Raw genomic sequence first — 57,671 nt, 5'->3', positions numbered from 1 at the left:
GCGGAGTCGGCGTTCGGTGACCCGACGGTGTTCCTCGAGCAGGCGGTGGTGAACCCTCGCCATATCGAGGTGCAGATCCTGGCCGATCAGCACGGCAATGTGATGCACCTGTTCGAGCGGGACTGCTCGGTGCAGCGTCGGCATCAGAAGGTGATCGAGCTGGCGCCCGCGCCGAATCTGGACCCCGCGCTGCGTGAACGGATCTGCGCCGACGCGGTCGCCTTCGCCAGGCAGATCGGTTACTCGTGTGCGGGCACCGTGGAGTTCCTGCTGGACGAGCGCGGCAACCACGTCTTCATCGAGATGAACCCGCGCATCCAGGTGGAACACACGGTGACCGAGGAGATCACCGACGTGGACCTGGTGCAGTCGCAGCTGCGCATCGCGGGCGGGGAGACGCTCGAGCAGTTGGGCTTGAGCCAGGACGCGGTGACGATCAGGGGCGCGGCCTTGCAGTGCCGGATCACCACCGAGGACCCGGCCAACGGGTTCCGTCCCGACACCGGCCGCATCACCGCCTACCGCACCCCCGGCGGCGCGGGCATCCGCCTGGACGGTGGTGCGAACCTGGGCGCCGAGATCGGCGCCTACTTCGACTCGATGCTGGTCAAGCTCACCTGCCGCGGCCGCGACTTCGGCGCGGCGGTGGCGCGGGCGAGCCGGGCGCTGGCGGAATTCCGCATCCGCGGCGTGGCCACCAACATCCCGTTCCTGCTCGCGGTGCTGGACGATCCCGACTTCAAGGCGGGCCTGGTCACCACCTCGTTCATCGAGGAGCGTCCGCAGCTGCTGACCCTGCGTCAATCCGCCGACCGAGGCACCAAGATCCTCGACTACCTGGCCGACGTCACGGTGAACAAGCCGCACGGCGAGCGGCCGACCACGGTGTACCCGCACGACAAGCTGCCCGCGATCGATCTGAGCGTGCCGCCGCCGGACGGCTCGCGCCAGCGGCTGCTGCGGCTGGGGCCGGAGGGCTTCGCGCAGGCGCTGCGTGCGCAGAAGGGGGTCGGCGTCACCGACACCACCTTCCGCGACGCGCACCAGTCGCTGCTGGCCACCCGCGTGCGCACCAACGGCCTGCTGGGAGTGGCGGGGCATGTGGCGCGGTTGACGCCGGAGCTGCTGTCGGTGGAGTGCTGGGGTGGCGCGACCTACGACGTGGGATTGCGATTCTTGTACGAGGATCCGTGGGAGCGGCTGGCGGCATTGCGGGAAGCGATCCCGAATATCTGCTTGCAGATGCTGCTGCGTGGCCGCAACACCGTCGGCTACACCCCGTATCCGGAAGCGGTGACTCGCGCGTTCGTCTCCGAGGCGACTGCCACCGGTATCGACATCTTCCGTATCTTCGACGCCCTCAACAACGTCGACCAGATGCGCCCGGCCATCGACGCGGTCCGTGAGACCGGCACCGCGGTCGCCGAAGTCGCGATCAGCTACACCGGCGATCTGGCGAATCCGGACGAGACGCTCTACACCCTGGACTACTACCTGAAGCTGGCCGAGCAGATCGTGGACGCGGGCGCGCACGTACTCGCGATCAAGGACATGGCCGGACTGTTGCGCGCTCCGGCCGCGACCAAGCTGGTCACCGCGTTGCGCAGCAATTTCGATCTGCCGGTGCACGTGCATACCCACGACACCCCCGGTGGGCAGTTGGCCACGTATCTGGCCGCCTGGCAGGCCGGCGCCGACGCCGTGGACGGCGCGAGTGCCGCGATGGCCGGTACCACGAGCCAGCCCGCGCTCTCGGCGATCGTCGCCGCGGCGGCGCACAGTGAGTACGACACCGGGTTGAACCTGCAGAACGTCTGCGACATGGAACCGTACTGGGAGGCGCTGCGGAAGGTCTACGCGCCGTTCGAGTCCGGGCTGCCCGCGCCGACGGGTCGCGTCTACACCCACGAGATCCCCGGCGGGCAGTTGTCGAACCTGCGTCAGCAGGCCATCGCGCTCGGGTTGGGTGACCGGTTCGAGGAGGTCGAGGCGAAATACGCCGCCGCCGACCGGCTGCTCGGGCGTCTGGTGAAGGTCACCCCGTCCTCGAAGGTCGTCGGCGATCTGGCGCTGGCGCTGGTCGGCACCGGCGTCGAGGTCGAGGACTTCGCCGCCGACCCCGGCCGCTACGACATCCCGGACTCGGTGATCGGGTTCCTGCGCGGCGAACTGGGCACCCCCGCCGGTGGCTGGCCCGAACCGTTCCGCAGCAAGGCACTCGCCGGGCGCGGCGCGGCCAAACCCGAGACACGGTTGACGCCCGCGGAGGAGAAGGCCCTGGCCGGTAGCTCCGAGGAGCGTCGGGCGACGTTGAACCGGCTGCTGTTCCCCGGCCCGACCGCCGAATTCCTCGCCCACCGCGAGAAGTACGGCGACACCTCCGGGTTGTCGGCCAACCAGTTCTTCTACGGCCTGCGTCGCGGCGAGGAACACCGGGTGCAACTGGAGAAGGGCGTCACCCTGCTCATCGGCCTGGAAGCCATCTCAGAACCCGACGAGCGCGGCATGCGCACGGTGATGTGCATCATCAACGGGCAGTTGCGGCCCATCTCGGTGCGCGACCGGTCGATCGCCAGCGAGATCCCCGCGGCGGAGAAGGCCGACAAGACCAATCCCGGCCACGTCGCGGCGCCGTTCGCCGGTGTCGTCACTCTCGCGGTGTCCGAAGGCGATTCGGTGGCGGCGGGTGACACCATCGGCACCATCGAGGCCATGAAGATGGAAGCCGCGATCACCGCGCCCCGCGCGGGCACCGTCGGCCGCGTCGCCATCGGCGCCGTGCAACAGGTCGAAGGCGGTGACCTGCTCATCGAACTGGCGGTCCGGGAGTCGTCCGCCGGATGACGCGGATCGTCGCGGGAACGGCGGGTGGGCGGCGCCTGCGGGTGCCGCCGTCGGGCACCCGCCCGACCTCCGACCGCGTGCGGGAGGCGCTGTTCAGCGCGCTGGACGCCCGGCTGGATTTCGCGGGCGCGCGCGTGCTCGACCTGTACGCGGGTTCCGGCGCGCTCGGGCTGGAGGCGCTGTCGCGCGGCGCCGAGCACGCGCTGCTCGTCGAGTCCGACCGCAAGGCCGCGGCCGTGGTCCGCGGCAACATCGCCGACCTCGGGCTGCCCGGCGCCGAACTGCGGGTCGCGACGGTGGCCGACGTGCTGCGACAGGGTGGTGCCGGCCGCTTCGATGTGGTCTTCTCCGACCCGCCCTACGCGGTGGACAACGCCGCGGTGCTGGCAGATCTGCGGGCGCTGACCGAGCACGGCTGGCTGCGTCCAGGGGCGTCGGTGGTGCTGGAGCGTTCGGCGCGTTCGCCCGAAATAGCCTGGCCCGCAGGCTTCCTCCCGGCCAAATCGCGACGGTACGGCGAAACACGCATCGATCTCGCGGAGTTCGAGCCGGACGGGTAGGCGCGTCCGGCCGCGCGTGCCCGCCGGCGGTCGCCCTGCTAGCGTCGCCTCATGGCAGGAGCACTGTGCCCCGGGTCGTTCGACCCCGTGACCTACGGACACCTCGACGTCTTCACCCGGGCCGCGGCCCAGTTCGACGAGGTCGTCGTCACCGTCTTGATCAACCCGAAGAAGCAGGGCATGTTCACCGTCGAGGAGCGCATCGAGCTGCTGCGCGAGTCGACCGCGCACCTGGCCAACGTGCGGGTGGAGTCGTGGCAGGGCCTGCTGGTCGACTTCGCCCGCGAGCAGGGTGTCACCGCGATCGTGAAGGGCCTGCGCGACGCGGGCGACTTCGGCTACGAACTGCAGATGGCGCAGATGAACAAGAAGCTCTCCGGGGTGGACACCTTCTTCATCGCCACCAACCCGTCGCTCAGCTTCCTGTCCAGCTCATTGGTCAAGGAGGTCGCGGCGTACGGCGGCGACGTCGCCGACATGCTGCCCCCTTCGGTGCACAAGCGCCTCCTCGACCGCTTGGCCGAGCGCGAGAACTGACGGAGAAACAAGCCCCGAACGTAGCCGGGTCCCGCCGCACCGGTGCGCCCTGAGCTGCGAAGAGGACCGGCTCAGAACACCAGGCCGCGCAAGGCCAGGAAGCGCATGCCGCCGACGGCGGCGGTGATGGCGAGGATCGCGGCGGCCTGGGCGGTGTCCCCGAGGCCGGGGGCCCACACGCCGAGCGCGGCAAGGGCGGCGGTCGTGACGCCGAGGCCGACCATCGCCAGCCCGCCGCCTTCCCACTGTGCCGTGAACCAGCCGACCCGTCCCGCCGCGTGGAAGGTGAGCTGACGGTGCAGTTCGTTGGCGATCATGGTGCTGACGACGGAGCCGACGACATTGGCGAGCAGCGGCCCGGCACCGTGCATGGCGAAGAACAGCAGGACATAGGCGATATTGCTGGACCCGCCGACCAGCGCGAACCGGATCAGCTGAGCGAAGGCGCGATCGCCGCGCAGATACTGGGTGAGCTGTCCGAACTTGGTCGCGACCGCGGTGGCCGGCAACGCCGGGTAGGGGCCGCCCCACGGCACGAAGAAGCTGGTGGCGCTCACTCCCGCCGGGCGCGGTAGTTCCAGAACAGTCATCGTCTTTCCGATCGAACACAAGGTCTTGGTCGACCTTCCAGAAAAAATGTAACACGAAGCGGAGAAGAGGTCTCCACTTGATTTTGTGGCGTGCGAGACACTGGCACGACACACCGGAAAGTGACTCGGCACGAGCCGTGACGAGGGGCACACTGGGCTGGGCGGAGAGTTTCGCCGTGAGTCCGCAGGAGGGTAGTGAGCATGTATCGCGTATTCGAAGCGCTCGACGAACTTGTCGCCATCGTCGAAGAGGCGCGTGGCATCCCCCCGACCCGAAGCTGCATCGTGCCGCGCGGCGACGTGCTCGAACTACTCGACGACGTCCGGGACGCGCTGCCCGGCGAACTGGACGACGCCCAGGACGTGCTCGACCATCGGGACAAGATCGTGTCCGATGCCAGGACCGCGGCCGAGACCGCCGTGACCGGAGCGAACGAGCAGGCCGAGCACACCATCACTTCGGCGCGCGAGGAAGCCGATCGCATCCTGGCCGACGCCAAGGCGCACGCCGACCGGATGGTCGCCGAGGCGAGTGCGCACGCCGATCACCTGGTCGCCTCCGCTCAGGAGGAGGCCGATCGGGTGGTGGCCGACGGCAACGCCGAATACGAGGCGGTGACCGGCCGGGCGCGCGTCGAGTCGGACCGGATGATCGAGGCGGGCAAGGCCGCCTACGACCGCTCCGTCGCCGAAGGGCTTGCCGAGCAGGAGCGGCTGGTCACACAGACCGACGTGGTCCGGGCCGCGCACGCCGAATCGGCCAGGGTGATCGACGCCGCGCACGCCGAAGCCGATCGCCTGCGCGAGGAATGCGATCACTACGTCGACTCCCGGCTGGCCGACTTCGAGGAGACGCTGACCAGCACGCTGCGCACGGTCGGGCGGGGACGTCACCAGCTGCGCAGTGGCACGGGCGTACCCGACTACGCCAGCGAATTCCGCAGGTAGCGGCGCCGAGCGCGAGGGGCTGCGTTTTGGGAGCGCACCGCCTGATCGCGTATTGTGGGGTGGTTGCCCATATCCCCTCGAGCGTGAGTGAGTTCGTGATGTCCGCCGGTTCCGGTTCCGCGTCGCGTCCCAAGTCGGCCAAGCGCCGGTTGCCGGACGCCGGTTTCGTGCTGGACGCCCGCAGCCTCGGCCGCAGGCCGGGGACCATGCGCGAGCTGCGCCGCACCGTCACCACCGAGAATCGGATCGGTCTGGATCTGATCGCCGTCCCCGTGGACGCGCAGGTGGAACTCGATTTGCAGTTGCAGGCGGTATCCGAAGGTGTGCTGGTCACCGGCACGGTCACCGCGCCGATCGAAGGGGAGTGCTCGCGCTGCCTGGAGCCGTTCGGCGACGAGGTCACCCTGCGGGTGACCGAGCTGTTCGCCTATCCGGACAGCGCCACCGAGCAGACCACCGAGGACGACGAGGTCCACCGCCTGATCGACGACACCATCGATCTGGAGCCCGTGGTGATCGACGCCGTCGGTCTCGAGCTGCCGCTGCAGCCGCTGTGCTCGCCGGATTGTGCGGGACTGTGCCCGGAATGCGGCGTACGGATGGCGATTGCGGGATCCGACCACGGGCATGAGATACTTGACCCTCGCTGGGCCGGACTGGCTAAATTCGCCTCCGGATCGCCCGGCACAGGCAGCCCCGACGAGGGTGCGGCCGACCGAGACCACTGAGCAAGACCGATCAGCCGAACCGGCAGAGCAATTAGACAGAGGAGAAGTAGTCGTGGCCGTTCCCAAGCGCCGGATGTCCCGTTCCAACACCAGGTCGCGGCGCAGCCAGTGGAAGGCCACCGCGCCGACCCTGATCACCTGCCCGAACCGCGCCTGCGGCGAGAAGACCCTGCCGCACATCGCCTGCCCGTCCTGCGGCACCTACAAGGGCCGCCAGGTCACCGCCGCGGTCTGATCGTTAGACCTGTCGTAGCGACGTGACCGACGAACCCGACTCGTCCGGTGAACACGCGAGCCTGCTCGCCGCCCTAGGCGTCGATCTGCAGCCGGATCTTCTGCGTCTCGCGCTGACCCATCGGTCGTACGCGTATGAGAACGGCGGTCTGCCGACGAACGAGCGTCTCGAGTTCCTCGGCGACTCCGTGCTCGGGCTGAGCATCACCGAACGGCTGTATCACGAGCATCCCTCGAAGTCCGAGGGTGAGCTGGCCAAGCTGCGCGCGAGCGTGGTGAACATGCGCGCGCTCGCAGAGGTAGCCCGTGGGCTCGGCGATGGCGGCCTCGGTGTGCACCTGTTACTGGGCAAAGGCGAAGAACTCACCGGCGGCCGGGACAAGGAGAGCATCCTCGCCGACGGCATGGAGTCACTGCTCGGCGCCGTGCACCTGGAGCACGGCATCGAGGTGGCTCGTGCCGTGGTGTTGCGGCTGTTCGCCGAGTTGCTCGAGCGCGGACCGCGAATGGGTGCCGGACTGGACTGGAAGACAAGCCTGCAGGAACTCACCGCCGAGCGTGGTCTCGGCGTGCCGAGCTACGAGATCACCTCGACCGGGCCCGACCACGACAAGGAATTCACCGCCACCACGGTGGTCGGTGGACGGGCCTACGGGCAGGGTGTCGGCCGGTCCAAGAAGGAAGCCGAGCAGAAGGCCGCGGGGGCCGCCTACGAGGCGCTGACCGCCGAAACCTGACGTGCCCGAACTACCCGAGGTCGAGGTCGTGCGACGCGGCCTCGCCGAGCATGTGGTCGGCCGGGTCGTGGAATCGGTGGCGATCACCCATCCTCGCTCGGTGCGCCGCCATCTCGAAGGCGCCGCCGATCTCGCCGCGCGGTTGACCGGCCTGCGGGTCGAGTCGGCCGAGCGGCGCGGCAAATTCCTCTGGCTCACCTTCGACGACCCGGAAGCCGCCTTGGTCGTGCATCTGGGCATGAGCGGTCAGATGCTGGTCCAGCCCGCCGACGCGCCGCTGGAGAAGCACGCCCACATCCGCGCCACCTTCGGCGACGGTACCCAGCTGCGTTTCGTCGACCAGCGCACCTTCGGTGGCTGGGCGCTCGCGCCGCTGGTCGAGGTGGACGGCACCCTGGTGCCGCAGCCGGTCGCGCACATCGCCCGCGACCCGCTGGATCCGCGGTTCGCCCCCGAGTCCGTGGTCGCCGTCGTCCGGGGTAAGCAGAGTGAGATCAAGCGCGTCCTGCTCGATCAGGGCGTCGTCTCCGGGATCGGCAACATCTACGCCGACGAGGCGCTGTGGCGGGCGAAGATCCACGGTGGCCGGCTCGCCTCGGGACTGTCCAAGCCCGCGGTGCGCGGATTGCTCGCCGATGTGGCGACGGTGATGGGCGAAGCGCTCGACGCGGGCGGTACCTCGTTCGACGCGCTCTATGTGAACGTCAACGGCCAGTCGGGCTACTTCGAACGCGCTCTGGCCGTATACGGTCGGGAGAACGAGCCGTGTCGCCGGTGTGGTGCGCCGATCATCCGGGAGCGGTTCATGAACCGCTCGTCCTACTCCTGCCCGCGCTGCCAGCCGAAGCCTCGCCGTCGCTAGCGCGGGCGGGCTACCGTTTCCTCAGGGCGGTTCGGAATGTCAGCCGGCCGTGAGGAAGGGAAGCATGCGCAAGCTCACCTATTACGTCGCGTCGACGATCGATGGATTCATCGCCACCGAGGATGGCTCGGTCGACTTCTTCCCGGTCGGCGGCGACCACGGTCCGTCGATCAACGCGCAGTACCCAGAGACGCTGCCCACCAAGGTCCGCGAGGCGCTCGGGGTGGAGGAGCACAATCGCTATTTCGACACCGTGCTGATGGGGCGCAAGACGCACGACTTCGGCGTGCGCACCGGCACCTCGACGCCGTACGCGCACCTGCGGCAGTTCGTGGTCTCGACCACGCTGCCCGAGAGCCCCGATCCGGCCGTCGAGCTGATCACGGAGAACCCGGTCGAGAAGGTCCGTGAACTCAAACGGGAGAGCGGGCTGGGCATCTGGCTGTGTGGTGGCGGTGAACTGGCGCAGGTGCTGCTGCCGGAGATCGACCAGATCTTCCTCAAGCTCTACCCGATCGTGCTCGGCCGCGGCCGCCCGCTGTTCGGCGCCGGGCCGCGCCTGCCCGAACCCGCCAAGTTCCGGGTGATCACCAGCACCGTGTTCGAGGACGGCGTGGCCTTCGTCAAATACAGCCGGGTGCGCTAGCGCGGTGTCCGACCAGGATCCGAGCGGGATGCCGGACCGGGCCGCGGCGCCCGGTCCGGAGGCGGCGCTGCGGGAGATCGGCTTCTGGCTGGAGCGCTCCCGCGCGGAGACCCACCGCGTGAAGGCCTACCGGCGCGCCGCCGACGTCGTCGCGGGATTGCCCGCCGACGAGCGCGCGGCGCGCCGAGCGGCCGGCAGCTGGACCGAACTGGCGGGCATCGGGCCCAAGACCGCCGCCGTCATCGAGCAGGCGTACGCCGGTGTGGTGCCGCGATACCTGGCCGAGTTGCGTGCGGCCGCCCAGCCCATCGGGGCGCCGGGCAAACCGTTGCGGGAACAGTTGCGCGGCGATCTGCACACGCATTCGAACTGGTCCGACGGTGGCAGCCCGATCGAGGAGATGATGCGCGTCGCGGCGGCGCTCGGGCACGAATACTGCGCCCTGACCGACCATTCGCCGCGCCTGACCGTGGCCAACGGCCTGTCCGCCGACCGACTGCGCAAGCAACTCGACGTGGTCGCCGAACTCAACGATCGGATGGCGCCGTTCCGCATCCTCACCGGCATCGAAGTGGACATCCTCGACGACGGCACGCTCGACCAGCAGGCGGATCTGCTCGCCCGCCTGGACATCGTCGTGGCCAGCGTGCATTCGCACCTGCGCGACGACAGCGCGACGATGACCAAGCGCATGGCGTACGCGGTCGCCGACCCCAACGTCGACGTGCTCGGCCACTGCACCGGCCGCCTGGTCGCGGGTGGACGCGGCACCAGGCCGGAGTCGACGTTCGACGCCGAGGTGGTGTTCGAGGCGTGCCGCACCTACGGCACCGCCGTGGAGATCAACAGCAGGCCCGAACGACTCGATCCGCCTTCGCGATTGCTGCGACTGGCCGCCGAGATGGGGTGCTACTTCTCGATCGACACCGACGCGCACGCCCCGGGACAGCTCGACTGGCAGGGCTACGGTTGCGAGCGCGCGCTCGCGAACGGTGTCGCGCCGGAACGGGTGATCAACACCTGGCCGCTGGCGGATCTCTCGGCCTGGACTCGCGCGCGAGCGTGACCGCCGGGTTAACTGTTGCCGAACACTTCGACTTCGCCTGGGGCGGTAGGCGATCGCCGCCGAGAATGAGGGCCACACGGATTGCTGGGGGGATCGACTGGTGGGCGACTTTCCGCTCGAAATCGTACTGGCGCTCATCGGTATCGCGGTGCCGATCGGCGCGTTCCTGTGGGAGTTCGTCTTCGCCGGCCGCAGGCGGCTCGGCTATCGAGTACAGATGGACACGCCGGTCACCGGCGAGATCGAGTCGGTGTTCCCCGGTGTGCTTCCGCAGCTGCGCCCCGAGGCCGACGGCGCCAGCCCCGACCTGAAGGACATCTCGGTCGTGCTGGTGCGCATCGAGAACAGCGGCGTCACGACCATCGACAGTCATGACTACAAGGCGCCGGAAGCCGCGCGGATCGGTCTGCACCTGCGCTTTCCGCAGCGCCGCGTGATCGGCATGGCGGTCAACGAACTCAGCGATCCCGCGTTGGCCGACAACCTCGACGCCGACTCCGGCATCGCGGTACGCGAGGACACCGGCGGGCACATCGGTGTGATCGACCTGCCGAAGGTGCCGCTCGGCCCCGGCGATCACTACAAGATCCTGGCGATCCTGCAGCGTTCCGAAGGTGTGGGCGAATACCCGCAACCGGTGCTGCGCGGCGGCATCAAAGCCGGCCGGATCACCGAGACCCGCAGCCGCACCGGAATTCCGCTGATGATGGTCGCGCTCACGATATTCCTGGTGCTGGTGATCGTCGTCCAACTGGTGGTGGCCGCGCTGGAGCCGTCGCCGACGCCACTGGAATGCGCCTCGGGCAAACTGACCGTGACCGGGTCGTCGGCATTCGGCCCGGTGATCAGGGAAGCCGCCGAGCAGTATCGGAAGCGTTGCAACAGTGCGGAATTCGCGTTCGGTTTCGAGGGCACCGAGCGTGGACTGGACCGGCTCGCCGAGGAGGGCGCGGGCAACTCCGGATTGCTCGCCATCACCGACGGTGCGAAGGGCAGCGGTTATCCGGCGTTGGTGCACCGTCCGCTCGCCTTGTCGTTGTTCACCATGATCGTGCATCCCGGCGTCGGCGTCCGGGATCTCACCGTCGCCCAGATCCGGGATCTGTACCGGGGCGGCATCGGCAACTGGCGCGAGGTGGGCGGACCCGACCTGCCGGTGGTGCTGGTCAACCGCACCCCGGGCTCCGGTTCGCGCAATACCTTCGAACGCAGGCTGCTCGACGGCACTCAGCCGGATCGCCCGCACGTGAGCTGCACGGCGCTGAAGGGCACCGTCACCACCGCGCCCGCGCACTGCGAGGTCCAGGTCACGGCCGACATGCGCAAGGCGGTGGCCGAGATCCCCGGAGCCATCGGCTATACGGAGTTCTCCGAGGCGGTCGACGCGGGCCTGCCGACCCTGGTGATCGACGGCGTCGGCGCAGGCCGCGACGCCGCGGTGCGCCGCGCCTACCCCTTCTGGGGAGTCGAGTACGCCTACAGCAACGGCGAGTTGCCCGGCGACTCGCTCGCCGCGAGCTTTCTGCACTTCCTGACCGATCAGACCGGCAAGGAGGTGCTGCGCGCGCACGGCAACGCGCCGTGCGCCGACTTGCCCGATCCAGGCCGCTGCCTACCGGATCAGTGAACCCCGGACGCCCTCGCGGGCACCCGTGGCACGGTGCGCACGCTTCACGAGGAGCGTCGAGATGTCGGTGGGCTCGACGAAGATGGGCGCATGACGGAACTATCACTGCGCGAGCTGAATCGGACGCTGCTGGTGCGCCAGAAGCTGGTGGAGCGGGTGGCGCTGCCCCCGCTCGAACTGGTCCGGCATCTGGTCGCGGTGCAGGGCCAGGAGCCGAACTGGCCCTATGTGGGGCTGTGGTCGCGACTCGCGGAGTTCCGGCACGACGATTTGGCCGCGCTGCTGCGTGACCGCAGGCTGGTGCGCTCCACCATGATCCGCCGGACCGTCCATCTGGCCGACGCCGCGGACTACCGCTGGCTGCGGCCGACGGTGCAACCGGTGGTCGATGCCGCGCTGAAAGCGCCGTATTTTCGCGACGAGATCGACGGCGTCGATCTGGGAGCACTCGCGGCCGCCGGACGTGAACTGCTGGCCGGACAGCGGCTGCGCCGCCGCGAACTGGGCGACCTGCTCGCCCGGCGTTTCCCGGACCGGCACACGCGCAGGCTCGCCGAAACCGTCGAGTTGCTGGTCCCCTTGACCCACGGCCCCGAGACCGGCGCGTGGGGGCGGTGGCGCAATCGGCAGGTCACGGTCGGTCTGGCCGAGGAATGGACGGGCCTGCCCATGGCCGAGGTGGCCCAGCCCGAGACACTGGTCCTGCGCTATCTCGCCGCGTTCGGTCCGGCCACGGTAGCGGATATGCAGGCGTGGGCGGGTATCACCCGGCTGGCCGAGGTCGTCGACGACCTACGTACCCGGCTGCGTGTGTTCACCGACGACCAGCACCGTGTGTTGTTCGATCTGCCGGACGCGCCGTTGGCCGAGCCGGATCTGCCCGTGCCCGTACGCTTTCTGCCCGCCTTCGACAACGCGCTGCTGGGCCACAAGGACCGCCGCAGGATCATCAGCGAGGAAGACCGGAAGCGCACCGCCAGGGAGGCTTCCGCGGGCGTGCCCATGTATCTGGTCGACGGTTTCGTGCACGGCCGCTGGTCGCTGGACGGCGCCACGCTGCGCATCATGCCCTGGCATCCGCTGTCCGCGACCGAGGAGGCGGCGGTGCGCGCGGAAGCGGAAGATTTGCTGTCGTTCATCGTCGCGGGCGGCGATGCCACCGCGGCCGACTGCGAGCCGCAGGTCGTCCTCGAAGGGTGAGACACGCGGCGACCGACTGTCGGAGAAGGCGGGGCCACCGGACTACCCATCGGTAGCTGAACAATCGCTGGACGACGGGATTTTTCCCCAACTGTGGTTTGAACCACACCGCCTGAGGTACCTCCCACTCGGCCCCCCTGATCATGCCGAAGGCGTGACCAGGCCAACCAAGCCCCATGGACGGCGGTGCAGCTAGGTCTTCACCTCCGCCGCGGGGGCCACTTAGTTCAGTTCGGCGCCCGGTACTCCGAGTGCTGGGTGAATGCGAGTGCTACTTGGTTGTCCCTGGAAGGAGGGTCATGAGCGCGCTTTCCGTGCCGATTTCCGCGCAGGCGTCGTCCGATCTGGAGATGCCGTCGTGCGACTACGTGTCGACAGATCGCTCCAGCGGTCCGTTCCGGATCGCGATGGTCGTGCCGCCGTACTTCGACGTCCCGCCCAAGGCATACGGCGGTGTCGAGGCCGTGGTGGCCGATCTGGTCGACGCACTGGTGGCCCGTGGCCACGACGTGACTCTGTTTGGCGCGGGGGAACCGGGGACGAAGGCCAAGTTCGTGCCGGTGTGGGATCGGGCGCTGCCCGAGCGTCTCGGGGAGCCGTTTCCCGAGGTCGTGCACGCGTTGCGGGTGCGCCGCGCCATCGAGAAGCTCGTGGCCACATCGGGTGTCGACCTGGTGCACGACCACACCTTCGCAGGCCCGCTCAACGCGTCCGTCTTCCAGGGCATGGGTCTGCCGACGGTACTGACCGTGCACGGGCCGGTGGAGGACGACATCTACCGCTATTACCAGGATCTGGGCGACGAGGTGGCGCTGGTCGCGATCAGCGACCGCCAGCGCGAGCTGGCGCCGGGCCTGAATTGGTCCGGGCGCGTGCACAATGCGCTGCACGCCGACGACTGGCCGTTCCGTGTCGAGAAGGACGACTACGCGCTGTTCCTCGGCCGGTTCAACGAGTGCAAGGCCCCGCACTTGGCGCTGGAGGCCGCGCACGCGGCGGGCATCCCGCTGGTGCTGGCCGGTAAGTGCAGCGAACGTCCGGAACAGGCGTACTTCGAGGAGAAGGTGCGGCCGATGTTGACGGACAACGATCACGTGTTCGGACTCGCCGACGCGGCGGCCAAGCGTAAGCTGCTTGCCAATGCGCGTTGCCTGTTGTTCCCAATCCGCTGGGAGGAACCGTTCGGCATGGTGATGATCGAATCCATGGTTTGTGGCACGCCGGTGGTCGCGCTGCGCGGCGGGGCGGTGTCCGAGGTGATCGTCGACGGCGTGACCGGCCGCATCTGCGAGGATCCCGCCGAATTGCCCGCGGCCATCGAAGAGGTCCGTGGCATCGACCCGTATGCCTGCCGAGCCCACGTACAGGCCAATTTCGGGTCCGACACGCTCGGCTTCGGGTACGAGCAGGTGTATCGCCGTCTGCTGCGTTCCAAGCAGCGGTTCGGCGCCGCGCCGCTCGACATCGCGGCGCCCGCGGCCGCGCCGCTCGACGCCACGGCGACCGGCTCCGCGCCCGTCCGGATCGCGGCGAGCGGATTGGCGTGAGCGGTGCCACCCCGTTGACCCCGGCCCCCCTGAACTCCGGTGAGCCCACCGGGTTCGGGGGGTGCGGTTCGGTGACCCTGGTCGAAGGCGGCACGTTCTGCCTGTCCAATCGGCTCGGTGACGTCGAACCGGGTAAGCCGCACGGCTTGTTCTTCCGGGACGCCCGCGTGCTGTCGCGCTGGGAGTTGCTGGTGAACGGCAAACCCGCCGAGTCCCTTTCGGTGCTCAGTCCGGAGGCGTTCGCCGCCAGGTTCGTGTTGCGCAGGCCCCCGCAGGCGGGCCTGGCCGACAGCACGCTGCTGGTGGTGCGCGAACGGATCGTGGCCGACGGCATGCACGAGTTGATCACGCTGGAGAACATGGGCCGCGAGCCCACCGCGGTGCTGCTGGAGCTGCACGTGGACGCCGACTTCGTCGACCTCTTCGCGGTGAAGGAAGGCCGGGCGGGGCACGCGCGGGCCGACGTGACGGTCGCCGACGGCGAACTGGTGCTGCACGACCACGCCGACCGCAGCCGGGGAATATCGATCTCCGCCACGGTGGAACCCGAGGTTCTTCCGGGTTCGCTGCTGTGGCGGGTGATCGTGCCGGTCGGCGAATGCTGGCAGACCGAGATCATCGCCCAGCCGACGGTGGGAAACCAGCGATTCCAAGCCGTGTCGCCCGGGGAGCACTACAACGTCAGCGCGCCGGGCCGCAAGATCGAGGCGTGGCGCGACACCGCCACCGACATCGCCGCGTCCGACCCGGCGCTCACCCGCGTGCTGCGCCGCACGGAGAGCGACTTGGGTGCGTTGCAGATGCACGACGAATCCGGGAACGCCCGCCCCTTCGTCGCCGCGGGTGCGCCGTGGTTCATGACCCTGTTCGGCCGCGACAGCCTGCTCACCGCGTGGATGGCGCTACCGCTGGAGGTCGATCTGGCGCTGGGCACCCTCGAGCAGCTGGCGGAACTGCAAGGGCAGGACGTGAACCCGCTCACCGAGGAGGAACCCGGACGCATCATGCACGAGATGCGCCGCGGCCCGGCGGGCGGGCAGGTGTTCGGTGGCAACATCTATTACGGATCCGCCGACGCCACGCCGCTGTTCGTGATGCTGCTGGCCGAATGCCATCGCTGGGGCGCCGACTCCGAGGTGATCCGGCAACTGCTGCCCGCCGCCGACGCCGCGTTGCGCTGGATCACCGACTACGGCGACCGGGACGGCGACGGCTTCGTGGAGTACCGCCGCGCCACCGACCGCGGCCTGATCAACCAGGGGTGGAAGGACAGTTTCGACGGAATCAACTACGCCACCGGCCATATCGCCGAGGCGCCCATCGCGCTGTGCGAGGTGCAGGGCTATGTGCACGCCGCGATGCTGGCCCGGGCCGAGCTGGCCGAGGCGTTCGACGACCCGCGCCTGGCCGGCCTGCTGCGCGAACGCGCCGCGGAGTTGCGGGTCAAGTTCGCCGAGCAGTTCTGGCTGCCCGACCGTGGCTGGTACGCCGTGGCGCTGGACGGGGGCAAGCGGCAGGTCGACGCGCTGACCAGCAATGTGGCGCACTGTCTCTGGTCGGGTATCGCCACCGACGAGCACGCGGCCGAGCTGGTGGCGCGCATGGCGGCTCCCGAGATGGACTCCGGCTTCGGGCTGCGCACCTTGGCCTCGAATATGGGCGCCTACAACCCGATGAGCTATCACTGCGGTTCGATCTGGCCGCACGACACGGCGATCGCGGTGGCGGGGCTGCTGCGCTACCGGCACGTGCCCGGTGCGGTGAAGCTGGCAACCCGGCTGGCCACGGGCCTGCTGGACGCGGCGGCGGCGTTCGAGGGGCGCCTGCCGGAGTTGTTCTGCGGTTTCCCCCGGTCCCGATTCGCCACGCCCGTGCCGTATCCGACGTCCTGCTCGCCGCAGGCGTGGGCGAGCGCCGCGCCGCTGTTGCTGGTGCGCTCGTTCCTCGGACTCGACCCGGACACGCCGAGCAGGACGCTCACCGTCCGGCCGCAGCTACCGGCGCGGTGGGGCAAGGTCTCGCTGCGCGCGCTGCGGCTCGGTGCGACCACCGTCGACCTGGAGGCCGAGGGCGCGCAGATCACCGCGGCACGCCTGCCCGACGACTGGCGGCTGGTGACCCGGTGAACCACACCGGTTGCCGAGAGGCCCGAGCGGGTATGCCTCCGGCGTAAGGACATTGCAAGCCTTCTCGCACTGACACGCAGCACGGGAGGTGCACGATGCAGACATCGCTGGATACGCAGGACCTCTGGCGGAGCCGATACCGGGACTGTTCCGCGGACCCGACAGATCTCGACCTCGATCGCGCGCTGTTCGTCCGCGGCGTGCACGCCGGTCACGGTCCGGAGTGCCGCCAGTACCTCGCCGCGGCGGCGTACTGTCTCGACCACGCGGACGAGCACTGACCAGCGGCCGCGCCGCTGCGAGGGGTGCCGGGCCGGTGCCGAACGTTCCGCCCGATGAGTTCGCGGATACGCCTAGAGGATCGCGAAGGCGACGACCAAGCCGAGCGCGAAATGCGCGGCCGCCACCACGAGTACCTCGGTGGTGTAGGTGTCGGCGTGTAGCGCGGTGCCGATGTCGATCCCGAGCGCCCGCTCGATCACGCGCACCGAGATGACCTGGGCGACAATCCCGACCAGGCCGAACACCAGCGCGGCGATCAGTCCCTCGGACAGCTTGCCGCCGCCGCCCACGGCGAAGATGGCGAGCACGACGATGAACGCCATGCTGATCATGCCCGCGGCCGTGACGATGACGGCGTTCGGCTTGCCCGCCACCACCAGTTTGCGCAGCTTGCCCGGCGTGGTCAGGTCGATGGCGTAGAAGCCGACGAGCATGAGCACCAAGCCGACGAGGGCGTAGAGGATGATCGCTCCCACACCCTCGCCCAGCGAACTCCAGTACCCCGATTCCAGGGCGACTGCGGTCATCTTGATCCTTCCGAGAGGGATTGGCGGGCGGCCGAGATTATTTCGTGCTTGCCGGTGACGAGGCTCAATCGGTGATGCGGTGCGGGACGAAGGCGGAGCCGTCGTCGGTGATCAGTCCCGCGGTCTCGCGGATGCCGAGGCCCGCCGCGGCATCGCCGACGATCCACGCGCCGAGCACCGGGCGCATGTCGTCGAATTCCGGCAGCGGGTCGAGTAACTGGTACACGTAACCTTCCTCGCCGTAGACGCCACCGGTCGCGGTCTCCAAACCCGCGCCGACGATCGTCATATTGGCGCCCTCGCGTCCCAGCTTCGGCTTACGGATGTACTCGGTGAGCTCATTGGGCTGGTCGAGATAGGCGGGCAGCAGATTCGGGTGGCCCGGGTACATCTCCCACAGCACCGCCAGGATCGCCTTGTTGCTCAGCAGCGTCTTCCACAGCGGCTCGATCCACATGGTCTCCGGCAGGCTGTCCACGACGCGCTTGCCGAAATCGTCGTCGAGCGCCCACTCCCACGGGTACAGCTTGAAGATCGCCTCGATCGGAGCCTCCGCCAGATCGACGAAACGTTCCAGCGCGGAATCGAAGCCGATCTCCTCGATCGGCAGCGCGATGGTGTCGAACCCGGCCTCGGCCGCGGTCTCCTGCATGTAGGCGGTGGTGACGTTGTCCTCACCGGTGGCGTCCGCGCCGGACCAGGTGAAATGCAACTGCGCGCTGGGCAGTACGTCGCGCAGCTCGCCCCACCGCTCGACCAGCTTCTCGTGCAACGAGTTCCACTGGTCGCCGCCGGGGTAGCGGTCGGTCAGCCAGTGCCACTGCACGATCGCCGCCTCCAGCAGCGAGGTCGGCGTATCCGCGTTGTACTCCAGCAGTTTCGCCGGGCGCCGCGCGTCGTAACGCAGGTCGAAGCGTCCGTACACATGCGGGTCGGAGCGCCGCCAGGATTCGGCGATCGGGCCCCAGCTCCATTCGGGCAGGCCGAAATCGGCGTACCGCTCGGTCAACACGATGTGCTCCACCGCGTTCAGGCACATCGAGTGCAGCAGTTCGACGTCGGCCTCCAAGGCGAGGATCTCCGGCATCTCGAACTCGTAGTGCACCGACTCGTCCCAGTACGGCCGCGGCTGACCGCTCGCGTCCCGGCCCGGCGAACCGTAGACCAGGCCCTGGCCCTCGATGATCCGCTGCCAGCCCGCCCGAGGCGTATCCCGCACGCGCCGCATCTACGACCCTCCGCCGGTGCTCTTGCTGCCCAGGCCGCCGCGCTGGATCGTGGTGCCGCTCTTGGTCTTGATCTCGGCGCCTTTCGGTTTGATGGTGGTGCCGCCGGTCGGCGGTCTGCCGACGGTGCCGGTGCCGCCGTAGTAGTAGCGGTACTGGGGTCCGCCGCCGAGGATGATCAGACCGGGACCGACACCGGTGTCGCCGATGAAACCGGGACGACCGTCGCCGCAGTGGGAGTCGTCCACCACGATCTCTTGGCCGTTCTCGACTTTCACGCAATGAGCGGTGACCCGGTCCGGCGCGGTCAGGGCGCGATAGGTCAGGTAGCCGCCGCCGACCAGCGCGGCGACGCCGACAATGGCGGCACCGCCGATCATGACGCGCTTGCGGGTGCGCTTCTTGGCCTCCTCGGCCGCCGCGGCCGCGCGCTGCGCTTCTTCGGCGCGCTTGCGGGCCTTGTCCCTCGCCCGTAGCTCGGCCACCGTGGGCGGGCGGGGCTGGGTCACGCCGGCTTCTTGCCGCTGGATACTGCCGGGACGCGGCGGGAGCTCGGCGGGTGGTTGCTGCTCGGCCGGACCGCTCGGGCTGCCGGGCGGCACCGAAGTGGGCGTCGACCAGTCGGTCTCGGACTGCTCGGGGCCACCCGATGTGGAAGCGGGATCCGTGCCACCGGAGACGGGCGTCGACCAGTCCTGTTCGTCGCCGGACCCGGGTGTGGCCGCGGCAGGCTCGTTCTCGTCAGGGCGTGGCGTCCCGGACGGCCGCTGGGGATCGTCCCGGCGCTCGTCGTCACCCGGATTCCGCGTGCTCACCGCTGTACCCCCCTCGTCGCCCGAACCACCACTACCGCTCCTCGAAGCCGGTCAAATCACCCCGCGCGGGCTCCCAGCTTTCCACAACCAACCTGACCTGACCAGGAGTATCGCCGGAACGCAGCTGTGCGAGCAACCGCTCGCAGGCCGGTCGCGGCCCCTCGGCGATCACGTGCACCCGGCCGTCCCTGGCATTCCTCGCCTGCCCGACCAGGCCCAGCTCCAGCGCCCGCGACCGAGTCCACCAGCGGAAACCCACGCCCTGGACCAGGCCGTGTACCCAGGCGCTCAACCGAACGGCCTCGTCCATCAGGCCTCGATGTCGAACGACAGGGTCACCTTCGATCCCGCCTTCAGCGTCCGTCCCACCGTGCAGACCTTGTCGATCGCACGCTGCACGGTGACCAGCAACCGCTCGCGGGCCTCGTCGTCGAGTTCGCTGAGATCGAGTTCGAACACTTCGTCCAGCTGCGGGTAGACCTCGTTCTCCCGGTCGGCGTCGCCGGAGACGCGGATGGTCGCGTCGAAGTTGTCGCCGAGTTTGCGCGACAGCGGGAAGTCCGCGCTCAAGCCGGAGCAGGCGGCCAGCGCGATCTTCAGCAGCTCGCCGGGGGTGAACACACCGGGAACGCCCTGCGAACCGATCAGGACCTCGGCGCCACGGGAGCTGCGCCCGGTGTAGGCCCTGGTTCCGGTGCGCTCGACCCACAGCGTGGTGGGCTCCGGCGCGCTCGGCGCCGCGGTGGCGGGTGTAGCGGTGTGTTCAGCCATGGGTTCGATCCTGCCATTGTCGTCGCAATCAACTCGCGCGCCTGGCAACGCCGCACCTCGTCGCGCCATTCCGCGCCGTCGGCGGCCCGTGGCCGGGATTACGTCCTCGAGGTCTCAGTGACCGCGGGCGATCCACTCGGCCAGGAACGGTTTCTCCGCGCCGATGGTGGTGGAATCGCCGTGCCCGGTGTGCACCGCGGTTTCCTCCGGCAGCGTCAGCAGGCGGTCGCGGATCGACTCGATGATCGTGCCGAAATCGGAGAACGAGCGACCGGTCGCGCCGGGCCCGCCCGCGAACAGCGTGTCGCCCGTGAACACGGCTTTCGCGTCCGGCAGGTGCAGGGCGACCGATCCGGGGGAGTGCCCGGGCGTGTGCAGGACGTGGATCTCAGTGCCCGCCACCGCGATCCGGTCGCCGTCCCCGAGCGGCTGGTAGCCGGCGTCCGGGTGGGTCATGCGCCACAGCGGCTCGTCGCCGGGATGCAGCAGGACCGGTGCGTTCAAGCGTTCGGCGAGTTCGGGCGCCACCGTCACGTGATCGTTGTGCCCGTGGGTGCACACGATCGCGCGGACGGCGCGGCCCGCGACCGCCGCGAGGATCGGGCCCGCGTCGTGGGCGGCATCGATGACGACCACCTCGTCGTCGTCACCGACCAGCCAGATGTTGTTGTCCACCGCCCAGGTGCCGCCGTCCAGGCAGAAGTCGCCGGAGGTGACGACGCGGTCGATGCGGGCGGTCACCAGACCACCACCGAGCGCAGCACATCGCCGGTGTGCATCTCGGCGAAGGCCCGCTCCACCTGGTCGAGCCCGATGCGTTCGGTGACGAAGCGGTCCAGCGGCAGCCGTCCCTGGCGGTGCAGGCCGATCAAGGTGGGGAAGTCGCGTTCCGGCAGACAGTCGCCGTACCAGGAGGATTTCAGCGCGCCGCCGCGGGAGAACAGGTCCAGCAGCGGCATCTCGATGGTCATCTCCGGAGTCGGCACGCCGACGAGCACCACCGTGCCGGCCAGGTCGCGGCCGTAGAACGCCTGCTTCCAGGTCTCCGGTCGCCCGACGGCCTCGATGACGACGTCCGCGCCCCACCCGTCGGTGTACTCCCGGATCTTCTCGACCACGTCCTCGGTGGTGGCGTCGATCGTGTGGGTGGCGCCGAAGTCCGTGGCCCAGCGCAGTTTCCGGGCGTCGCGGTCCACCGCGATGATGGTCTCGGCCCCCGCCAGCCGGGCTCCGGCGATCGCCGCGTCGCCGACGCCGCCGCAGCCGATCACCGCGACGGTGTCGCCGATCGAGACGTTGCCGGTGTTCATCGCCGCGCCGATGCCCGCCATCACGCCGCAGCCGAGCAGGCCCGCCACCGCGGGGTCGGCCGCCGGATCGACCTTGGTGCACTGGCCCTCGTGCACCAAGGTCTTGTCGGCGAACGCTCCGATGCCCAGTGCGGGGGTCAGCTCGGTCCCGTCGGCGAGTGTCATCTTCTTGCTCGCGTTGCGGCTGTCGAAGCAGTACCAGGGCCGGCCCCGTTTGCAAGCCCGGCACTCGCCGCAGACCGCGCGCCAGTTGAGGATCACGTAGTCACCCTCCGCCACGTGGGTGACCGCGGCGCCCACGGTTTCCACCACACCCGCCGCCTCGTGACCGAGCAGGAACGGGAAGTCGTCGGTGATACCGCCTTCGCGATAGTGCAGGTCGGTGTGGCAGACGCCGCAAGCCTGCACCCGCACCACCACGTCGTGTGGTCCGGGATCCGGAATCACCACCTCGACGATCTCGACCGGTGCGCCTTTGCTGCGGGCCACGACCCCGCGGACGGTTTCCGCCACCTGTTCCTCCTCCAGCGAAGTTGGTCGGGACGCGGAGCCGGCCGTTCGTCGGGCCCGCGAGCCGAACACCTGTCCATACAGTTGTTCTCGTCCATCCGAACATTACCGCCGCGGGGTGGGAAGTCCGCGGTTTCGGACGGTGAACGCCCCCGGGTTGACATTCCACTTTGGAGGGTTATGCTAGATTTATATTCCACTATGGAGGGTGGAACCGTCGATAGGACCAGGCATGGAACTCTCCACCGGCACCCGCGCCTCGAATGCCGAACGCGACGCCGTGGTGCGCCTGCTCGGCAGGCATATGGCAGACGGGCGGCTCGATCTGGCCGAATACGACCAGCGCGTCGCTCAGGTGTACGCCACCACCGATCGTGAGGACCTGCGCTCGGTGCTGTCCGATCTGCCCGAACTCGGCAAGGATGCCGTCGCACCGGCTTCCGCGCGCCCGCGTATCCCGATCTGGCAGCGCATCGAGGGCAGCACCTGGCTCGCCGTCAGCCTGCTGGTGCTCGTCATCTGGGGTGCGGTCTCGCTGAGCGTCGGGGCCTTGACCTACTTCTGGCCGATCTGGGTGATCGGCCCGTGGGGTGCCGTCCTCGCCTTCCGTATGGTGGCCGGCTTCGAGAACGGCCGGTTCACCCACCGCGCGAGCTGAGCCCCGCTTCTCGGCGCTGTCACCCGGAGCGCCGGGTGGCAGCGCCGATTTCGTGTCCTACCACCCGCGCCGCGAGGTGGACTCGTGCGAAGGGGACGGGGTTTCGCGCCGTGAGCGCTGATGGCGGCGGTCGGGTGGCGGTTGGTCGTAGGTCCGTTCCGGGGTTCGTTCGGACGGTACGGGCCGGTCCCGTCGGCTGGTCCTCGGCTCGAAGTCCGGAGGCGGCTGAAGGTTGCGCCCTGACCGCCGGCCGGGTCGTGAACGAGGGGAATCGGTCTCGTCGGGGTAGCGATCCGGCTGGCGGCCGACGTGCTGGTCGTCGTCGGCGAGTTCGCGTTGTCGACGTCTCGGGAGGTCGGGACGGCCGGGGGTGGGCCGGGTGGGTACTTGCGGCTCTTCCGCAACGGGCCACCGATCGCTGCGCTGCGCCGATTCGGGTTCGCCGCGTCCTCGGCGCGCCGAGGACGTTCGCGCGGCCGAGCCGTAGTCGTCGGACCGGAGGTTCTGTTGCCCCACGTCGTCGCGTGATCGTCGATCGGCACCGGCGCGGTGGGATGAGGGTCGGGAGGCGGCGGCGCTTGGTGGGGAGCGGCGCTCGGAAGCTCTCGGAGCGGCCGGAGGTCGTTCGCGACCGGACGAGAGCCGGGCATGGTCGTCGTCCACAGCTTCGGCCGGCCGTCGTGCGGACGCGTCATCGGGCTGCCTGCGGAGGGACTTGCCCGCGCGCGTCGGCTGCGGTGGACGGCCCGGCCGGAGGACGGGTAGTTCGCGGGTGGTCTGCGCGGCGTTGACGCCTTTCTCTCGGTAGGTCGCGGGAATGTCGTGGGCGCGCAGCCATGCGCCGGGGTCTTCGCGGGCGCCGGTGCCCAGCCAGGGAATGGTGTCCTCGAGCAGATCGAGGAGGTCGCCGGGCCCGTCGCCGAGGGCGCTGCGAATCGCGTGAAAGGCGTCGGGGTGGAACGTCCACTTCCATTCGGAGGGTGGATGCGCACCACCGTGCCACCGGCCGTGCACGACGAGGTCGCCGGAGCGGCCGATCCTGGCCCGCACCGTTCGCCTGCTCGATTCGATGACGAGTTCGCCCGTCTCGGTGCGGGTGATCTGCTCTGTCTCGTCCTGGTCGTCGAGTTCGCCGGGGTCGGCTTCGTCGTCGGGGTCGGCGCGGCGAATCCATTTCGTCATCGCGCCCAGGGTCGGCAGGGGCAGCCGTTCGCCCGAGGCGAGGCGGGTGATCCGCAATGTCCGCGCAATCCCGGCGACGAGATCGGCGCGCCCTGCGGATTCATCGGGTTCGAGCTGCTCGTCGTCTTCGAGGTCGGCCACGGGAGCAGGCCTCGCGGCCGCCTCCGTGCGACGCGCTCGCTCGCTCCCGCCGTACGCCGTGTCCGGCCGACGTCCGGTTCGACCGGGAAAATTCCCAGGACTGGGAGTTTCGTACTGCTCGGCGTCGTCCCACGGCGGATCGGCGTCCTGCTCCAGCCCTCGCAGCTTGATCTCGAACCACGCCGCGGCCAGGGCGGCCGCACCGAGAGCGGCCGCGAACGCCACCTCCACCCGCACATCGCCGAGCAGCGCGCTCTTGCTGCGCTCGCAGGCGTGCAGGAACACCAGGCTGCCGAGTACCAGCCCCGTGATCCGGGCAAGGCGCAGCCGCGTGCTCGTCCCTGGTGAGGGGGCAGACATCGTGGTGCGCTCCCGAACGTTCCGCTGGCGAATCAGAGGGATCGTATGTGGCCGGAGCGCGCGGCGTCAGTGCCAGTTCGAGACCGCCCGGATTCGGCCGATCGACGAGCCAGGAAGCGGACCGGCGATCGAGCGGACACGCAGGGGCGTCGCGCTGTCGCGGGCGAGGGCCCAGTGGTTCGCGGTGCGCGCGCCACCGGTCTCGACCGGGTGCAACGAACAGTGCGGCGCGCCGTCCGGGCAAACCCCGGGCACATCGAAATGCTCGCGAACCCGCGCCGAGTCGATAACCTACGGACATCGCCGAACCGCCACTCGGCCACGTGCGCCGTCGGGGCCGGGGAGCGCCCGGCACGCGACGGATACCATGACTGGTCGCCGGATACGCTGCCTCGACCGCGCGGAACGCCGACCGGGCAGAACACGGAAAGGTCGTCGAACTTGCACCTGAAGAGTCTGACGTTGAAGGGCTTCAAATCCTTCGCGTCCGCGACGACGCTGCGGTTGGAGCCGGGCATCACGTGCGTGGTCGGTCCGAATGGATCGGGCAAGTCGAACGTCGTCGACGCGCTCACCTGGGTGATGGGCGAGCAGGGTGCGAAGGCGCTGCGGGGCGGCAAGATGCAGGACGTCATCTTCGCGGGCACGGCGGGGCGCGCGCCGCTCGGCCGCGCCGAGGTCACGCTGACCATCGACAATTCCGACGGCGCACTGCCGATCGACTACGCCGAAGTCTCCATCACCCGGCGCATGTTCCGCGACGGGGCGGGCGAATACGAGATCAACGGCAACTCCTGCCGCCTGATGGACGTGCAGGAACTGCTCAGCGACTCCGGTATCGGCCGCGAGATGCACGTCATCGTCGGGCAGGGGCAGCTGTCGGCGATCCTGGAATCGCGCCCGGAGGACCGCCGCGCGTTCGTCGAAGAGGCCGCCGGTGTGCTCAAGCACCGCAAGCGCAAGGAGAAGGCGGTTCGCAAGCTGGAGGCCATGCAGGCCAATCTGGCCCGGCTCACCGACCTCACCACCGAACTGCGCAGGCAACTCAAACCGCTGGGCAGGCAGGCCGAGGTGGCTCGAAGGGCTCAAACCGTGCAGGCCGATCTGCGCGACGCGCGGCTGCGCCTGGCCGCCGACGACCTGGTCACCCGCCGCGCGGAGCTGGCGGGCCAGCAGAGCAAGGAGGCGTACGCGCGCGAGCAGCAGATCACCGTGCAGTCCGAGCTGGACGCCGCCAACGCGGCGCTGGCGCAGCAGGAATTCCAGCTGTCCCGGTTGACGCCGAGCGCCGAGGCCGCCGCGCAGATCTGGTTCCAGCTCTCCGCGCTGGCCGAGCGGGTCAACGCGACCATCCGCATCGCGGGCGACCGGGCGCGCCACCTGGACACCACCGCTCCGGTCGGCGCGGGCCGCGACCCCGAACAGCTCGAGGCCGAGGCCGATCGTGTCGAGGCCGAGGAGGCCGAGCTGCGCGAGGCGGTCGAGATGGCCACCGAGACGCTGGAGGCGGCCAGAGACCAGCTGGCCGAACGCGAACACGCCGCCAAGGCCGCCGAGCAGGCGCACTTGGCCGCGGTGCGGGCGATCGCCGACCGGCGCGAGGGCGTGGCCCGGTTGGCGGGCAAGGTGGACACCTTGCGGGCCAGGGCGCAGTCGGTGGACGCGGAGATCGCGCGCCTGTCGGTCGCCATCGCCGACGCCCGCCATCGCGGCGAGGCCGCCCAAGCCGAATTCGACACGGTGCAGACCGAACTCGACGAACTCGACGCGGGCGAGGCCGGTCTGGACGCCCAGCACGAGCACGCGGTACAAGCCTTGGGACTGGCCGATCAGCGCGTCACCGAACTGCGCGAACAGGACCGCGACGCGAGCAAGCGGGTCGCCTCGCTCGGCGCGCGCATCGAGGCGCTCGGGATGAACCTGGCGCGCCGCGACGGGGTGGCCTGGCTGGTGGAGCACCGCGAACAGGGCTTGCTCGGTCCGCTCTCGGCGTTGCTGCGCGTGCACGGTGGGTACGAGGCCGCCGTCGCCGCCGCGCTCGGCCCGCTCGCCGACGCCGTCGCCGCCGACACCGGCGAGTCCGCGCACACCGCCATCCAGGCGCTCAAGGACGCCGACGGTGGTCGCGCCGCGGTCGTCTTCGGCACCGAGAGCGCCGAGGGGCCGCACCCGGGCGCATTGCCCGGCGGCGCCCGCTGGCTGGTCGACGTGGTGGAGTGCCCCGACACCGTGCGCGGCGCGATCGCGGCGCTGACCGCGGGAATCGCCGTGGCCGAGGATCTGCCCGCCGCCCGCGCGCTGGTCGCCTCCCGGCCCGGCCTGCGCGTGGTCACCCGCGACGGCGACCTCGCCGGAAACGGCTGGCTGCTCGGCGGTTCCGATCGGGCGCCCAGTCAGCTGGAGATCCAGGCCGACATCGATGCCGCCCAGGCCGAGCTGGTGTCCGCGCAGCGGCGCGCCGAGGAACTCGAGGCCGCGCTGTCCGGCGCGCTCGAGGAACAGGCCGACCGCAAGGACGCCGTCGATCAGGCACTGCTCGCCCTGCACGAATCCGATCAGGCGCTGGTGGCGATCTACGAGCGGCTGGGCAGGCTCGGCCAGACCGCCCGCACCGCGCACGCGGAGAGCGAACGGCTGCTCGGCCAGCGCGACGACGCCGAGGCCAACCGGGAAGAGGCGCTGGCCGCGCTGGCCGACCTGGAGGATCGCCTTCGGCACGCGGAACTCGAACAGTCCGAGGTGGATGCCGACGGCGCGGGCGCCGCGGGTACCGAAGCCGCGGGCCGCGCGCGCGAGGAGGCGGCGTCCGCGCTGGCCGAGGCGCGCGCGATGGAGGTCGAGGCCCGGCTCGCCGTGCGCACCGCCGAGGAACGCGCGGAATCGGTACGCGGCAAGGCGGAGTCGCTACGCCGCGCCGCCCATGCCGAGCGGGAGAACCGCGCCCGCGCCGAACGCGCGGCGGCCGCGCGCAAGAAGGCGGCCGAGGTGGCCGCCGCTGTCGCCGAATCCGGTGCGAAGATCGCCGCCGAGCTCGAGCGGGTGGTCGCCGCGGCGGGTGCCCGCAGAGACGAGTTGGTGCGCAAGCGCTCGGAGTGCGCCGCGCAGGTCGAGCAGATCAAGGAGCGGGTGCGTGCGCTCACCGCGCAGCTGTCCCAGCTCACCGACGCCGTGCACCGGGACGAGGTGGCGAAGGCGCAAGCGGCGCTGCGCATCGAGCAACTGGAGGCGACGATCGCCGAGCAGTTCGGCATCGCGCTGAACGATCTGATCGCCGAGTACGGTCCGGACGTGCCGCTGCCGCCCTCGGCGCTGGAACTACAGGAGTATGAGCAGGCCAAGGAGCGGGGCGAGCAGGTCAGCGAGCCAGCGCCGATGCCATACGACCGGCAGACCCAGGAGCGGCGCGCCAAGCGCGCGGAGAAGGATCTGGCCACCCTCGGCAAGGTGAATCCGCTGGCGCTGGAGGAATTCGCGGCACTGGAGGAGCGCTACAACTTCCTGGCCACCCAGCTCGAGGACGTCAAGAGCGCGCGCAAGGATCTGCTCGACGTGGTCGCCGAGGTCGATGCCCGCATCCTCCAGGTCTTCACCGAGGCATACGCCGACGTGGAGCGCGAGTTCGTCGGGGTGTTCGCGAAACTGTTCCCCGGCGGCGAGGGCAGGCTGCTGCTCACCGACCCCTCGGACATGCTCACCACCGGCATCGAGGTGGAGGCCCGTCCGCCGGGCAAGAAGGTCAAGCGGCTCTCGCTACTGTCCGGCGGGGAGAAATCGCTCACCGCGGTCGCGTTGCTGGTGGCCATCTTCCGCGCCCGGCCCTCGCCGTTCTATGTGATGGACGAGGTCGAAGCCGCGCTCGACGACACCAACCTGCGCCGCCTGATCGGCTTGTTCGAGCAGCTGCGGGAGAAGAGCCAGCTGATCGTCATCACCCACCAGAAGCCGACGATGGAGATCGCCGACGCGCTCTACGGCGTCAGCATGCGCGGCGACGGCATCACCCAGGTGATCTCCCAGCGGCTGCGCGGGGAGAATCTGGCGCCGGTCGGCGCGGCGGGCTGAGCCGCCGCGCCGTCACGAGGGCACGGACCCTCACGCGCAAAGCACGCCGGTCCGCCGACAGGTCACGCCGTCACATGCGGATCGGCCGGGTTCTTGTCAGCTGACCGCGGCGGTGGCCTTTTCGCCGTCCAGCAGCGCTTTGATCTGCGCCGCACCGGTTTCGGCGAGCCAGGTGTCGAATGTCCGCAGACCGGGATGGATTTCGCGGGTCTCGTCGACGTCGGCGCGCCAGCCGCCGGTGTGGCGCATCGAACGCCAGGTATTGCCGATCTCCGCGCCGATCGCGTCCGCCTCGGCCTCGCCGACCTCCTGATACCGGACGGAGTGGCCGGTGGCCGCGCTGATCGCCGCGGCGGCCGCGGGCGGGGCGAGCACGTCACCCGCGAGTTCGAGGACGCGGCCGTGGAATCCATCCGGGTCGGCGAAGACGAGACCGGCGATATCGCCGATATCCGCCAGGGCGATCACCTTCATCGGCCCTTCGGCCGGGAAGAGATGCCGGTGTACACCGTCGAAGATGCCGTCGACCGGTGAGGTGCGCAGCAGGTAGTTCTCCATGAACCGCACCGGACGCAGCAGGGTGTAGCGGGCGCCGCTGGCGATGACGGCGTCTTCGATGCGCTTCTTGCCCGTCACGCCCCACGACGCGTTGTCGCCCATCGAGGCGATGCCGGTGAACACGATCTGCCGAACGCCCGCGTCGCGCGCCGCGTCCACGACCGCTTGTCCGCGCGCGGCTTCCAGGTCGACATCCCAGCCCTGCGGACTGTATGCGGCCGGCGGGACCAGGAACAGCCCGGTGACACCGGCCAGCGCCGCGGGCAAGCTCTCCGGGGCGTCGAAGTCGCCGACGACGAGTTCGGCGCCCGCCGCGGACAAGTCCTGTGCGGCCGGTGCCTGTGCGTCGCGGACCAGCGCGCGCACCGCCCTGCCGTCCGCCAGCAGCCTGCGGGCGGTCACGCCGCCCTGCTTGCCGGTGGCGCCGGTGACCAGGATGAGGTTGTGCTGAGGGGACATGCTCCGCCTTCTCTGCTCGGTAGAATCGGGTCGGTCAACCCGGATTCGAACGATACGGGTGGCTCGACCCGATTCACCAGGTCGCTTCCAGGAAGGCCGTAACGAAATGACCACCTCGCTCGCCCCGGACGGGCCGTCCCGAGCCGATGCCCGGCGCAACCGCGCCCTCGTGCTGGCGGCCGCGCAGCGGGCCTTCGCGGAGCAGGGCGCGTCGGTGTCGCTCGCCGAGGTCGCCCGCAGGGCGGGCGTCGGCGCGGGCACCGTCTACCGCCACTTCCCGACGAAAGCCGCTCTGCTGGAAGCCGTTATGCAGCAGCGCATCGACCGGTTGGCGAAAATGGCCGCCGACCGTCTCGGCGCAGCCGACCCCGGCGCCGCCTTCTTCGACCTGTGCACCGCCGTGATCGCGACAACCCCGGGTAACCAGGCGCTGTGCGATCTCGTCCAGTCCGACGACGGCTGGCCGCGTGCGCTGTTGCAGGGCGCGGGCGTGCGTTTCCATCGCGCCCTGGGCGCACTGCTGGCCGCGGCCCAGCGCGACGGGGCGGTCCGGGCCGACATCGAACTCGACGACGTGCTGGCGATCTTCACCGGATGCGTTGCGATTCAACAACTCCGCAAGGCGCGGGGCGAAGTGGACCGCACCGCGGCGCTCGTGCTCGACGCGCTGCGCGCCCGGCCGGGCGGTCCGGCAGTGACGAAACAGGATGCCGGGATCGAAAACCGTAACGAATCAGGTGAACGTAACGAAACCGGGGACGGTCGCTGCCCGGTGTGCCACGCGGCGGTGCCGCGGTCCGGGACGGGCCGCCGGGCGAGGTATTGCTCGGCGGCATGCCGCCAGAAGGCGCATCGCCGGCGGGTCGCGGAGGCCCGGTAGCGAGAATGGCGCATCTGTGCCATTCGGCGCTCTGCTGCGCCACCCATCCGATCGGACGCCGGTTCGCCGTCGGGGGCGGTGGTTCCTCGCGGCGACCCGCCGCGGGCAGAGGAGGGAAGTTCCCCCTCGCTCAGAGCAGGTCGCTGACGTCGTCGGGCACGTCGACGGCGTACTTACGCAGAATGTCCATCGAGATCACTTCCAGGGCGTTCTCGTGGGTGGCCGCCAGCACCACGGGCGCGGCCACGCCGTCCTCGTGCGCGTGCAGCCACCGCACGGCCACCACGCACCACCGATCGCCGGGCTGGAGGCCAGGAAAATTGTTTTCCGGACGCGGAGTACTCAGATCATTTCCGATGGAAGCTTGATGCTCCAGGAATTCTGCCGTGACGACGGTGCACACGGTGTGGCTGCCCAGATCCTCCGGCCCGGTACTGCAGCAGCCGTCCCGGTAGAAGCCGGTGAGAGGATCGGTGCCGCACTCTTCCAGCGGCCCCCCAAGCACGTTTCGATCGGTCACGTCGCCGATCCTATTGTCCCTTCGCGAGAAGTTCCGCAGGACAAGAAATCTCGGGGGCTGTGTCGGTGCCGGGCAGGGCTTGTGCACGGCCCGGTACCTGCGGTGTTCCCCGAGGTCACGCCGTCGGCCCGGTGCTGCGACTCGCGCGCCGGGTGCGGCTCGGGGCCCGGCCCGTGACGGTCGGTCTGCAAGGATGGTCCGCGTGAGTCCCGAAGTTTGGATCCTGATCGCCGCGGTCGCCGCACTGCTGCTCGTCGTGCTCGTCGCCGGTTTCGTCCGGTACCGGCGTGGCCGCGTGTCGCTGACACCGCCCACGCAGGACAAGGAGGTGACCGACCGGTCCGGCGGTTACACCGCGTCCGGCGGATTCACCTTCAGCAGGGGCGGCACGGCGACCGAGCCGCAACCGGTCGAGCGCACCGACACCGAAGGACAGCCGCACGTCGGCGACGACGCCGCGATCCCGCGCGACGCGCCCAAACGCGGCATCACCAATGTTCCGTTGCCGGAGGCGGACGTCGCCGAGGCCCCGCCCGCTGCCGGTGCCGCCGCTCCCGCCGAGCCGGAGGCGGCGGAGCCCGCCACCGGCGAGGCGGCACCGCCGGACAGCCCGGTGACCGGCCCCGCGCCGGTCACGGCCGACGAGACCGAGGTCGCGGACGCGACCGTCGAGCCGGTCGCCGACACCGCGGCCCAGGATGCCGCCGCCACGGGAGTCGTCGCTCCCGACACGCCCGCCGGCGTCGAGGCGCCGGTCGCGCTGGAGGAGATCGAGCCCACCGCCGGACGCCTGGTCCGGCTGCGCGGACGGCTGTCGCGCTCGCAGAACGCCGTCGGCAAGAGCCTGCTCGGCCTGCTCGGCGGCGGTGACCTGGACGACGACTCGTGGGAAGAGGTCGAGGACACCCTCGTGCTGGCCGACCTCGGCACCGCCAGCACCACGGCCGTCGTTTCCCGGCTGCGTGCGGAGATGGCGGCGCGCAGCGTGCGCACCACCGACGAGGCGCGTGCGGTGCTGCGCGATGTGCTCGTCGAGCAGTTGCGACCGGAGCTGGACCGCGCGGTGCGCGCGCTGCCGCACCCGGACCATCCGTCGATTCTGCTCGTGGTCGGCGTGAACGGCACCGGCAAGACCACCACCACCGGCAAGCTCGCGCGTGTGCTCGTCGCCGACGGCCGCCGGGTGCTGCTCGGCGCGGCCGACACCTTCCGCGCCGCGGCCGCGGACCAGTTGCAGACCTGGGGTGAGCGGGTCGGCGCCGACACCATCCGCGGCCGCGAGGGCGCCGATCCGGCCGCGGTCGCGTTCGACGCGGTGGCCGCGGGTGTCGAGCGCGGCGTCGATGTGGTGCTGATCGACACCGCGGGGCGGCTGCACACCAAGACGGGGCTGATGGACGAACTGGGCAAGGTCAAGCGGGTCGTGGAGAAGAAGGCCGCCGTGGACGAGGTCCTCCTCGTGCTGGACGCGACGGTCGGGCAGAACGGACTGACCCAGGCCCGGGTGTTCGCCGAAGTGGTGGATATCACCGGCGTCGTGCTGACCAAGCTGGACGGCACGGCCAAGGGTGGCATCGTCTTCCAGGTCCAGCACGAACTGGGCGTGCCGGTGAAGCTGGTCGGACTCGGCGAGGGCGCCGACGATCTGGCTCCGTTCGAGCCGGCCGCGTTCGTGGACGCGCTGCTGGGCTGATCCTCCCGCTTCGAAAGGGGCTGCGGCTCGTGGCGTTCCGGTCGACGGTTCGCCGCGAGCCGCTTCCCGCCGGGATGCGAGGCCGATCACACCCCGGATGTTTGCCGAGTCCTCCTCCGCTGTAACGAATGTCCGATTCCCCGGCGCGGTCCTCACAACGCCGCGAAACGCCCGGTGTAGGTGACGAAACGTAGTGGCAACACGGCTGCGCCATCCGTTCACGTAGGTGAAACACATCAGCTCTACGGATGAAACACCGAGTAAGGACCCTTCTGTTCAGGTCCATTTGCCGGAATCGGCGGGGCCCGAGATGAGGAGGACATTAAGGTGGCTTTTCCACTTACCGGTGCACCGGATACCGGTGACACCGCCTGGATGCTGGCGAGCTCGGCGCTGGTGTTGCTGATGACGCCGGGCCTTGCTTTCTTCTACGGTGGCATGGTCCGGTCGAAGTACGTGCTCAACATGATCATGATGAGCATCAGCGCCATGGGCCTGGTCGGCGTGCTGTGGTCGCTGTACGGATACTCGACGGCTTTCGGCGACAACAAATTCGGCGTGATCGGTGACCCGACGCAGTTCTTCGGCCTGAAGGGCTTGATCGGGGGCAACTCGGTCGCCGAGGTCAAGGACGCGGCGGGCGCGGTCACCACCGAAGCGGTGAACATCCCGCTCGCGGGCACGATTCCGGCCACCGTCTTCGTTGCCTTCCAATTGATGTTCGCCATCATCACGGTTGCCCTCATCTCGGGCGCGGTCGCCGACCGCTTGAAGTTCGGCGCGTGGCTGCTGTTCGCGGGCATCTGGTCCACGGTGGTCTACTTCCCGGTCGCGCACTGGGTGTTCGACTTCGACGTCAAGGACGCCGACGGCAACGTCGTGCACGAGGGCGGCTGGATCGCGAACAAACTGCTCGCGGTCGACTTCGCGGGTGGCACGGCGGTGCACATCAACGCCGGTGCCGCCGGTCTGGCCCTGGTGCTGGTGCTCGGCAAGCGCAAGGGCTGGCCGACGACCCCGTTCCGTCCGCACAACCTGCCGTTCGTCATGCTGGGCGCCGGTCTGCTGTGGTTCGGCTGGTTCGGCTTCAACGCCGGTTCCGCGGTCACCTCCGGCGGCCTCGCCGGTTCGACCTTCGTCACCACCACCGTCGCGACCTGCGCCGCCATGCTGGCCTGGCTGCTGGTGGAGAAGATCCGCGACGGCAAGCCCACCTCGCTCGGCGCGGCCTCGGGCATCGTGGCGGGCCTGGTCGCCATCACCCCGTCGTGTTCCTCGGTGAACGTGCTCGGCGCGCTGGCCATCGGCGCGGTCGCGGGCGCGTTGTGCGCCCTCGCGGTCGGCCTGAAGTTCAAGTTCGGTTTCGACGACTCGCTCGACGTGGTCGGCGTGCACCTGGTCGGCGGCATCGTCGGCACCCTGATGGTCGGTTTCGTCGCGGCGCCCGAGGCGGGTGCGGGCAAGACCGGCCTGCTCTACGGCGGTGGCGTCGATCAGTTGTGGCGGCAAGCGGTGGGCGCCGGTGTGGTACTTGCGTTCTCCTTCATCGCGACGCTGATCATTGCCTATATCGTGAAGTTCACCATTGGGCTGCGCGTGAGCGAGGAAGCAGAGTCGGTGGGCTTGGACGAGTCCGAGCACGCGGAAACCGCCTACGACTTCGCCGCTCTGGGTAGCACGGCACGTTCGGCCGTCAAGGAGGCATGACGACATGAAACTGATCACCGCAATCGTCAAACCGTTCACGCTCGAGGACGTCAAGTCCGGGCTCGAGCAGGCGGGTGTGCTGGGCATGACCGTCAGCGAGGTCCAAGGGTACGGCAGGCAGAAGGGCCACACCGAGGTGTACCGCGGCGCGGAGTACTCCGTCGACTTCGTGCCGAAGGTCCGCGTGGAGGTCGTCGTGGACGACGCGTCCGTCGACAAGGTCGTGGAAGTGATCGTCGAGGCCTCCCGCACCGGCAAGATCGGCGACGGCAAGGTCTGGGTCACCCCGGTGGAGTCCATCATCCGGGTCCGGACCGGCGAACGCGGCACCGACGCGCTGTAGCGGGATATCGATCGAGCGGCGGCCCCGCTCCCGCCGGAGCTCCGGCCGGAGCGGGGCCGCGCGCGTGAACTGGGCGGTGGGTTGTGGATAGTCAATACGAGCACGACGGTGAGCCGAAGGTCACCGGAGGCAGCGGCAAGGTGTCCAACGGGGCGGCCGACCTGGTCCGCGCGCGAACCCAACTGCTCGACGGCGGCCAGCCGCGCAATCCCCGGCTGGACGCCGAGTCGCTGCGCCAGGCCTTGGTCGACCTCTACGAACTGTGGCTCACGAGCAAGGGCGCCGAACTGGGCATCGCCCCCGACAGCGGCTTGGCCGTGGTGGCCGTCGGCGGTCTGGGCCGCGGCGAGATGCTGCCGTACTCCGATCTGGATCTGGTGCTGCTGCACGACGACGTCGACCCGGCCCGGGTGGCCGAGGTCGCCGATCAGCTCTGGTATCCGCTGTGGGACGCGCACATCAAACTCGACCACAGTGTGCGGACCGTTCCGCAGGCGTTGCGGGTGGCCGCGGACGACCTCATCGCCGCGCTGGGCATGCTCGAGGCCAGGCACATCGTCGGCGACCAGGACCTGAGCAATCTGCTGATCGGCGGGGTGCGCCGGGAATGGCGCACCGGAATCCGCTCCCGCTTCGACGAGCTCATCGCCCAGGCGCAGACCCGATGGGAGCGCAACGGCGAGATCGCCCACCGCGCCGAGCCCGATCTGAAGAACGGGCGTGGCGGCTTGCGCGACATCCAGCTGCTCGACGCGCTGGCCATCGCCCAGCTGACCGATGCCATGCCCGACCTCGGTCCGGACGTGCCCGGCGGCGGATTGAAACAGGCGCATCGGCGCCTGCTCGACGTGCGCACCGAGCTGCACCGGGTGGCGGGCCGGGCCCGGGACCAGCTGCGGGCGCAGGACGCCGACGAGATCGGCGCGGCCCTGCGCGTCGGCGATCGGTTCGATCTGGCTCGCACCCTGAGCGATTCGGCCCGGACGGTCAGTTACTCCGTGGACGTCGGGCTGCGCACCGCGGCCAACGCGCTGCCGCGCCGGGGCTTGGCGCGCCTGCGCCGGATGCCGGTGCGCAGGCCGCTGGACGAGGGAGTGGTCGAGCACGCGGGCGAGGTCGTGCTGGCCCGGGATGCCCGCCCGCAGCGTGATCCCGGCCTCATCCTGCGCGTGGCGGCGGCGTCCGCGCAGACCGGCCTGCCGATGTCGGCCACCACCCTCAACCGGCTCTCCGAGGACGCCCCCGAGCTACGCGAGCCGTGGCCCAAGGACGCCCTCAACGACTTGCTGGTCCTGTTGGGCGCGGGCCGCGGCAGCATCGACGCGGTCGAGGCGCTGGACCGGACCGGACTGTGGGGCAGGCTGCTGCCGGAATGGGGCGCCGTGCGCGACCTGCCGCCGCGCGATGTCCAGCACATCTGGACCGTCGACCGCCACCTCATGGAGACGGTCGCCTACGCGGGCGGGCTGAGCACCCGGGTGGCCCGCCCGGACCTGCTCGCCCTCGGCGCGCTGCTGCACGACATCGGCAAGGGCCGCGCGGGCGATCACAGCCTCGTCGGCGCGGAACTCGCCACGCACATCGGCCGCCGCCTCGGTTTGTGGCCCTCGGACGTGCGGACGCTCAGCGCGATCGTCCGCCACCACCTGCTGCTGCCGGAAACCGCCACCCGGCGCGACCTGTCCGATCCGGAGACGGTGCGCTCCGTCGTCGACACCCTCGACGGCGATCCGCAGCTGCTGGAACTGCTGCACACCCTGGCCGAGGCGGATTCGCTGGCCACCGGCCCCGGTGTGTGGGGCGACTGGAAGGCCTCACTGATCGGCGAGCTGGTCCGCCGCTGCCGACTGGTCATGGCGGGCGACCAGCTGCCGACGCCGGAGCCGATCGCACCGGAACTGATCGAGAAGGCCCGAGCGGGCGGGGTGCATGTGGACCTGAAGCCCGGTGAGAGCAAACACACCTACACGGTGACCGTCATCGCGCCGGACAGCCCAGGGCTGCTCTCCGACGCCGCGGGCGTGCTCGCGCTGCACTCGCTGCGGGTGCTGTCGGCCGCGCTGGGGGTCGAAGGCGCGTCCGCGGTGGACACTTTCGTCGTCGCTCCCAAGTTCGGTGATCCGCCGGACCCGGGCCTGCTGCGCCAGGAACTGATCCGCGCCACGGCCGGCGATCTGGATGTGCCCGGGGCGCTGGCCAAACGCGAGCGGGAGGCGAGCACCATCGGCCGGAGCCGGTACGCGCAGGCTCGGCCCCGAGTGATCTGGTCGGACACCTCCGCACCCGGCCAGGTGATCCTGGAGCTGCGCGCCGAGGACCGGGTGGGCCTGCTCAGCCGCCTGGCCGCCGAACTGGCCGCCTGCGGAGCCGACGTCCGCTGGGCCAAGGTCGTCACGATGGGATCGGCGGTGGTCGACAGCTTCTGCCTGGATCTGGGATCCGAGGACGGCCCCGCCCGCCGGGAAGCGATCGAGAAAGCGCTCCTCGCGGTGGTTCCCAAAACTGCGCCCAAGCCGCCCGAAGCGACTGCTCCCGACCCGGAAAGTAGCCGCTAGCTGCGGATAATCCGGTGATCAATCTGTTGCAGGATATTTGCTGCATCCGAACTCCCGCTCGGCGGCCGGACCATACGATCTAGGGCGTCCGGCTATCGCGAGCACGAGGGGAGCAGGTCGATGGCAATTGAAGTCGTTTCGGCGTCCACGATGACGAGTGACGAGACCACGCACATGGCACGCTGCGTCGGCGGCGACCGCTGGGTGGTCTCCTGGCTTCCGGGCCGCACGTTGACCGGGCGACAGGCGGTGACCGCGATGACGATCGCGTCCAGGGTCGCCACCTCGCCCATCCCGAGCACGGCGGAGTGGGCTGTCCTCGACGACCTGGCCCTGGAACTGGGTCTGACCGCCAACGAGGCGGTCTTCATGGTGGCCGAGGAGAACCACGACTACCGCAAAACCGCCAAGCCGCGCCGCCGCGTGCTCGACTAGCAGGACCGCGCTCGGCCCGGAAGGACGCACCGCCTGCGCGAACACGCGGGTGATCCCATTACCCTGGGAGAGAATGTGACGTCCCCCGAGATCAGGAGCGCGATCGGTGTTCGAATCCCTGTCCGACCGGCTTACCGGTGCCCTCAAGGATCTGCGCGGTAAGGGGCGTCTGTCACCGGCCGACATCGACGCCACCTGCCGCGAGATCCGCCTCGCGCTGCTGGAGGCCGACGTCGCGCTGCCCGTCGTCCGCGGCTTCATCGGACGGATCAAGGAGCGCGCCAAGGGCGCGGAGGTCAGCGCGGCGCTGAACCCGGCCCAGCAGGTCGTGAAGATCGTCAACGAGGAACTCGTCGGCATCCTCGGCGGCGAGACCAGGCGGCTGAACCTGGCCAAGAACCCGCCGACGGTGGTCATGCTGGCCGGTCTGCAGGGTTCCGGTAAGACCACGCTCGCGGGCAAGCTGGCGAAGTCGCTGAAGGGCCAGGGTCATCAGCCGCTGCTCGTGGCGTGCGACCTGCAGCGCCCCGGCGCCGTCACCCAGCTGCAAGTGGTCGGCGAGCGCGCGGGCGTGCCCGTCTACGCGCCGCACCCCGGCACGTCTGTCGGCGGCGGGGAGAACCCGCTGGGCATCTCGGCCGCCGATCCGGTGAACGTGGCGCGCGGTGGTGTCGAGGAGGCGCGCCAGAAGCAGTACGACGTCGTCATCGTCGACACCGCGGGCCGCCTCGGCATCGACGAGGAACTCATGCGCCAGGCGGCGGGCATCCGCGACGCCGTGCAACCGGACGAGACGCTGTTCGTGCTCGACGCGATGATCGGCCAGGACGCGGTCAACACCGCCGAGGCGTTCCGCGACGGCGTCGGCTTCACCGGTGTGGTGCTCACCAAGCTCGACGGCGACGCCCGCGGTGGCGCGGCGCTGAGCGTCCGCGAGGTCACCGGTGTGCCGATCCTGTACGCCTCCACCGGTGAGAAGCTCGAGGACTTCGACGTCTTCCACCCGGACCGTATGGCCAGCCGCATCCTCGGCATGGGTGACGTGCTCACCCTGATCGAGCAGGCCGAGCAGGTCTACGACGCCGAACAGGCCGAGGAGGCCGCGCGCAAGATCGGCAGTGGCGAGCTCACCCTCGAGGACTTCCTCGACCAGATGCTGGCCATCCGCAAGATGGGCCCGATCGGCAACCTGCTCGGCATGCTGCCGGGCGCGGGCCAGATGAAGGACGTTCTCGCGCAGGTCGATGACAAGCAGCTCGATCGCGTGCAGGCGATCATCCGCGGCATGACGCCGGCCGAACGGGCGAATCCGAAGATCATCAACGCCTCCCGCCGCCTGCGCATCGCTAACGGTTCCGGCGTCCAGGTCTCCGACGTCAATCAGCTCGTCGACCGCTTCTTCGAGGCCAAGAAGATGATGGCGATGATGGGCCGCCAGATGGGGCTGCCCGGCAGCCGCCGGGGCAACGCGAAGAAGGGCAAGAAGGGCAAGAAGGGTGGGCGCGGCCCCACGCCGCCGAAGGTGCGCGGCGGCTTCCCGGGAATGGGCGGCATGCCCGGCCTGCCTGCCGGAATGCCCGACCTGTCGAACATGCCCGCCGGCTTGGACGAGTTGCCGCCCGGGTTGGAGGGGTTCGACCTCAGCAAGCTGAAGTTCCCGAAGAAGTAGGGCACTTCGCCGCGGCAGGACCCTTCGGTCGGATGGGCGTCGCCGTCCCGCGGTCACTCGGTGCGTGGATGACCGTTGCGGGAATCGCCCAGTAGGTTGGAGGCGGCCGGTGACATCCAGGAGGTTGTTCGTGCATCTGCGAGGTGTCGTTCTCCCCGAAGACGAGGTGCGCGATCTCTGGGTCCGGGACGGCCTGGTGTCCTTCGAACGCGTACCGGGAGCCGAAACGCTCTGCGACGCGGGATGGATCGTGCCGGGCCTGGTCGACGCGCACTGCCACGTCGGCATCCGGTACGGAGGCGGCCACGAGGACCGCGCGGGCGCCGTCGCGCAAGCCGAGACCGAGCGTGACGCCGGGGCGCTGCTGCTGCGCGACGCGGGCTCGCCGATCGACACCCGTTTCATCGACGACCACGAGGACCTGCCGCGGATCATCCGCGCCGGCCGCCACATCGCCCGCCCGAAGCGCTACATCCGCGAACTGGGCATCGAACTCGACGACGAACGCGAGCTGCCGGAGATCGTCGCCGAGCAGGCCCGCCTCGGCGACGGCTGGGTCAAGATCGTCGGCGACTGGATCGACCGCTCCGTGGGCGACCTGCGCCCACTGTGGAGCGACGCGATCCTGAAGGAGGCCATCGACGCGGCGCACGCCAACGGCGCCCGGGTCACCGCGCACGTCTTCGGCGAGGACGCGCTACCCGGCTTGATCAACGCCGGTATCGACTGCCTGGAGCACGGCACCGGCCTCACCGACGAAACCATCGAGATGATGGTCGAGCACGGCACCGCTCTGGTCCCCACCCTGGTCAACATCGACACCTTCCCCGACATCGCCGACAGCGCGGGCAAATTCCCCGTCTACGCCTCGCACATGCGCGATCTGCACCGTCGGGTGCGCGGCACGGTCGCCGCCGCGCACGAGGCGGGCGTGCCGATCTTCGCGGGCACCGACGCGGGCGGCTCCATCCGCCACGGGCGCATCGCCGACGAGATCGCCGCGCTCGGCGCCGCGGGCCTGTCCGCGCACGACGCGCTCGGCGCGGCCTCCTGGAATGCCCGCGACTGGCTCGGGCGGCCCGGCATCGAAGACGGTGCGCCCGCGGATTTCGTCGTCTATCAAGAGGATCCGCGCACCCATCCGGAAACGCTCGGCACGCCGTACGCCGTCGTCCTGCGCGGGCGCGTGTACGGCGCGCACGGCCCGGTCACCGGCCATCGATAACTCGTCATCGCGGCTCACCCGCGCGTTCGCCGACGCGGCGTAAGGTCGGATCCCGTGACAATTCGCCTCGGTTATCAGATGCCCAACTTCAGCTACGGCAAGTCGGTGCGCGAGCTCTTCCCCACGGTTGTCGCGCAGGCCCGAGAAGCCGAAGCCGCCGGTTTCGACACGGCCTTCGTAATGGACCACTTCTATCAGCTGCCCGGCATCGGCACGCCCGACGAGCCGATGCTCGAGGCGTACACCGCGCTCGGCGGTCTGGCCACGGCGACGGAGCGAATCCAGTTGTCGGCGTTGGTCACCGGCAACACCTACCGCAACCCGGCCATGCTCGCCAAGACCGTCACGACGCTGGACGTGGTCAGCGGTGGCCGGGCGGTGCTCGGCATCGGCGCTGGCTGGTTCGAGCTCGAGCACCGCTCCTTCGGCTACGAATTCGGGACGTTCACCGACCGCTTCGAGCGGCTGGAGGAGGCCCTTCGAATCATCCAGCCGATGCTGCGTGGAGAACGCCCCACGTTCCAGGGCAAGTGGTACCAGGTCGAGCAGGCCATGAACGAGCCGCGCGTCCGCGACGACCTGCCGATCCTGCTGGGCGGCAGCGGCGAGAAGAAGACCTTCGGCCTGGCCGCCCGATTCGCCGACCACCTCAACATCATCTGCAACGCCTCCGAACTGCCGCGCAAGATCGGGGCGCTGCGGGCACGCTGCGCCGAAGCGGGCCGGGACCCGCAGACCCTGGAGACCAGCTACCTGTGCTTCGTGATGATGGACGAGGACGGCGATCTGGTACGCAAGCAGCAGCGGGATTACCTGAGCCGCATGGGTATCGACCTGTCGGCGATGTCGGACTCCGAGCGCGCGCAGAGTCCGGCCGACCGTCAGTTCGTCGGCACACCGGACGATGTTGCCGAACAGCTGCGGACCCGCGTTCTGGACCAGGGCGTCGACGGACTGATCATCAACATGGTGTTCAACGGGCACGAGGCGGGCGCGGTCGAACTCGCCGGACGCACTTTTGCTCCGCTGGTGCGCTGACGAGCGAGAACCGGGTCCGAATGCCGTTGGCGCCGGATACAATCGGGCGATGATAGCCCCTCCGTGGCGTGCGTCGTACGGTATCGACTCGCCTTCGGTGCTGCTGTTGCTGGGAGTTCTCGCGGTCGGGTATCTCGCCGCCGCCCTGGTGGTGGCGCTGTTCGGGCAGCTGCGCCCGAGTCTGCTGCTCCTGCTCATCGGCGTCGTGCTGGCGGCGCAGTTCGGGTTGTTCCTGCACGCCACCCGCCGGGGCAAGTTCCGGGTCTGGGCGGGTCTGCTCGACGACCTCGGCCTGCGCGGCGACGAACGACTACTGGACATGGGATGCGGCCGCGGGGAGGTGCTGCTTGCCGCCGCGCGGCGCCTGCCCGCCGGGCGCGCGGTGGGCCTGGACCTGTGGTGCTCGGCCGACCGCTGCGGGAACATCCCGGCCACCGCCGAGCAGAACGCGCTCGCCGAGAACGTCGCCGACCGGATCGAGCTGCGCACCGGCGACATGACCCGCATGCCCTTTCCGGACGGCGCCTTCGACGTCGTCGTATCCAGCTTGGCGATTCACACCATCAAGACCGCCGAGGGCCGCGCGAGCGCGGTCCGGGAGGCGTGCCGCGTGCTGCGTCCCGGCGGCAAGCTGGTCATCGTGGATATCGGCAAGACCCGCGATTACCGCGCTGTCGTGGCGGCGCACGGCGCGACAGCCCTCACGGTGCGCTCCGTGGGATGGCGGATGTGGTGGGGCGGCCCCTGGGTGCCCACCCGCGCGCTCACCGCCACCGCTGCGGGCTAGCCGCGCCGAGGAGACGCGATTTCCGGCGTGATCATGCGGTCTGGCACAATGGACCACCGTCCTTCCGGACAAGTGGCAGCCCGTCTCCGGTTCCGTACCGCGCGGCGGTCACACACTCGAAAGCGCAAAACCGGGCTCGCAGACCATGCGGGTCGCCGAATTGCGTCGTGACCAACCAACGAAAGGCAGATCAGCAGTGGCTGTTCGCATCAAGCTCACCCGCCTGGGCAAGATCCGCAACCCGCAGTACCGCGTCGTCGTCGCCGACGCCCGCACCCGCCGCGACGGCCGGGCCATCGAGTCCATCGGCAAGTACCACCCGAAGGAAGAGCCCTCGCTGATCGAGATCAACTCCGAGCGCGTGCAGTACTGGCTGGGCGTCGGCGCGCAGCCGACCGAGCCGGTCCTCCAGCTGCTGAAGATCACCGGCGACTGGCAGAAGTTCAAGGGCATCGAGGGCGCCGAGGGCACCCTGAAGTCCAAGCCGGCCAAGCCGTCCAAGCTGGACCTGTTCAACGCCGCGCTGGCCGCAGCCGACAACGAGCCGGTCGCCGAGGCGGTCACCCCCAAGAAGAAGGGCAAGAAGGACGCCGAAGAGGGCGCCGAGTCCGCCGAGGCCGCCGAGTAATGAGTCGGCCTCACCCGTCCACCCGATACCCGTCCCGAGCCGTGCGCAGACCGGCCCCGGCGACGGGTGAGTCGCGTCCCGAGGTGATGGAACAGTGAGCGCCGTCGTCGCCGATGCCGTCGAGCACTTGGTGCGCGGCATCGTCGCCAACCCCGACGACGTCCGCGTCGAGCTGATCACCGGCCGCCGCGGGCGCACCGTCGAGGTGCACGTCCATCCCGATGACCTGGGTAAGGTGATCGGCCGCGGCGGACGTACCGCGACCGCGCTGCGCACCCTCGTGGCCGGTATCGGCGGCCGGGGCATCCGGGTCGACGTGGTCGACACCGACCAGTAGATGGAACTCGTCGTCGGACGGGTCGCCAAGTCGCACGGCGTGCGCGGCGAACTCGTCGTCGAGGTACGCACCGACGAGCCCGAGGCGCGTTTCGCGCCGGGCACGACATTGCGCGGCCGGCTGCCCCGAGCGGCGGAGGTCCGCGAGTTCACCGTGGAGTCGGCCCGGGAGCACTCGGGCCGGCTTCTGGTGTGCCTGGTCGGCGTGACCGACCGCATCGAATCCGACGCGCTGCGCGGCATGCTGTTCGTGGTCGACAGCGCCGACCTCCCGCCTTCCGAGGACCCGGACGAGTTCTACGACCACGAGCTGGAGGGGCTGGAGGTCCGGCTCCTCGACGGCACCGTGGTCGGCTCCGTGTGTGAAGTGCTGCATTCCGCCGCCGGCGAGCTGCTCGACGTGCGCGCCGCCGAGGACGGGCGGGAGATCCTGATCCCGTTCGTCACCGCAATCGTGCCCACGGTGTCCCTCGCCGACCGTGTGATCGTGATCGATCCGCCCGAGGGTCTGCTCGACCCCGAATGATGCGGCGCAAGCCCCGATCGCGCGTCGCTCAACCGGCCGGTGCGAGGCGGCCCGGCGGCGAGAGGAGACAGGATGAGAATCGACGTCGTCACGATCTTCCCGGAGTACCTGGAGCCGCTGCGCACGGCACTGCTCGGTAAGGCGATCGACAAGGGCCTGATCTCTCTCACGGTGCACGACCTGCGCCGCTGGACCCACGACGTGCACAAGTCGGTCGACGACGCTCCCTACGGGGGCGGGCCCGGCATGGTGATGAAGCCGACCGTGTGGGGTGACGCGCTCGACGAGGTCTGTCCCGATGACGCGCTGCTCGTGGTTCCCACTCCGGCGGGCGTGCCGTTCACGCAGGCGACCGCGCACCGCTGGGCCGGGGAGCGGCATCTCGTGTTCGCCTGCGGCCGCTACGAGGGCATCGACCAGCGCGTTTTCGACGACGCCGCTCGCCGTGTGCGGGTGGAGGAGGTCAGCATCGGCGACTATGTGCTGATCGGCGGCGAGGCGGCCGTGCTGGTGATGACCGAGGCCGTGGTCCGGCTGCTGCCCGGCGTGCTCGGCAATCAGCAGTCCCATCAGGAGGATTCGTTCTCCGACAGCTTGCTGGAAGGCCCCAGTTACACCCGCCCGGTCACCTGGCGCGGCCTCGACGTCCCGCCGATCCTGCTGTCCGGCGACCACGCGAAAGTGGCCGCTTGGCGGCGCGAACAAGCTCTCGCCAGGACCCGCGAACGCCGCCCGGACCTGCTTCCGGACCAGGACACGGTGCGCGAACCCCGGCGGTAGACCGGAACCGCCCCGCTCGGCGGATCAGCGCCACATGCCGAACGCGGCCTCCGCGGCGCGGAGCCGTCCCCTTCACCACATCGGTCATCGTCGAGGCATATCGCGGGCGCGGGGTCGCTCACGGCAGTAAGCCGTGGCGGCGGGCCGCTGTCACCGCCTCGTGCCGGGAGTGGGCGTCGAGTTTGATCATCGCGTTGCGCAGATAGCTCTTCACGGTTTCCGGACCGAGCGAAAGACGTTGCGCCGTTTCCTGATTGGTGCAACCCAAGGCGATCTGGGAGAGCACGTCGAGTTCGCGGCGGGACAGTTTCGGGCTGTCGGGGTGCGGCTCGCCGGTCAGGACCCGGGTGAGTCGTTCGCACACCGCGTGCAGGCGTCCGCGCAACCGGTCGTCCTCGGTCGAGCGCGCCATACCGCGCAGTTCGGCGTGGATATCGCGCAGTTCCTCGGTGATGGCCGGTGCGGTCGCGGCCGACGGCGCGGCCACCTCCAGCATGCGCAGCCGACGGTCGACCTCGTCGCGCACCGCGATCTCGGTGGCCAGGCGGCGACCGGCCTGGACGACGAGATCCGCGGTGCGGTCGCCCAGCGGGCTCGCGCCACGGGTCGCGGCATAGAGCACCGCCCGGGGGCATCGGTCGACCACCACGGGCACGGCGAGCACGGAGCGGATGCCCTCGCCGGAGACCGGCCCGTCGTAGTCGTGGGTGATCGACGAGGCGCGCCGATAGTCGGTGACCGCGGCGGGCCGTCCGGAATCCATCACCCGGCCGCCCAGCCCCGAAGTCCGCACGACGGCCAGGCCGCGCAGGCCGTTGGTCAGCGTGCCCACGAATTCCGACAGCAGCAGCGCGTCACCGTGCACTTCGCCGCCGAACGCCACCGGCACGCCCGCAGTGCTCGCCACCCAGCGGATCTCGGCACGCAGAGCGTCGCTGTCGCGCGGACGCAGCAGAGCGGTGTGGGTCACGAGACTCACCCCTTTTCGGGGGTAGTGGGCAGCGGGATGTGACCCACATCCTATTGCACACCCGGGTTGCGCTGGATCACAGAACGAGGAGAACCGAAGATGGGCACCGACCTGAATCAGCGGGTGCGCGAACTGCTGGACTGTTACGACCGCGCCGACGCGTCGGCGGCGGACCTGCTGTGCGATCGGCATCCGGCCGACCGGGTCGCCTTCACGATCGTCGAAGCCGACTTGTCCTCGATCGATCTCACCTACGGCGAACTGCGCGAACGCTCCGCCCGCTTCGCCGCCGCACTGGCCGAACTGGGCGTCGAACCCGGCCACCGCGTGGCCACGCTGATGGCGAAGTCGGCGGACCTGGTGGTCGCACTGCTCGGCATCTGGCGCCGCGGCGCGGTGCACGTTCCGCTGTTCACCGCCTTCGCTCCGCCCGCCATCGCCCTGCGGTTGAACGCCGCCCGTGCCTCGGTCGTCATCGCCGATGCCGACCAGGCGCCGAAACTGGCGGCCGGGCCGGATCTGCCCGCGGACCCGCCCTGGCGACTCGTCGTCGCCGGAGGGGAGGTTCCCGAGGGAGCCCTGCGGATGGACGAACTGCTCGAGACTCATCGGGCGACCCACCCGAACGCCCGTCCGGCGGCGATCGGCGGCGACGGCCTGCTGGTCCAGCTGTTCACCAGCGGCACAACGGGCACGCCCAAAGGCGTCCCGATCCCGCTGCGCGCGCTCGCTTCCTTCCACGCGTACCAGGAATTCGCGCTGGACGTCCGGCCCGACGACGTCTTCTGGAACGCCGCCGATCCGGGTTGGGCCTACGGCCTCTACTACGCCATCCTCGGCCCGCTGGCCACCGGCATTCGCAGCATTTTGCTGCACGCGGGTTTCTCCGCCCCGCTCACCTGGCAGGTGCTGGAAACCTTCGGCGTGACGAACTTCGCGGCCGCCCCGACCGTGTATCGCGCGCTGCGCGCCGACAGCGCCACGCCTCCGGTGCACTCCAGGCTGCGCCGCGCGTCGTCGGCGGGGGAGCCGCTCACGCCCGAGGTCGTCGCCTGGTCCCTGGAGCATCTGGGTGTCGCGGTGCGCGATCACTACGGCCAGACCGAGCACGGGATGGTCATCTGCAACGCCTGGCACGAAGACCTCGACGCCGAGACTCCCGCGGGATCGATGGGCCGCTCATTGCCCGGATGGACCTGCGCCGTGCTCGCCGACGACGCCGACACCCTCGCGCCCGCAGGTGAACTGGGCCGCGTCGCGATCGACACCGAACACAGCCCGCTGTTGTGGTTCCTCGGCTACCTCGACGCCCCGGAACGCACCGCCCAGCGCTACACCGCCGACGGCCGCTGGTATCTGACCGGCGACGCGGGCTCGCGGGACGCCGACGGCTTCTTCCGTTTCTCGGCCCGCGACGACGACGTGATCATCATGGCGGGCTACCGCATCGGCCCGTTCGAAGTGGAGAGCGTGCTGGTGCTGCACGAGCAGGTCGCGGAAGCGGCCGTGGTCGGCATGCCGGACGAACTACGCGGCGAAGTGCTCGAGGCGTTCGTCGTGCTGCGCGAGGGCGCCGCGGGCGGCCCGGAGTTGGAAGCCGAATTGCAGAGCCTGGTCAAGAAGAAATTCGCCGCGCACGCTTATCCGCGCAGGGTCCACTTCGTGCCGAGCCTGCCGAAGACGCCCAGTGGCAAGGTGCAGCGATTCGTGCTGCGGCAGGGGGGTGCCCGATGACGCAGGTGCCTCTGCCCAGTTACGCCTCCGGGGTCTCGGACGTCCCGCTGCTCGGTGACACCATCGGCGGCAATCTCGATCGCACGGTGGCGGCGTTCCCGGACCGGGAAGCGCTGGTGGACCGGCCGACCGGGCGGCGCTGGACCTACCGTGCGCTCGGCGCCGCGGTCGACGCCCTCGCGTGCGGTCTGGCGGGCCGCGGCATCGGCAAGGGCGACCGGGTCGGCATCTGGGCGCCGAACTGCGCGGAATGGTTCCTGGTGCAGTACGCCACGGCGAAGATCGGCGCGATCCTGGTCAACATCAATCCGGCATATCGCACCAGCGAACTGGAGTACGTGCTGCGCCAGGCCGGTGTGCGGATGCTCGTCGCCGCCGAGCGGTTCAAGTCCTCGGATTACGTCGCGATGATCGAGCAGGTCCGGCCGAACTGCCCGGAGCTGGCGCAGGTGCTCGTCCTCGGCACGCCCGAGTGGGACGCGCTGGCCCGCACCGAGGTGGACGCCGAACGGCTCGCCACGCTCGGCGCGCTGCTGTCGGCCGACGACCCGATCAACATCCAGTACACCTCGGGCACCACGGGTTTCCCGAAGGGCGCCACGCTCAGCCACCACAACATCCTGAACAACGGCTATTTCGTCGGTGAGCTGTGCGGATACACCGAACACGACCGCATCTGCGTCCCGACTCCCTTCTACCACTGTTTCGGGATGGTCATGGGCAATCTCGCGAGCACGAGCCACGGTGCGGCCGTTGTGATCCCGGCGCCGTCGTTCGATCCGAAGGCGACGCTGGCCGCGGTCGAGGCCGAGCGCTGCACCTCGCTCTACGGCGTGCCGACGATGTTCATCGACATGCTCGCCGAACTGGATTCGGCCACCGTGGAGCTGTCCACGCTGCGCACCGGGATCATGGCGGGCTCACCGTGCCCGGTCGAGGTGATGAAGCGGGTGATCGACCGGATGGGCATGCGCGAGGTGTGCATCTGCTACGGCATGACGGAAACATCCCCGGTCTCCACCCAGACCCGGCGTGACGACGGCATCGACCGGCGCACCGCCACGGTCGGCCGGGTCGGGCCGCATCTGGAGGTCAAGATCGTCGATCCGGCAACGGGTCTCACGGTGGCGCGCGGCGAACCCGGCGAACTGTGCACCCGCGGCTACTCGGTGATGCTCGGGTACTGGAACGATCCGGACAAGACCGCCGAGGCCATCGATGCCGCCCGGTGGATGCACACCGGCGATATCGGCGTGATGGACGACGAGGGCTATCTGGCCGTCACCGGCCGGATCAAGGACATGGTCATCCGCGGCGGCGAGAACGTCTATCCGCGTGAGATCGAAGAATTCCTCTACACCCATCCCGACATCCTGGACGCGCAGGTGATCGGCGTGCCGGATCCGAAGTACGGCGAGGAGCTGATGGCCTGGGTCCGGATGCGCGAGGGCGCACCGCCGTTGGACGCCGCGGCCGTGCGCGAGTTCGCCACCGGCAAGCTGGCGCACTTCAAGATTCCCCGCTATGTGCACGTGGTCGAGGAATTCCCGATGACGGTCACCGGCAAGGTCCGCAAGGCCGAAATGCGGGAAATAGCCCTAGCGATCCTCGCGTCGTCGAAGGAGATCCCGTAGAAATCGGCCCGCCGAGCTACCGCCGGCGCGCAGCGGAACGGCCGGGTACCCGCGACCGGCCGAAGGCGCGCAGAGGCGGGGGAGCGGTAGTGTCTCCGACGTGACGACAGCGCCCGAGACTGCCAGTGCAGAGTCCACACCCGCCGCGCCACGCTCCGACGCCGCGGGCCCAGCCAGCGTGAACCGTCGCATCGCCGAGGAACTCGCGGTGCGCGAGACCCAGGTGCGCGCCGCCGTCGAGTTGCTCGACGCGGGCTCGACGGTGCCGTTCATCGCCCGGTACCGCAAGGAGGTCACCGGCGGGTTGGACGACGCGCAGCTGCGCATGCTCGACGAACGTCTGCATTACCTGCGCGAACTCGACGAGCGCCGGGCCGCGATCCTCGAATCGATCCGCGGCCAGGGCAAACTCGACGACGCCCTGCACCGGCAGATCCTGCTCGCCGAGACCAAGGCGCGGCTCGAGGACATCTACCTGCCGTACAAGCCGAAGCGGCGCACCAAGGCGCAGATCGCGCGCGAGGCCGGGCACGAACCGGTGGCCGACGCCCTGATCGAGGATCCGAACACCGATCCGGCGCAGTACACCGCCGAGCAGCTCGACGGTGCGCGCGCAATCCTGGTGGAACGCTTCGCCGAGGACGCCGACCTGGTCGGCGAGCTGCGCGAACTGATGTGGAACCGCGGGCAGGTCACCTCGACCGTTCGCGCGGGCAAGGAGGAGGCGGGCGCGAAGTTCGCCGACTACTTCGAGTTCAGCGAGCCGTTCGACAAGCTGCCCTCCCACCGCATCCTCGCGCTGCTGCGGGGGGAGAAGGAGGAGGTGCTCACACTGCACCTCGAGCCCGACACCGAGGAGCCGCAGCCGGGCGAGCGCACCATCTTCGAGGGTCGCATCGCCGCCCGCTTCGGCATCGCCGACCGCGGCCGCCGCGCCGACTCCTGGCTGCTGGACACCGTGCGCTGGGCGTGGCGTACCAAATTGCAGGTCAGCCTCGGTATCGACACCAGGATGCGGCTGCGGCAGGCGGCGGAGAAGGACGCGGTCGACGTGTTCGCCGCGAATCTGCGCGATCTGCTGCTCGCCGCCCCCGCGGGCACGCGCACGACCATGGGGCTGGATCCCGGCTACCGCACCGGGGTGAAGGTCGCGGTGGTCGACGCCACCGGCAAGGTGGTCGCCACCGAGGTGATCTACCCGCACAAACCGCAGGGCCAGACCGAGAAGTCGCTGGCCGTGCTGGGCGCGCTGGTCGCCCGCTTCGGCGTGGAGCTCATCGCCATCGGCAACGGCACCGCCTCGCGCGAGACCGACGCCCTCGCCGCCGAGCTGATCTCGCGCATCCCGGAGAACAAGCCAACCAAGATCGTGGTCTCCGAGGCGGGCGCCTCGGTGTACTCCGCCTCCGCCTACGCCTCGCAGGAACTTCCCGACCTGGACGTCTCGCTGCGCGGGGCGGTGTCGATCGCGCGGCGGTTGCAGGACCCGCTGGCCGAGCTGGTGAAGATCGATCCGAAGTCCATCGGCGTCGGTCAGTACCAGCACGACGTGTCCGAATCGCTGTTGGCCCGCTCGCTGGGCGCAGTGGTCGAGGACGCGGTGAACGCGGTCGGTGTCGACGTGAACACGGCCTCGGTGCCGCTGCTGTCGCGGGTATCCGGCATCGCCGGTTCGGTGGCGGAAAGCATTGTGGCGCATCGGGACCAGAACGGCCCGTTCCGCAGCAGGACCGCGCTGCTCGACGTCCCGCGCCTGGGGCCGAAGGCGTTCGAACAGTGTGCGGGCTTCCTGCGCATCCGCGGCGGCGACGATCCGCTGGACACCTCCGCGGTGCACCCCGAGGCGTACCCGGTGGTGCGGCGCATCCTGGCATCGACAGGTCGTCCCATCGCGGAGGTCATCGGCAACACCACGGTGCTGCGCTCGCTGCGCGCCGGTGAGTTCACCGACGAACGCTTCGGTGTCCCCACGGTCACCGACATCATCGCCGAGTTGGAGAAGCCGGGCCGCGACCCGCGTCCGGAATTCAAGACCGCCGAGTTCGCCGCGGGCGTGGAGAAGGTCGCCGACCTGAAACCGGGCATGGTGCTCGAGGGCGTGGTGACGAACGTGGCCGCGTTCGGCGCGTTCGTCGACGTGGGCGTGCACCAGGACGGCCTGGTGCACGTCTCGGCCATGTCGCACAACTTCGTCAAGGACCCGCGCGAAGTGGTCAAGTCCGGCGACGTGGTCAAGGTGAAGGTGCTCGAGGTGGACGTGGCGCGTCAGCGCATCGGGCTGTCCCTGCGCCTGGACGACGAGCCCGGCACACCCGCCAAAGGCGGCGACAACCGGCAGCGCGGCCAGGGCGGCCGACCCGCGGGCGGGGAGCAGCGGCAGCGGCAGAATGGCCAGAACAAGCAGCAGGGCCAGAACCGCAATCAAGGTCAGGGGCGCGGTGGCAACCAACGCCGCAACGCCCCCGCGCCGAGCGGCTCGATGGCGGACGCGCTGCGCAGGGCGGGTTTCGGCCAGTAGCCCGACGCGCGGGAGGGAGTAACGGCCATGCGACGGTGGCTCCACGAGGACGTGATCGCCCAAGGGCGGCTGCCGTTGCTGTGCTTTCTGCTCGGATTCATCGTCGGATTCCTGGTCATCCGCGTCAGCGTCCGGCTGATCCGCGCGCGGGTGCGCTGGTGGCCGGGCAATCTGCGGGCCGGTGACACGCACATCCACCACATGGTGTTCGGGGTGATCCTGGTGCTGTCCTCCGGGGTCGGCATGGTCGCCCAGTACCAGAGCGCAGGCATGACCACCGCGGGCATCCTCGCCGCGCTCTTCGGTGTGGGCGCCGCGCTGGTGCTCGACGAATTCGCGCTGATCTTCTATCTGCGCGACGTGTACTGGGAGAAACAGGGACGCACGTCGGTGGACGCGGTGTTCGTCGCGCTCGCCGTGACCGGATTGCTGTTGCTGGGCTTCCACCCGCTGTGGATGCTGGACATCAACGACTTCCGGCGCGACCCGAGCGTCGAGGTCCGCGCTTTCGTCGTCGTGTTCGCGGTGGTCAACCTCGCCCTCGCCGCGATCGTGATCGCCAAAGGGAAGATTTGGACCGGCCTGTTCGGCATGTTCTTCCTGCCGCTGCTGTTCGTCGGTGCGCTGCGCCTGAGCCGCCCCGGCGCGCCGTGGGCGCGATGGCGCTACGCCGACCGCAGACGCATGATGTACCGGGCCATCGTCCGGGAACGGCGATATCGCCGCCCGGTCATCCGCGCAAAGATCTTCGTGCAGGATCTGGTCGCGGGGAAACCGGATGTCGAGCACGTCCGCACGGCGGCGGAAGCGGAACTGACTCGCACGGTCGTGCCCGCTCCGCCCGCCCCGCACCGGCACCACTCGCTGTGGCATTCCGACCATGGCTCACTGCATACGCCCAGCTCGCCGCCCGCCCAGGACGCCATCTCCGGCGAACAGAACCACTGAGCGGAGCATCTGCCGAGCCGACCCGCCGCGTCACAGCGGTGCACGAGGGTCCGTGACCTCCTCCGGCTTTCCGCCATCCCGCGGAGGCGGGCGGATTTCGAATGCCGCCATTCGGAGAACCCGAGGCTATGCGTATACGTATACTGTGACCGTGTTGGATCCCTTCAGTCTCGCGGTCGGCGCCGGCTTGGTCGGTGTCGGCTGGGCATGTGGCAGGTTCGGGCATCGGCGGCGGGGCCGGTCGGGAGGAAGTCTTCCCGCGCGCTGCGGTTGCGGTCACGACCTGGCGCTGCACGACCGCGCCACCGGCACTTGTCACGCCGAGATCTCCCGTAAGGGCACGCACGGCCTGCGGGAATGGGTCGGTTGCCAGTGCCGCCGCTACACCGGCCCGACCCCGCTGGAGGAAGTGTTCGCGTCGCCGATTCTCCCGCCCGAGTCCTGAACGGGAAAGAGACGACGCACGGCCGGTCGCCGCGCCGAGTTCACCACCACCGCGCTGTCTCGCACCCCCGCGGGCCGTAGCGTGAGGGGGCGCCGCCGCGCCGTCGCCCGGGCCGATTTCTTCCGTGGCGCGCCGATCTGGCACAATGCACAGGTTGCCCTGGGTGGTTGTCGACCCGGCGCACCCCCTAATTCGGAGCATGAACCGGCCGAGCACCTCGAGTGCCGCCAGGGTCCTCTGTTCGCGCGAAACCATAAGGATGGAAATGAACACCCTTGACTTCGTCGACGAAAAGTCGCTGCGTAGCGACGTCCCCGATTTCCGCCCGGGCGACACGCTGAACGTGCACGTGAAGGTCATCGAAGGCTCGAAGGAGCGCATCCAGGTCTTCAAGGGCGTCGTGATCCGCCGCCAGGGTGGTGGCATCCGCGAGACCTTCACGGTGCGCAAGGTGTCGTTCGGTGTCGGCGTGGAGCGCACCTTCCCGGTGCACAGCCCGAACATCGACCACATCGATGTCGTGACCCGCGGTGATGTTCGCCGCGCCAAGCTGTACTACCTGCGCGAGCTGCGCGGCAAGGCCGCCAAGATCAAGGAAAAGCGCTGAGGTAGCTTCTCGGCACAGCAGATCTTCCTCAGCCCGGCATCGGACTTCGGTTTCGCTGCCGGGCTAATCTGTTCGGCGTGGCAGACGAAAGTGGGTCGGTGTCGGTGTCCGAGTCGGGCGACGAGAATTCGCGGGTAGGTCGCGCCAAGCGGCGACCGAAGAAGAAGCAGCGGCCGTTCTGGCAGGAATTGCCGATCCTCATCGTGATCGCCGCGGTGATCGCCGCGTTGATGGTCACGTTCGTCGGTCGGCCGTACGTGATTCCGTCGGAGTCGATGGAAACCACGTTGCACGGGTGCGCCGGTTGCACCGGTGACCGCATCTATGTGCAGAAACTGAGCTACTACTGGGGTGATCCGCAGCCGGGCGACGTGGTCGTGTTCGTCGGCCCGCCCTCGTGGAACACCACCTACAAGTCGATCCGCTCGGACAACGCCGCCGTGCGTGGCGTGCAGAACTTCTTCTCGTTCTTCGGCCTGGTGCCGCCGGACGAGAACGATCTGGTGAAGCGCGTGATCGCGGTCGGCGGCCAGACCGTGCAGTGCTGCGACTCGCAGGGCCGGGTCATCGTGGACGGCAAGCCCCTCGACGAGCCGTATGCCCGCTACCTCGCCCCGTACGTGCCGGGCCAGCCCTACGGCCCGGGGGGAGGACGCGAATTCAAGCCCGTGAAAGTGCCCGAGGGGCATCTGTGGGTGATGGGCGACAACCGCAATCAGTCCGCCGACTCCCGCGCCCATATCACCGACGAACTGCAGGGCACCATCCCCGTGGAGAACGTGCGCGGCAAGGCGGTGTTCAAGATCTGGCCACCCGGCCGGATCGGACCGGTGCGTGCGGAGAATCCGCAGGAGAACTGACCGCCCGGACGCAGGATAATTGGATGGTGGGGCAAGGTCGAGTGCCGGTGGGTAACGGTTGGCCGCCGCGTGTGGTGATGCGCAGGGCCGGAGGTTTGCGCACGCTCGAGGCGGCTTTGATCCGCAGTGGCCTCGGCCCTGTCGCCGGCGTCGACGAAGCGGGGCGCGGTCCCTGCGCGGGACCGCTGGTGGTGGCGGCATGCCTGCTCGCTCCGAAGGCATATGACAAGCTGGCCGGCCTCGACGACTCCAAAAAACTCACCGAGGCCACCCGGGAAGAGCTGTATCCGGTGATCATCCGGCTGGCGCTGGCCTACCGGGTGGTCGTCATCCCCGCCTGGGAGATCGACTCGATCGGCATCCACGTCGCCAATATCGAGGGCATGCGCCGCGCCGTGGCCGGGCTCGGGCGCACGCCCGGCTACGTGCTCACCGATGGATTCCGGGTACCCGGCATCCCGGTGCCCTCACTGCCGGTGATCGGGGGCGACGGTGCGGCGGCCTGCATCGCGGCGGCCAGCATTCTGGCCAAGGTCACCAGGGACCGCATCATGGTCGAGCTGGACCAGCGATTCCCCGGCTACGGCTTCGCCGCCCACAAGGGCTACAACACGCCCGAGCACACCGCCGCATTGCACCGCCTCGGACCCAGCAGCGAGCACCGCCGCTCCTGGCGCAATGTGCGCGAAGCCGCCGGGCTGCGGCCGGTCGCGACGGCGGCCGACGTCGCGGACGCCGTACTGGCCGAAGGACTGGACGAAGCCCTGTCAGAGCAGTTTCCGAACGAGCGTACGGCTGGCCGAGTGGCTACCGACGCAGCGCATGCGCGATGATGTGACCATACGACGCGATGCGGCGAGAAGGAGGACGTCCCACCCGATGAGTGCCGAGGACCTCGAGAAGTACGAAACCGAGATGGAGCTCTCGCTGTATCGCGAGTACAAGGACATCGTCGGTCAGTTTTCGTACGTGGTGGAGACCGAGCGCCGCTTCTACCTCGCCAACTCCGTGGAGCTGCGCCCGCAGAACGCGGACGGCGAGGTGTACTTCGAGGTGCGGATGAGCGACGCGTGGGTGTGGGACATGTACCGCCCGGCCCGCTTCGTCAAGCACGTCCGGGTCATCACCTTCAAGGACGTCAACATCGAGGAGCTGGAGAAGCCGGACCTGCGGCTGCCCGAGTGAGCGGGCCGGGAGTTCTGCACAGCGACTCGCTTATCAACAGGTTTTCCGATTCCCCAGGTCGGCGGCGCTGAGCTGATTCGGTCTCCGCGCACGCTGGCCGGGTGACGGACAAACAGGCGCTCGGCGCGCACGGGGAGGAACTGGCGGCAGAGTTTCTGCGCGCCGCGGGGATGGAGATCATCGCCAGGAACTGGCGTTGCCGATACGGCGAACTCGATCTCATCGCCAAAGACGGGGATGTGACCGCGTTCGTCGAGGTCAAAACGCGTTCGGGTCTGGGTTACGGCACTCCTGCGGAGTCGGTCACCTTCGCCAAGCGGCAACGGATCCGACGGCTGGCCCTGCTGTGGCTGGCCGAGCAGGACGGACCGTGGCGGCGCATCCGGTTCGACGTGGTGTCGGTGCTGGCGCAGCGTGGTCGGACACCGGTCATCGACCATCTCGAGGCGGTGTTCTGAATGGCCCTCGGCCGGGCGCATTCGGTCGCGGTCACCGGCGTGGACGGCCTGCTCGTCGAAATCGAAGCCGATATCGGCCAGGGCCTTCCCTCGGTCCATCTGGTCGGGCTCCCCGACACCGCGTTGCAGGAATCGCGCGACCGGGTCCGCTCCGCGGTGGCGAACTCCGGGGAGAAGTGGCCCGACGGCCGGGTGGTGCTCGCGCTGTCGCCCGCGACCTTGCCGAAACTGGGCAGCGTCTACGACCTGGCACTCGCGGTCGCGGTGCTGGACGCGTCCGGTTCGGTCCCCTCCGAACGGCTCGCGAAGACGGTGCTGCTCGGCGAACTCGCGCTGGACGGGCGGGTGCGGCGAGTGCGCGGCATCCTGCCAGCCGTGCTCGCGGCGCGCAAGGCAGGCTGGTCGACCGTCGTGGTGCCCGCGGTGACCATGGCCGAGGCCGGACTGGTCGAGGGCATCGAGGTCCTCGGAGCGCGCAGTTTGCGCGGCGTGGTGGCCTGGCTGCGCGGGGAAGGCGCGCTCGACGAGCCGGACGGTGACCTGCCGGATACGGTGCGGCAGGGCGGCGATCTCAGCGAGGTGGTTGGTCAGGACGAAGCCCGCTGGGCCTTGGAGGTCGCCGCGGCGGGCGGGCACCACTTGCTGCTCACCGGACCACCGGGCATTGGCAAAACCATGCTGGCGCAACGTCTTCCGAGCCTGCTGCCACCGCTCACCGAGACCGAGGCGCTGGAGGTGACGGCGATCCACTCCATGGCGGGCACGCTCGCAGGTGATCACCCGTTGATCACCGCGCCACCGTTCGTCGCCCCGCACCACTCGACCTCGGTGACCGCGATGATCGGCGGTGGTTCGGGGACCGCCCGCCCCGGCGCGGTCAGCCGGGCCCACCGCGGCGTGCTGTTCCTCGACGAATGCGCCGAACTCGGCACGAAGGTGCTGGAGGCGATGCGGACGCCGCTGGAGGAAGGGGAAGTGCGCATCGCCCGGCGCGACGGTGTGGCACGCTACCCGGCCCGCTTCCAGCTCGTCTTGGCTGCCAACCCCTGTCCCTGCGCCCCGGCCCGCGACGTCGACTGCATCTGCGCGCCGCTGGCTCGCCGCCGCTACCTCGGCAAACTGTCCGGGCCGCTGATGGATCGGATCGACATCTGGGTGCGGATGCACGGGCAGTCCGGCGCGGCGTTCAGCACCGATGCGGCCGAGAGCAGCGAGGTCGTTCGCGCCCGAGTCGCCTCGGCGCGCCGAGGCGCCGCCGAGCGCTGGCGTGAGTACGGATGGCTCACCAACGCCGAGGTTCCCGGTCACATTCTGCGCCAGCGGTTCCGTCTGCCGCGTGAATCGCTCGCTCCCGTCGAGGCCGCGCTGCGTCTCGGCCGCATGTCCGCGCGCGGTGCGGACCGGGCCATCCGCGTCGCCTGGACCATCTGCGATCTGCGCGGCGGCGATCTGCCCTCGGCACAGGACGTTCTCGCCGCATTGAACTTTCGTCAGCGGGGCGCGCAATGAGCGCGCGGGAGCCGACCGCGGGCACGGCAGCGGAGGCCTTTGCGGCGGCGGATATACCTGCCGCAGTGGGCGCGCCTGTAGCTGCGGATGCGCCCGCGGTGCGGAACGTACCTCCAGCGCTCCAGACGGAGCACGTGGCTGTGGCGGTCGAAGCGCCCACGGATACGAGCGTGTCCAGGGCAGTCGATGTCCCTGTGGCGGCGAAGGTAAGTGGGGCGGGTGTGGTCGCAATCGTGGAGGGGGCAACGGATGTCCCTGTGGCGGCGGATGTGCCGGCAGCGCGAAACTCGCCTCCAGTGGTGTGCGCGCCCCAGATGGAGCACGTGGCTGTAGCGGTCGAAGCGCCCATGGCCGCGAGTGTGCCAAGGGCAGCGGATGTCCCTGTGGGGGCGCCTGCGGCCGGGGCGATTGACGTTCGCGCGGCCGCGAGTGCACGTGCGGCGGTGGACAAGCCTGCGGTGCTCGATGTGCCCTGTGTATCCAGTGCGTCCGGGGCGGTAGATGGGCACGTGGCGGCAAACCGGGCTGGGCCGGACGAAGTGCCCACCGCCGCGAGTGCGGCTGGGGC

The 57,671-nt window shown here is 69.7% G+C and carries 54 protein-coding genes (1 of these 54 running past the window's edge); 42 read left to right on the top strand and 12 right to left on the bottom strand.

What is annotated here, in order from left to right:
• The 3 genes in view from ABZ420_RS02700 to coaD are tightly spaced (at most 51 nt apart) and all read left to right on the top strand, a layout consistent with a single transcriptional unit that may run on beyond the window.
• Positions 1-2,844, top strand: the 3' portion of a protein-coding gene (locus ABZ420_RS02700) for a pyruvate carboxylase (protein WP_357116344.1). Its footprint begins 561 nt before the window's first position; 2,844 of the gene's 3,405 nt are visible here — the last part of the coding sequence; its start codon lies beyond the left edge, outside the window; the stop codon is at positions 2,842-2,844.
• Positions 2,841-3,404, top strand: a complete 564-nt coding sequence (gene rsmD, locus ABZ420_RS02695; RefSeq protein WP_357116342.1) for a 16S rRNA (guanine(966)-N(2))-methyltransferase RsmD — start codon at positions 2,841-2,843, stop codon at positions 3,402-3,404. Before ABZ420_RS02700 ends, rsmD begins: the two co-directional genes overlap by 4 nt.
• 51 nt (positions 3,405-3,455) lie before the next feature.
• Positions 3,456-3,941 carry a pantetheine-phosphate adenylyltransferase gene (gene coaD, locus ABZ420_RS02690; RefSeq protein ID WP_062969864.1) on the top strand — a complete coding sequence of 162 codons (486 nt, stop codon included), beginning with the start codon at positions 3,456-3,458 and terminating at the stop codon, positions 3,939-3,941.
• Between the two features lie 71 nt (positions 3,942-4,012).
• On the opposite strand, the gene ABZ420_RS02685 is transcribed toward coaD, so the two are convergent.
• Positions 4,013-4,531, bottom strand: coding sequence for a GtrA family protein (locus ABZ420_RS02685; RefSeq protein WP_357116340.1), 519 nt, complete (start codon positions 4,529-4,531; stop codon positions 4,013-4,015).
• Positions 4,532-4,732: 201 nt separating this feature from the next.
• Between ABZ420_RS02685 and ABZ420_RS02680 the strand changes: the two genes are divergently transcribed.
• The 12 genes from ABZ420_RS02680 to ABZ420_RS02625 all read left to right on the top strand — a co-directional run bounded on the left by ABZ420_RS02680 (position 4,733) and on the right by ABZ420_RS02625 (position 16,533).
• Entirely contained in the window at positions 4,733-5,479 is a 747-nt protein-coding gene (locus ABZ420_RS02680) for a DivIVA domain-containing protein (RefSeq protein WP_357116482.1), read from the top strand.
• A gap of 98 nt (positions 5,480-5,577) precedes the next feature.
• Positions 5,578-6,207, top strand: a complete 630-nt coding sequence (locus tag ABZ420_RS02675; RefSeq protein ID WP_357116480.1) for a DUF177 domain-containing protein — start codon at positions 5,578-5,580, stop codon at positions 6,205-6,207.
• Between the two features lie 52 nt (positions 6,208-6,259).
• The gene (rpmF, locus tag ABZ420_RS02670; protein WP_014987105.1) at positions 6,260-6,442 is read left to right on the top strand and encodes a 50S ribosomal protein L32; all 183 of its coding nucleotides are present in this window, start codon (positions 6,260-6,262) and stop codon (positions 6,440-6,442) included.
• A 22-nt stretch (positions 6,443-6,464) separates the two neighbouring features.
• Positions 6,465-7,178 (top strand): ribonuclease III, encoded by a 714-nt coding sequence (gene rnc / locus ABZ420_RS02665; RefSeq protein ID WP_062969861.1) that lies wholly within the window; start codon positions 6,465-6,467, stop codon positions 7,176-7,178.
• Position 7,179: 1 nt separating this feature from the next.
• Positions 7,180-8,040, top strand: coding sequence for a bifunctional DNA-formamidopyrimidine glycosylase/DNA-(apurinic or apyrimidinic site) lyase (gene mutM / locus ABZ420_RS02660; RefSeq protein ID WP_357116338.1), 861 nt, complete (start codon positions 7,180-7,182; stop codon positions 8,038-8,040).
• Positions 8,041-8,104: 64 nt separating this feature from the next.
• Complete coding sequence (locus ABZ420_RS02655) at positions 8,105-8,686, top strand: dihydrofolate reductase family protein (RefSeq protein ID WP_357116336.1); 582 nt, start codon at positions 8,105-8,107, stop codon at positions 8,684-8,686.
• 28 nt (positions 8,687-8,714) lie between these two features.
• A complete protein-coding gene (locus ABZ420_RS02650; protein WP_357116478.1) occupies positions 8,715-9,752 on the top strand; it encodes a PHP domain-containing protein in 1,038 nt (345 codons plus the stop codon).
• A 100-nt stretch (positions 9,753-9,852) separates the two neighbouring features.
• Positions 9,853-11,379, top strand: a complete 1,527-nt coding sequence (locus ABZ420_RS02645; protein ID WP_357116334.1) for a substrate-binding domain-containing protein — start codon at positions 9,853-9,855, stop codon at positions 11,377-11,379.
• Positions 11,380-11,469: 90 nt separating this feature from the next.
• Positions 11,470-12,579 (top strand): winged helix DNA-binding domain-containing protein, encoded by a 1,110-nt coding sequence (locus tag ABZ420_RS02640; RefSeq protein ID WP_357116332.1) that lies wholly within the window; start codon positions 11,470-11,472, stop codon positions 12,577-12,579.
• Positions 12,580-12,929: 350 nt separating this feature from the next.
• Positions 12,930-14,126: a glycosyltransferase family 4 protein gene (locus tag ABZ420_RS02635; protein WP_357116476.1), complete on the top strand. Its 1,197-nt coding sequence runs from the start codon at positions 12,930-12,932 to the stop codon at positions 14,124-14,126.
• A gap of 14 nt (positions 14,127-14,140) precedes the next feature.
• Entirely contained in the window at positions 14,141-16,252 is a 2,112-nt protein-coding gene (locus tag ABZ420_RS02630; protein ID WP_357116474.1) for a glycogen debranching N-terminal domain-containing protein, read from the top strand.
• 95 nt (positions 16,253-16,347) lie between these two features.
• The gene (locus ABZ420_RS02625) at positions 16,348-16,533 is read left to right on the top strand and encodes a hypothetical protein (RefSeq protein WP_357116330.1); all 186 of its coding nucleotides are present in this window, start codon (positions 16,348-16,350) and stop codon (positions 16,531-16,533) included.
• Positions 16,534-16,605: 72 nt separating this feature from the next.
• Here the strand turns inward: ABZ420_RS02625 and ABZ420_RS02620 are convergent, their stop codons facing one another.
• From ABZ420_RS02620 to ABZ420_RS02590, 7 genes are all read right to left on the bottom strand, one after another.
• A complete protein-coding gene (locus ABZ420_RS02620; protein ID WP_062969855.1) occupies positions 16,606-17,061 on the bottom strand; it encodes a DUF350 domain-containing protein in 456 nt (151 codons plus the stop codon).
• 64 nt (positions 17,062-17,125) lie between these two features.
• Complete coding sequence (locus tag ABZ420_RS02615; RefSeq protein ID WP_357116329.1) at positions 17,126-18,289, bottom strand: glutathionylspermidine synthase family protein; 1,164 nt, start codon at positions 18,287-18,289, stop codon at positions 17,126-17,128.
• Entirely contained in the window at positions 18,290-19,102 is an 813-nt protein-coding gene (locus tag ABZ420_RS02610; protein ID WP_357116327.1) for a hypothetical protein, read from the bottom strand.
• Positions 19,103-19,133: 31 nt separating this feature from the next.
• Positions 19,134-19,412, bottom strand: coding sequence for an acylphosphatase (locus ABZ420_RS02605; protein WP_040868369.1), 279 nt, complete (start codon positions 19,410-19,412; stop codon positions 19,134-19,136).
• Positions 19,412-19,873: an OsmC family protein gene (locus ABZ420_RS02600; RefSeq protein WP_357116325.1), complete on the bottom strand. Its 462-nt coding sequence runs from the start codon at positions 19,871-19,873 to the stop codon at positions 19,412-19,414. The genes ABZ420_RS02605 and ABZ420_RS02600 overlap by 1 nt, the downstream gene beginning before the upstream one ends.
• A 114-nt stretch (positions 19,874-19,987) precedes the next feature.
• Positions 19,988-20,617, bottom strand: a complete 630-nt coding sequence (locus ABZ420_RS02595) for an MBL fold metallo-hydrolase (protein WP_357116472.1) — start codon at positions 20,615-20,617, stop codon at positions 19,988-19,990.
• Entirely contained in the window at positions 20,611-21,696 is a 1,086-nt protein-coding gene (locus ABZ420_RS02590) for an S-(hydroxymethyl)mycothiol dehydrogenase (RefSeq protein WP_357116323.1), read from the bottom strand. Before ABZ420_RS02590 ends, ABZ420_RS02595 begins: the two co-directional genes overlap by 7 nt.
• Before the next feature lie 229 nt (positions 21,697-21,925).
• Between ABZ420_RS02590 and ABZ420_RS02585 the strand changes: the two genes are divergently transcribed.
• A complete protein-coding gene (locus tag ABZ420_RS02585; protein WP_357116321.1) occupies positions 21,926-22,351 on the top strand; it encodes a DUF1707 domain-containing protein in 426 nt (141 codons plus the stop codon).
• Between the two features lie 57 nt (positions 22,352-22,408).
• Here ABZ420_RS02585 and ABZ420_RS02580 read toward each other — a convergent pair whose 3' ends face one another.
• A complete protein-coding gene (locus ABZ420_RS02580; RefSeq protein ID WP_357116319.1) occupies positions 22,409-24,034 on the bottom strand; it encodes a hypothetical protein in 1,626 nt (541 codons plus the stop codon).
• Between the two features lie 441 nt (positions 24,035-24,475).
• Between ABZ420_RS02580 and smc the strand changes: the two genes are divergently transcribed.
• Positions 24,476-28,096, top strand: coding sequence for a chromosome segregation protein SMC (gene smc, locus ABZ420_RS02575; protein WP_357116317.1), 3,621 nt, complete (start codon positions 24,476-24,478; stop codon positions 28,094-28,096).
• Positions 28,097-28,192: 96 nt separating this feature from the next.
• Here smc and ABZ420_RS02570 read toward each other — a convergent pair whose 3' ends face one another.
• Positions 28,193-29,113, bottom strand: a complete 921-nt coding sequence (locus tag ABZ420_RS02570) for an NmrA/HSCARG family protein (RefSeq protein ID WP_357116315.1) — start codon at positions 29,111-29,113, stop codon at positions 28,193-28,195.
• Between the two features lie 169 nt (positions 29,114-29,282).
• Here ABZ420_RS02570 and ABZ420_RS02565 point away from each other — a divergent pair, with 169 nt between their 5' ends.
• Positions 29,283-29,993: a helix-turn-helix domain-containing protein gene (locus ABZ420_RS02565; RefSeq protein WP_357116313.1), complete on the top strand. Its 711-nt coding sequence runs from the start codon at positions 29,283-29,285 to the stop codon at positions 29,991-29,993.
• Between the two features lie 130 nt (positions 29,994-30,123).
• Here the strand turns inward: ABZ420_RS02565 and ABZ420_RS02560 are convergent, their stop codons facing one another.
• Entirely contained in the window at positions 30,124-30,513 is a 390-nt protein-coding gene (locus ABZ420_RS02560) for a DUF2237 domain-containing protein (RefSeq protein ID WP_019048221.1), read from the bottom strand.
• A gap of 202 nt (positions 30,514-30,715) precedes the next feature.
• Between ABZ420_RS02560 and ftsY the strand changes: the two genes are divergently transcribed.
• The 13 genes from ftsY to trmD all read left to right on the top strand — a co-directional run bounded on the left by ftsY (position 30,716) and on the right by trmD (position 44,235).
• Complete coding sequence (gene ftsY / locus ABZ420_RS02555) at positions 30,716-32,206, top strand: signal recognition particle-docking protein FtsY (RefSeq protein ID WP_357116311.1); 1,491 nt, start codon at positions 30,716-30,718, stop codon at positions 32,204-32,206.
• A gap of 327 nt (positions 32,207-32,533) precedes the next feature.
• Positions 32,534-33,913, top strand: a complete 1,380-nt coding sequence (locus ABZ420_RS02550; RefSeq protein ID WP_357116309.1) for an ammonium transporter — start codon at positions 32,534-32,536, stop codon at positions 33,911-33,913.
• A gap of 4 nt (positions 33,914-33,917) precedes the next feature.
• On the top strand, positions 33,918-34,256 hold the full coding sequence (locus tag ABZ420_RS02545) for a P-II family nitrogen regulator (protein ID WP_040868325.1): 339 nt from the start codon (positions 33,918-33,920) through the stop codon (positions 34,254-34,256).
• Between the two features lie 83 nt (positions 34,257-34,339).
• Positions 34,340-36,811, top strand: coding sequence for a [protein-PII] uridylyltransferase (locus ABZ420_RS02540; RefSeq protein ID WP_357116307.1), 2,472 nt, complete (start codon positions 34,340-34,342; stop codon positions 36,809-36,811).
• Between the two features lie 120 nt (positions 36,812-36,931).
• Positions 36,932-37,246 (top strand): hypothetical protein, encoded by a 315-nt coding sequence (locus tag ABZ420_RS02535; protein WP_040868323.1) that lies wholly within the window; start codon positions 36,932-36,934, stop codon positions 37,244-37,246.
• A 106-nt stretch (positions 37,247-37,352) separates the two neighbouring features.
• Positions 37,353-38,915, top strand: a complete 1,563-nt coding sequence (gene ffh / locus ABZ420_RS02530; RefSeq protein ID WP_357116305.1) for a signal recognition particle protein — start codon at positions 37,353-37,355, stop codon at positions 38,913-38,915.
• Between the two features lie 130 nt (positions 38,916-39,045).
• The gene (locus tag ABZ420_RS02525) at positions 39,046-40,140 is read left to right on the top strand and encodes an amidohydrolase family protein (protein WP_357116303.1); all 1,095 of its coding nucleotides are present in this window, start codon (positions 39,046-39,048) and stop codon (positions 40,138-40,140) included.
• A gap of 54 nt (positions 40,141-40,194) precedes the next feature.
• Positions 40,195-41,178: an LLM class F420-dependent oxidoreductase gene (locus tag ABZ420_RS02520; RefSeq protein ID WP_357116301.1), complete on the top strand. Its 984-nt coding sequence runs from the start codon at positions 40,195-40,197 to the stop codon at positions 41,176-41,178.
• A gap of 49 nt (positions 41,179-41,227) precedes the next feature.
• Positions 41,228-41,965 carry a class I SAM-dependent methyltransferase gene (locus ABZ420_RS02515; protein ID WP_357116299.1) on the top strand — a complete coding sequence of 246 codons (738 nt, stop codon included), beginning with the start codon at positions 41,228-41,230 and terminating at the stop codon, positions 41,963-41,965.
• 196 nt (positions 41,966-42,161) lie between these two features.
• The gene (gene rpsP / locus ABZ420_RS02510) at positions 42,162-42,593 is read left to right on the top strand and encodes a 30S ribosomal protein S16 (RefSeq protein ID WP_357116297.1); all 432 of its coding nucleotides are present in this window, start codon (positions 42,162-42,164) and stop codon (positions 42,591-42,593) included.
• A gap of 94 nt (positions 42,594-42,687) precedes the next feature.
• The gene (locus ABZ420_RS02505; RefSeq protein ID WP_011210690.1) at positions 42,688-42,930 is read left to right on the top strand and encodes an RNA-binding protein; all 243 of its coding nucleotides are present in this window, start codon (positions 42,688-42,690) and stop codon (positions 42,928-42,930) included.
• On the top strand, positions 42,931-43,455 hold the full coding sequence (rimM, locus tag ABZ420_RS02500; RefSeq protein WP_357116295.1) for a ribosome maturation factor RimM: 525 nt from the start codon (positions 42,931-42,933) through the stop codon (positions 43,453-43,455).
• A 72-nt stretch (positions 43,456-43,527) separates the two neighbouring features.
• The gene (trmD, locus tag ABZ420_RS02495) at positions 43,528-44,235 is read left to right on the top strand and encodes a tRNA (guanosine(37)-N1)-methyltransferase TrmD (RefSeq protein WP_357116293.1); all 708 of its coding nucleotides are present in this window, start codon (positions 43,528-43,530) and stop codon (positions 44,233-44,235) included.
• Between the two features lie 118 nt (positions 44,236-44,353).
• Here the strand turns inward: trmD and ABZ420_RS02490 are convergent, their stop codons facing one another.
• Positions 44,354-45,205: a LuxR C-terminal-related transcriptional regulator gene (locus ABZ420_RS02490; protein WP_357116291.1), complete on the bottom strand. Its 852-nt coding sequence runs from the start codon at positions 45,203-45,205 to the stop codon at positions 44,354-44,356.
• Positions 45,206-45,304: 99 nt separating this feature from the next.
• On the opposite strand from ABZ420_RS02490, the gene ABZ420_RS02485 reads away from it, so the two are divergent.
• The 11 genes from ABZ420_RS02485 (at position 45,305) to ABZ420_RS02435 (ending at position 57,103) form a co-directional block, all read left to right on the top strand.
• Positions 45,305-46,939 carry an AMP-binding protein gene (locus tag ABZ420_RS02485; RefSeq protein WP_357116289.1) on the top strand — a complete coding sequence of 545 codons (1,635 nt, stop codon included), beginning with the start codon at positions 45,305-45,307 and terminating at the stop codon, positions 46,937-46,939.
• Complete coding sequence (locus tag ABZ420_RS02480) at positions 46,936-48,573, top strand: AMP-binding protein (RefSeq protein WP_357116287.1); 1,638 nt, start codon at positions 46,936-46,938, stop codon at positions 48,571-48,573. The genes ABZ420_RS02485 and ABZ420_RS02480 overlap by 4 nt, the downstream gene beginning before the upstream one ends.
• A gap of 100 nt (positions 48,574-48,673) precedes the next feature.
• Positions 48,674-51,091: a Tex family protein gene (locus ABZ420_RS02475; RefSeq protein ID WP_357116285.1), complete on the top strand. Its 2,418-nt coding sequence runs from the start codon at positions 48,674-48,676 to the stop codon at positions 51,089-51,091.
• A gap of 27 nt (positions 51,092-51,118) precedes the next feature.
• Positions 51,119-52,039, top strand: coding sequence for a hypothetical protein (locus tag ABZ420_RS02470; RefSeq protein WP_245659852.1), 921 nt, complete (start codon positions 51,119-51,121; stop codon positions 52,037-52,039).
• Positions 52,040-52,190: 151 nt separating this feature from the next.
• On the top strand, positions 52,191-52,484 hold the full coding sequence (locus ABZ420_RS02465) for a hypothetical protein (protein ID WP_357116283.1): 294 nt from the start codon (positions 52,191-52,193) through the stop codon (positions 52,482-52,484).
• Positions 52,485-52,749: 265 nt separating this feature from the next.
• Complete coding sequence (gene rplS, locus ABZ420_RS02460; protein WP_067514127.1) at positions 52,750-53,091, top strand: 50S ribosomal protein L19; 342 nt, start codon at positions 52,750-52,752, stop codon at positions 53,089-53,091.
• Between the two features lie 77 nt (positions 53,092-53,168).
• Entirely contained in the window at positions 53,169-53,951 is a 783-nt protein-coding gene (gene lepB / locus ABZ420_RS02455) for a signal peptidase I (RefSeq protein WP_357116281.1), read from the top strand.
• A 23-nt stretch (positions 53,952-53,974) separates the two neighbouring features.
• A complete protein-coding gene (locus ABZ420_RS02450; RefSeq protein ID WP_357116279.1) occupies positions 53,975-54,784 on the top strand; it encodes a ribonuclease HII in 810 nt (269 codons plus the stop codon).
• A gap of 46 nt (positions 54,785-54,830) precedes the next feature.
• Positions 54,831-55,136, top strand: coding sequence for a DUF2469 domain-containing protein (locus ABZ420_RS02445; RefSeq protein ID WP_011210678.1), 306 nt, complete (start codon positions 54,831-54,833; stop codon positions 55,134-55,136).
• 101 nt (positions 55,137-55,237) lie between these two features.
• Positions 55,238-55,594, top strand: coding sequence for a YraN family protein (locus ABZ420_RS02440; RefSeq protein WP_062969827.1), 357 nt, complete (start codon positions 55,238-55,240; stop codon positions 55,592-55,594).
• A complete protein-coding gene (locus ABZ420_RS02435) occupies positions 55,595-57,103 on the top strand; it encodes a YifB family Mg chelatase-like AAA ATPase (RefSeq protein WP_357116277.1) in 1,509 nt (502 codons plus the stop codon).
• The last annotated feature ends 568 nt before the right edge of the window (positions 57,104-57,671 follow it).

The organism is Nocardia sp. NPDC005745 (assembly GCF_040630775.1).
Classification (GTDB): Bacteria; Actinomycetota; Actinomycetes; order Mycobacteriales; family Mycobacteriaceae; genus Nocardia.
This window is presented reverse-complemented; position numbering and strand designations above follow the sequence as displayed.

Excerpts from the sequence above, each read along its gene's own strand:
- ABZ420_RS02615 (WP_357116329.1), bottom strand. The coding sequence starts at position 18,289 with ATGCGGCGCGTGCGGGATACGCCTCGGGCGGGCTGGCAGCGGATCATC.
- ABZ420_RS02515 (WP_357116299.1), top strand. The coding sequence starts at position 41,228 with ATGATAGCCCCTCCGTGGCGTGCGTCGTACGGTATCGACTCGCCTTCG.
- ABZ420_RS02545 (WP_040868325.1), top strand. The coding sequence starts at position 33,918 with ATGAAACTGATCACCGCAATCGTCAAACCGTTCACGCTCGAGGACGTC.
- ABZ420_RS02470 (WP_245659852.1), top strand. The coding sequence starts at position 51,119 with ATGCGACGGTGGCTCCACGAGGACGTGATCGCCCAAGGGCGGCTGCCG.
- rsmD (WP_357116342.1), top strand. The coding sequence starts at position 2,841 with ATGACGCGGATCGTCGCGGGAACGGCGGGTGGGCGGCGCCTGCGGGTG.
- ABZ420_RS02640 (WP_357116332.1), top strand. The coding sequence starts at position 11,470 with ATGACGGAACTATCACTGCGCGAGCTGAATCGGACGCTGCTGGTGCGC.
- ABZ420_RS02625 (WP_357116330.1), top strand. The coding sequence starts at position 16,348 with ATGCAGACATCGCTGGATACGCAGGACCTCTGGCGGAGCCGATACCGG.
- coaD (WP_062969864.1), top strand. The coding sequence starts at position 3,456 with ATGGCAGGAGCACTGTGCCCCGGGTCGTTCGACCCCGTGACCTACGGA.
- ABZ420_RS02450 (WP_357116279.1), top strand. The coding sequence starts at position 53,975 with ATGGTGGGGCAAGGTCGAGTGCCGGTGGGTAACGGTTGGCCGCCGCGT.
- ABZ420_RS02685 (WP_357116340.1), bottom strand. The coding sequence starts at position 4,531 with ATGACTGTTCTGGAACTACCGCGCCCGGCGGGAGTGAGCGCCACCAGC.
- ABZ420_RS02655 (WP_357116336.1), top strand. The coding sequence starts at position 8,105 with ATGCGCAAGCTCACCTATTACGTCGCGTCGACGATCGATGGATTCATC.
- ABZ420_RS02535 (WP_040868323.1), top strand. The coding sequence starts at position 36,932 with ATGGCAATTGAAGTCGTTTCGGCGTCCACGATGACGAGTGACGAGACC.
- trmD (WP_357116293.1), top strand. The coding sequence starts at position 43,528 with ATGAGAATCGACGTCGTCACGATCTTCCCGGAGTACCTGGAGCCGCTG.
- rimM (WP_357116295.1), top strand. The coding sequence starts at position 42,931 with ATGGAACTCGTCGTCGGACGGGTCGCCAAGTCGCACGGCGTGCGCGGC.
- ABZ420_RS02485 (WP_357116289.1), top strand. The coding sequence starts at position 45,305 with ATGGGCACCGACCTGAATCAGCGGGTGCGCGAACTGCTGGACTGTTAC.
- ABZ420_RS02570 (WP_357116315.1), bottom strand. The coding sequence starts at position 29,113 with ATGTCCCCTCAGCACAACCTCATCCTGGTCACCGGCGCCACCGGCAAG.
- ABZ420_RS02585 (WP_357116321.1), top strand. The coding sequence starts at position 21,926 with ATGGAACTCTCCACCGGCACCCGCGCCTCGAATGCCGAACGCGACGCC.
- ABZ420_RS02635 (WP_357116476.1), top strand. The coding sequence starts at position 12,930 with ATGCCGTCGTGCGACTACGTGTCGACAGATCGCTCCAGCGGTCCGTTC.
- ABZ420_RS02680 (WP_357116482.1), top strand. The coding sequence starts at position 4,733 with ATGTATCGCGTATTCGAAGCGCTCGACGAACTTGTCGCCATCGTCGAA.
- ABZ420_RS02480 (WP_357116287.1), top strand. The coding sequence starts at position 46,936 with ATGACGCAGGTGCCTCTGCCCAGTTACGCCTCCGGGGTCTCGGACGTC.
- rplS (WP_067514127.1), top strand. The coding sequence starts at position 52,750 with ATGAACACCCTTGACTTCGTCGACGAAAAGTCGCTGCGTAGCGACGTC.
- ABZ420_RS02605 (WP_040868369.1), bottom strand. The coding sequence starts at position 19,412 with ATGGACGAGGCCGTTCGGTTGAGCGCCTGGGTACACGGCCTGGTCCAG.
- ABZ420_RS02620 (WP_062969855.1), bottom strand. The coding sequence starts at position 17,061 with ATGACCGCAGTCGCCCTGGAATCGGGGTACTGGAGTTCGCTGGGCGAG.
- ABZ420_RS02600 (WP_357116325.1), bottom strand. The coding sequence starts at position 19,873 with ATGGCTGAACACACCGCTACACCCGCCACCGCGGCGCCGAGCGCGCCG.
- ABZ420_RS02675 (WP_357116480.1), top strand. The coding sequence starts at position 5,578 with ATGTCCGCCGGTTCCGGTTCCGCGTCGCGTCCCAAGTCGGCCAAGCGC.
- ABZ420_RS02650 (WP_357116478.1), top strand. The coding sequence starts at position 8,715 with ATGCCGGACCGGGCCGCGGCGCCCGGTCCGGAGGCGGCGCTGCGGGAG.
- ABZ420_RS02580 (WP_357116319.1), bottom strand. The coding sequence starts at position 24,034 with ATGTCTGCCCCCTCACCAGGGACGAGCACGCGGCTGCGCCTTGCCCGG.
- ABZ420_RS02435 (WP_357116277.1), top strand. The coding sequence starts at position 55,595 with ATGGCCCTCGGCCGGGCGCATTCGGTCGCGGTCACCGGCGTGGACGGC.
- ABZ420_RS02445 (WP_011210678.1), top strand. The coding sequence starts at position 54,831 with ATGAGTGCCGAGGACCTCGAGAAGTACGAAACCGAGATGGAGCTCTCG.